Below are 57,671 nucleotides of genomic sequence, written 5' to 3' on the forward strand. Positions count from 1 at the left end.
CGCATCTCGACCGGCGGACCCGATCCGTCCTTTTCCGGGTAGGTCACATCGGACCGCGTCACCTTGAACTCGTGCTCAAGTAGCCGGACCAAGGCTTCGCATAGTGCTTCTTCATTATCCATGCGACCAGCTAGCATGTGACCGGCGTAATTCCGATGTCAGACCTCAGCCCGATCGGACGCGGCGCGAGCATCGGTCGCCTACTATCGAGCCGCGACCGGTTGGCCGGTTTTCGCGGGTGCCGCGCGGTCGTAGAAGCGAGTCTCATCCGGCTTGCCGGTAAGACCGGCCAAGTCTCCCGCGCGCACATGCGCTTCATCCAGCGCGACGGCGTCACGCCTGAGGGATTGGCAAACCATTCGCGCGAAGCGCAAGCCGCTAAAATCGCAATTGTTGCATTAAGGCTTGCGGGAAGTGGGGAGCCAGCACCAAATACGCGGTGCAATGGAAAACCCTTACGAAACCGCCAAAGCGTTCGCACTTGATTTCGGGCGGACGGAATATGCGCTCAAGCGCTCCGACTATCTTCGAAAGAACAAGGACGTCGCCGAGGCGGACTGGGACTCATTCGCCGGCGATCTCGGGGCGGATTTTTTCGCGCATATAGTCGAGAAGGAGATCGCCAACACACTCATTGGCGATCCACCGCGTCGACTGATGGCAGACATGACTTGGTCACCAGAGAAAACCTCGCCGCTCACCAACGTGCACGAGTTGATAGTTCAAGGCGTATGTCGCGTGCGGAATAGCTTTCTTCACGGAGAAAAATTCACGGGTGGACCAGTGGGATCGCGACCTTACGCTGGTCAAAGAGGCGCATGCCGTGCTGACGGAAGCGATGGCCTTCGGGCACCTCATGCACGATTGAGCAAGGGTTACGGCGAATGCGCTTCACAAAATCCGAAGGACTGACAGAGTCCGAAGCGCTTCTTGCCTCGCTATGCGAGCAATCGTTCTTTGCGCTGTGGACATACCCAAATCTGTTCAAGAAGGCCGCGAAGGAAATGATCGACCTCATGGTTGTCTTTCGCAACGACGTGCTCCTCTTTTCAGACAAGAGCTGCGCCTATCCGGAAACGGATAATCCTGAACTGGATTGGAAGCGTTGGTATTCGCGTGCCATCGCAAAATCTGCCCATCAAGTGCAACAGGCCGAACGTTGGCTTCGAAGTCAGCCGACCCGCATATTTCTCGACGCCAAGGCAACGGAACCGTTGCCCATCGACCTCCCGCCTCCTGACACTCTCAAAATCCATCGTATTTGCGTCGCGACAGGTGCAGCGGGACATTGCCGCCGCGTAACCGGTCAGCCGATGCTCGGATTGGATTTTACAGCCACAGGCGACAAGGCGCCACTGCGCATCGGAACCGTGCCCGAAGCACACGGCTTCCTCCACGTCTTCGATGCAGATTCACTCGCCTTGGTGATGCGAGAGCTCGATACCATCAGCGACTTTGTGGAATATCTCGATGCAAAAGCCCATCTTGTGGCGAGAGGCAAATTCAAGGGGGCGCCGACGGAAGCGGACTTGCTTGCCTATTATCTCCATCATGGCCGCACATTCCCCGACGCCCAGCAGGATTTCGTGCTTCAACCAAATCTCTGGCAACAGGTGGAAGCGCAGCAGCCGTTTCGGGAAGGCCGCGAACTCAACCGCCGCCATCGCCTGTGGGACCGGCTGATCGATCGCGTGACCCGGCTCTATCTTGCCGAGGAACTCCAGTTCGGCAACGAAACGACAATGTCAGACCACGAGCGCCTCGTTCGGGTCATGGCAAGCGAAAGCCGGTTCTACAGACGCATCCTGTCACAGGCGATCGAGGATCGCGCCGAGCGAGCGCGCGGTGGCTGGATCGGGTCCATTCTTCCATCCCAGGATCCGAATGTCCTCTATGTGTTGCTGATGGGGCCTGGCGCGCGCCGCGACCAATATAAGGAGTATCGAACGCAGCGGTCGCAGGAACTGGTTCTTCGTTGCTACGCCGCGAAGGCTGCTCGCCCGCAAGCACGCTTTATTGTCGGCATCGGCCTCGATGCCCCCGGCGGCGATGGATCGTCGGAAGATCTGGTTTATCTCGACACCGTTGATTGGACCGCGGAGGAGGCTCAAAAAGCCGAGGATATTCGCCGCGACCTTGGTTATTTCGTCGAAGGCAAGATGCAGGAGCAGCTGTTGGACGTCGAGGAGTATCCAGGTTCGTCTTGATGACAGGGTAATGCCCCGATCCAGTTGCCAGTAGCATGGACGTACGCGCGAACCTGTTCTAATCTTGTTCCCATGGCGAGCGCTTCTGCCCCGACCGATTCCGACGATGATTCTCACGGCATCCTGCCGTCCCAGTTCCTGCGGGAGAGGCGGCCGGAAATCTATTCCGACACCGCTGATCGGACGGACTATGAGCTCGACAGAGCGGTCTTCGATCATCACCTTGAGACCCTGACCCGGCGTAACCAGACTCACGATTTCGAGATTTTTTGCAGAAAACTCTGCGAGCGCGCGATCTGTCCCAACCTTAGAGCGCAAACCGGTCCAGATGGCGGCGGCGACAGCAAGGCCGATGGCGAGAGCTTTCCCGTCGCCGACGAACTCAGCGACATCTTCTTCGAGGGCGAAGCCAATTCGGGCCGCGAACGCTGGGGCTTTGCATTCAGCGCGAAGGGGGAATGGAAGCGAAAGATTCGCGAGGATGTCGACGGGCTCATAAAGACCAGTCGCAGCTATGACCGCATCATTTGCGTGACGAGCCAGTATATCAAATCGAAGGAGCGCGCGGCGCTCGAAGACGAGCTTTCCCAAAGCACCGGCGTTCCGATCACGATCCACGACCGCACCTGGGTCATCGACCAGGTTCTCGACCATGGGCGCAAGGACCTTGCCTATAATTATCTCGGGGTCGGCAAGGAAATCACCGACGAGAGCAAGCTTGGCCCGACCGACTATTCCCGCCTGCAGCAACTTGAAGAAATCGAACGAGACTTGGCTCGTGCGGCTTCCGGGCCGGGGATCGGCCGCGATCATGTTCTTGACGCCCTCGTCGCGGCAAAGCTGTCGCGTGGGATGGAAAAGCCCAGGCTCGAGACTGACGGGCGATTCGATCGCGCGATCCGTCTCGCGGACAAGCATGGCAACCTCCATCAGAGGGTAGAAGCTCGGTACGAGCGCATCTGGACGGCGGTCTGGTGGTACGACGATTTCGCCTTTCTCGACGATGAGTTTGACCCAATCGAAGCGCTCGCCAGCGAAGCCTCGCACGCGCGAACGCTCGGATTTCTCGTCAACCTGGGCCAACTTCTGTTCACCGCGGTCCTCCACGGACACGCGGGCCGGGAAGCCATTCAGCTCGACAAGCGCATCGCTAGAATCGCCAAGCTGCTGACGCCTATGAGCGAAGACGGCGAGCGGCCGAACAATCAGCTCGAGGCCGACGCAGCACTGCTACACATCGAGATGAACTGGGCGGCGATGAGCAGGGATGCCGATGCGCTGACCGCCATTTGGCGTGGCTACGCCGACATTATTGATCGAGCCAAAGGGCTCGGCGAGTTCGATGCGGAGCGTGTCGCAAATTTGATAGAGGCCGCGGAGGCGGTGGCCGGTGACGATCCCGCTTACGAGGAATTGATCGACAAACTCGCGGATTTCGTGACGGAGCGTGAAGGTGAGTCGCAAGGGGCCTTACTCCTGCTGCGCCGTGCGAAGAAGCTTGAGCTGACCAGGCATTTCGAGATGATCAGGCTGCTCTCGAAGGCCGTCCTGCATCTCACCAAGAAGGAACACAGCCACAGTCTCGAAGATGCACTCTCCTATCTGGCGATCGCGTATCGCAGTGCAGGACTGTCCTTTGCAGCACGAGCGACCTGCATCCTCGCTATCTCCACCATGTTGATCGAGGTCGAAGAAGGCGACCGACTTCCGCTCCGTTTTGGCGTTCTGCTGAAGATTTGGATCAGCCTGTCCCTCGACCTTCGCCATTATCCAGACATCGCTGTCGCGCTGCCGCTACTCAGAGGGCTGGTCGCAGGGCTTCCTTATAGCGACGAAGCGCGCGCGCAGTTTGGCAAGCAGATCGAAGAGTTCGAAATCAGCGCCGGAAGTCAGATACTGAACCTGTCGGATGATGAACTGGCCCGCCTCGCCGAGTGGCCGGATGTCCTCGAGCAGAACGAGGTTTTCCTTGTGCGCACGGCGCTGCTGTACGCGCTCGGCTATGAGGACGTCCTTCGCGGTGATGGCAGCATTCCCGAAGCCGAGACGCCCGAAAGCGTGGCGCAAATGTTCTCGGTGATGCTCAGCCAGCCGATCGGATCGCAAAGGCCCGAGAATAGCCCGATCCTCAATGAGACGAGCAAGACCCAGCGCTTCACCACACGCATATTGGGTATGACGGTCGATGTCCGTACCCTTGGAAGTGATAACGGCATTCTGGTTGCCGAGATGTTGTTGAGCAGTCTGGAAGCCTTCCTCGCGACCGCGATCGAGCATCGGATCATGCCACATACCGAGCATTTCACGATCGAAGTGTCGGAAGACGATACGTGCGAACAGCCTACGTTCTCGATCGATCGCGACCGTATGGTGGGCTCGCTTCAATGGCCCACATCGTTGCCGCCGACGCGGTTTAGCGAACAAGCGGTCATTCGCGATCTCTGGCCGAGCGTCGCCGCGCAGCTTCTGGATGCGACCTGCATCGTTCCTGACACCGAGAACGTCCTAACGGCCTTGACGCGCGAGGAACGGGCGATCGACCGGATGACAATCGCGACCACCTCGCCTAACAGCTATCATCGCATATTCTCCCGACACCTCACGCGCGCGTCCGATCTCGTCGAGACGGAATGTCGGCCATACCCTCTGCGAACGCGGCCCAAGATCGAACGCATCGACATCGAAGGCCTGGTGGCAAAGCAATCTGGAAAATCGCGCGACGAGCTTCGCGAGCGTGAACCGCGCGGCGAGAGCCACCGAGAATATGGTATCCGCACCGTCATCGATCTCCATCTTTGGGACGCGGCAAACTGGCGCGGCGCAGGGTTCCTTGGAAACGAGGAAGGATATCCGCCGTTCTACGCGCTGCTGTTTGAGGACGAAGCAGCTGCAACCAAGATATTTGAACGGTGGCGCGAGCGCATTGGACCCTATGACGAAAAGGACCTCATCCGCCTCTCAATCATCCGGCGAATACCGAACGTCGATCGCTATCACTACTCGATCCAGATTAGCGCGAACCCAGACCGCACAGAGATGGAATCCGGCCGAATTGTCGCATTCACAGCGCGGTCGCTCGTGACGGAAGCCACGAGCGACCGCAATCTAGATACGTTCCTGGCGATGTATCGTCAGTTCGGCGCCTACTATCTCATTCCCGCCATTTGGAACAATGGCATGGATGAGCCCCGTTTTCTCACCAATGTTCCAATCCTGAAGCGCGCCCTAAATATCTACGAAGCGGCGGATCTCACCGACCAGCACATCGAGCTAATGGCAGTAAGGCAAGCGCAGGGACGTTAGGCGCCGGCGCCTACTCCAGCCATTCGACCGCGTATATGGCGATCCAGAAACCTGCCGTCGGTTCATTCTGCTCGAGGCGCGTGGCAGAAAGACCGACTTTGTGCGCCGTTTCGGAGTTTAGATTTCGTGCAATTGACGGCATGCCGCGCCCGAGCATAACAACTGATTTCCATTTCGAATATGTGCGAGTGCCGGCGATAAAATGAGCATACCGACAGCATGACGATCGTGCCCCGCAGGCCTGCGCTCCTTTGACCGCTACCGCCGCCGCTCCGTCCGCACCGCCGACCGGCCTGCTCGAGGATGCGCTCGCGTCGCTGAAACGCGATCTGTCGAAGCTTTCGGCGCGGCTCAAGGCGGTCGATCATACGGTGGAGACCGAGTGCAAGGCGCTGACGCTTCGCCTCCACTATCCCGCATTTCGGCAGCGCAAGCCGATGGTGTCGGAGTTGGTGGACACCGTCTCGACGTACATCGTCAACTTCTGTCTGCCCCGCCAGCAGGTCGCAGACCTCAACCATCAATACGGGAAGGTCTCGGCGGAGGACTTCACGGAAATGTTCGAGGTGCTTCGTCAGGAGGCCTTCGATCTTTTCAAACGCGCCCATGTCGCGACGAACCGCAACGGCGAGGCCGGCGAGCTGATTCTGTATCTGCTGACGGAGTGGCTTCTTGAGGCGCCCCAGATCGTCGCGAAGATGTCGTTGAAGACGAACACCGAGATGCCGGTGCATGGCGCGGACGGAGTGCATGTCCGATACTGCGCGGTCACGGGACGGCTCTACATATACTGGGGCGAGTCGAAGCTCTATGGCAACCTCGACCAGGCCATCACGGAGGCGGCGAAGTCGATCGCCGAGTCCCTAGATGACAAGAAGATCAAGCACGAGATCACGCTTGTGAAGCGTCATCTCGACCTATCCGGCCTGACCCCGGACGCCAAAAAGGCGATGCTCGACTTCCTCGATCCCTATGGATCGGGATACGCGAACCGTCACGACGTTATCTCCTGCCTCGTCGCCTTCGATTTTGACGCCTTCGCGGCCGCGCTGGCGTGCGAGACCGATGCGGAGGAGGAGTTTTGCCGGCTGGCTCTAGCAAAGCTGGAGGAGGCCGCCCCGAAGATCGCCAAGGCGCTCAAGGCGAAAGGCATCGAGCACCAGGAGGTCGAGATGTTCATCATGCCGGTTCCGTCGGTGGCGACGCTGCGCGACCTGTTCCAGGACAAGATCGGCTGGAAGCACCCGGCCACCGAGAAGGCGCCGAAGAAGAAGAGCGCTGGCAAGAAGTAGGACGCACAGCACGAAGGGGACGTCGACCGATGCAGGAACTCGCCGATCAGATATGGGGGAACAGCCGCTTCCATGATGCGGCTGCGCTGGCTCATCGGACGTGGCTGGCACGCGAGCTGGGGAGGCCGCTCGACCCCGAGGTGACAATGGAGGAAGCGGTCCGCCTGATGCAGGCCTCAGCGATCCTGGCCTGTTCGACGGATCCGGTGCATCGCCGCCAGGCATATCGTTCAGCGACCATGACCTACGAGGTGGTGGGCGCGAAAACGCTGCCCATGCAGCAGGCGCTCCGCGTGGTGCTGGCCCGGCTTGGCAACTTTCCAGCGCTTGAGACGCGCGAGGACGTCGGCGCCGCCGCGGCGGACCTACCGCTGGATCTCGCGATCGAGGAGATGGCCCTCTCTGACCGGCGCCGCGTCCTGCTGCGGGATCGCCCCGCGCTGCTGACGAGCTTCCAGCACGACCTGTGGAGCAAACTTGGCGAAGGGCGCAGCGTCGCCGTCGCCGCGCCGACGTCGGCTGGAAAGTCCTTCATCCTCCAAGGCCATCTCGCCCGCGTGTTCGACGAGGCCGGGGAGTGCATCGTCGTCTACCTTGTGCCGACCCGTGCATTGATCGCGCAGGTCGCACGCGATCTGACGGACCTGTTCTTCGGCACGGAGGCGGCGCCGGAGATCGTCACCGTGCCGCTCGACGGAGATCAGCCGCTGCCGACGCGTGCGATATTCGTGATGACGCAGGAGAGGACCCAGCTGATGCTGGCGGCGCATCCGGAGATGAGCGCCGGGATCGTCATCGTCGACGAGGCCCACAGCATTGCCGACCAAGGTCGCGGCATCCTGCTGCAGTGGGTCGTGGACGACCTGCTCCGCCGGCGCGCGGATGCGCAGTTGCTTTTCGCCAGCCCGGGCATCCGTAATCTGGACGTGTTCGGCCGCACCTTCGGCCTCGATAGCGTGGAGACGCTTCCGTCGACTGAGCCGACGGTAGCACAGAACTTCCTGATCGTGCGCGTAACCTCGTCGCGCCAAGGCGAATTCTCCGTCTCGAGCATCGAGCCGGGCGGCGAAGAGGCGCTGGTCGGCGAGTTCGCGATCGGACAGACGATCGCGTCAAAGAAGGAGCGCCTCGTACAGATATCGGCCGCTCTCGGCAAGGGTGCGCCTACCATCGTGTATGCGAACGGCGCCGCCGAGGCGGAGGACTTGGCCATCCAGCTGGCCGACCTGTTTGCTGACCGGGAGACGACGCCGCGGCGCGAGGCGGTTGCACAGCTCGTCGCCCAGTCGGTGCACCCCTCCTACGTCTTGGCGGCGGCGGTCCGCCGGGGTGTTGGCTTCCACTACTCCAACATGCCAGCGCAGGTCCGGCAGGCCGTGGAGGATGCCTTCGCGGATGGTGCGATCGACTTCCTGGTGTGCACCAGTACGCTTCTGCAGGGCGTGAACCTGCCGGCCCGCAACGTCTTCATGTGCAGGCCGGAGAAGGGCAGGCAGCGGCCTCTAGAGGGTACGGACTTCTGGAACCTCGCGGGTCGCGCCGGGCGGCTCCGCCGCGAGTTCCAGGGCAACATCTTCCTGATCGACTATGATGAGTGGAAGGCCAAGCCGCTCGATCAGGAGAGGGACAGCGATATCGTACCTGCCCTGCAGGAAGGTGTCACGCAGCGGCTGGAGGATCTCGTCGCGACGATGGCCGACGACGATGGTGACGACAGGAAGCCGGACGGCGACCTCGAGACTCTGTTCATCCGGCTCCTGGATGATTATTCGCGCGGCGAGCTGCCGACCACACTGTCGCGGCTGACCGCGGCGGGCGTGCCATCGGCGTCGGCCGAACGGGTCCAGGCCGCACTCGACGAGGTGGTCGAAGTGCTGACGCTGCCTGTCGAGGTCGTGCGCCAAAGTCCGAATCTGTCGCCGCATCGGCAGCAGTCGCTTCACGCGGCGCTTCTCGCCAGAGCGGGTACGGAAAAGGCGAGCGTGCGCGCGCTGATTCCCGCACATCCGCGCGAGAGCGGAGCATACGCCTCCTACGCGTCCTTGCTGAGGCTCTGCCATACGCACCTGCTGGGACTTCCGGAGACCCACGGATCGCACAGGTACCATGCCCTGATGGCGGTGTTCTGGATGAGCGGCGCCCCTCTCCCGAAGATCATCGACAGCGCCATCAACTATGACAAGAAGAAAAGCTCTCGGGCGGTAATCCGCAACACTCTCGATACCATAGAGAAGGTGATCCGGTTCGAGGTGGTCCGGCTGATGTCGTGCTACTGCGCCGTGCTCCTTCAAGTTATGGATGAGATCGGCTTGTCGGAAATGGCGGGCTCAGTCCCTCCGATATCCCTCTATCTCGAGGTTGGTGCCTCCGACCGGTCGATGATCAGCTTCATGGGCCTCGGACTGTCGCGCGTCGCCGCAGCAATTCTCAACGATGCCGCGGTCAACAAGAACATGACGATCAGCGAGGCGCGTGCCTGGCTGAAGGACGCCACGCTCGATGCGTACGAACTGTCACCGTTGCTAGTCGAGGAGATACGCCGGGTGGCCCGCTGATCTAGTTGCTAGCAGCGCAAGTCCGGTTTAGCGAGGCTATGTCGTCTTCAGGCGGCCACCATCTCGGACGCGTACGTGCAAACAACGGCCGAATTTCTGTCATTCAGCGATGTGGTGCGTACAACGCTGAATGTCCGCTTCCTTCGATTCCGATCCATAAGCCGCCTTTCGCAAAGGTCCCCGGCTACGTCATTCCTGTTCGTTAGAGCCGGGGAATGAACTACTCAGATTAACCGGAGGCTAGTTGGCTTAAGTTCTGCAGCCATGGAGACGTCGATCACGCAAGCGATATAGACAAAGCCGTCGAGATCGCGTCATAGATAAAGTCTGACACCCACAATTCCATTCTATTGGGTGGTCAGGAAGTGACGATATCGATCATAATGGGCGATGACATCGGCGATCACTTGTTCGCTGTCATAGCCGTAAATATCATACCCTCGACCGCCGCCTTCCAAATAGACCTCGGCGCGATAGTAGCGACGTCGGCGGTCATCCCGCTTGCGAGCGGAATCGACGAGCGCAAACGCCGGCAGCGGATGAGGGACGGCGCGCACCGCATAAACGAAGTCGCCTTCCGCGCCATGCTCGGCGCGCAGCATGATCCCGTCGGCCTCCTCGGCTACTGTCGCGCTGATCGCCCGCCGGCGCAATTCTTCTGCCACTGCATCCAGCGCCTTGTGGATAGTCGAAGCGAGGAAAGAGCGGACCTGTTGCTCGGTCGGATGGCTGACGATTGCGCCCAGGCGTCGCCGCCATTCATATTGCCCCTTTGTTCCTACCAATGGCGCCGCAGGCATGTTTTCGGCCCAGGCGATCGCCGTCTCGCGCCGGAGCGAAATCCATATGCCGTAGCACATGGCGAGCATGATGATCGCGAGAGGGAAAGCGGCGATGACCGCCGCCATCTGTACAGCGGCGAGACCACCCGCAAGCAGCAGCACGGCAGCGACGCCACCACAGGTCAGCGCCCAGAAGACGCGCAGCCAGAGCGCCGGCTCTTCAACCTCGTTCGTATCGCGCGCGGTAATCATTGCGATCACCAGCGCTCCGGCATCGGAAGCCGTGACGAAATAGATTGCTACCAACAGCCCGGTCATCCAGGCGAGAACCGTCGACAAGGGCAGATATTCGAACAGCGAGAACAGCGCGATCGGCATGTTCTCGGCGACGGTTCGTGAAATCGCGCCATGTGCGACATTGGTGTCGAGCCAGATCGCAGCGTCGCCGAAGATGGTAAACCACACGAAGCTGAATCCGGCCGGCGCGAGCAGGACGCCCAGCAGGAACTCGCGGATCGTCCGCCCCCCCGAAATGCGGGCGATGAACAGCCCGACGAACGGCGCCCAGGAAATCCACCAACCCCAATAGAAGAGCGTCCAGTTGCCAATCCAGTCGGTCGGCTGATAGGCATAGATGTGGAAAGTGCGAGCGACGAAGCCGTTGAGGTAGAGCCCGATATTCTCGACGAAAGCCTGCAGCAGGAACTGTGTCGGGCCAAGCGCCAGGATCAGCAGCATCAGGATACCCGAGATGACGATGATCGCCTCGCTCATCCACCTGATGCCGTTGTCCAGGCCGGTCGCAACCGTGATCGTCGCCAACACGGTGACGATAGCGATCAGCCACATCTGCATGTCCAGCGTCTGGGCAATGCCCATCAGATAGGTGAAAGATGCATTGAGTTGCGACACGCCCAGGCCGAGTGATGTGGCTAGCCCGGCGAGCGTGCCCACCACCGCGAAAATGTCGATGAAATCGCCCAGCGGCCCACGAACGCGCTCACCAAAAAGGGGAGAAAGGCCGAACGGATGGAGAGCGGCTCGCCCCGCCGATACCCGAAATAGGCCAGCGCCAGTCCCATGACCGCGTAAATCGCCCATGCATGGATGCCCCAATGGAAGAACGTGACTTCCATCGCGTCGCGCGCGGCCTGCGCTGTTCCCGGTCCAGCGTCGGGCGGATGGGAGAAGTGCGTGATGGGTTCGGCGACGCCATAAAAAACGATGCCGATGCCCATGCCGCCGCTGAACAGCATCGCGACCCATGTGCTGAATTTATAGTCAGGAACGGAATCATCTGGCCCCAGTCGCACGCGTCCCAGTGGGCTGGCGGCGAGGAGGAAGAGGAAAACGACGAAGATGCCCACGCACAGCAGATAGAACCAGCCGACATCCTGGATGATCCACGCATTACTGCTCTGGAACAGAGTGGCGGCCTTCTCGGGAAAAATGCTGGCAAATATGATGAGTCCGACAGCGACAATGGCCGAGCCGAAGAATGTGACCGGGGATATGTCTCGCATCGAGGGTAGCCAGGATGGCTTGTCAGCGGAGAATATGGGCTCGGTCAATGAAGGCTTTCCATCTTTAATTTCAGCAAATGCACCTTAGGATATCGCGCGTGGGCTTTTCAATGTCGGCAGGCAGCCCCGATGCGTGGCCTCGTTGCGCCTTGGCCGGTGCCCGGAATAAACGATCCTCTGCCAAGCCCCTGCGTTCGTCAGTGTGCTCGAACTTCCATCATAGTGCGCGATGTACGGCACACGGCTTGCCTACATTGGATGACGCGGAGATTCTGCCCACAGTCGAGCGAGATGCCAATCTATCATGACCTGATGGCGTGTTGGTGTACTCAGCTTGGAAGCTGCGCGTAAGGAGCGCCAGCGATGGTGGCAACCCGCAGGTCTTCCGCCATCTCGTCGTAACCGTCATCGAACAGTTCCCCTTATGGTCCCCCGTCAGCTCATGCCTGCGCTTGTCGGCGATCGTCAACCTACAGGGAAATGGCCATCATTGCCGAACCGCACCTCTGGCTAGCTCCGTTCTGCTTTTTGCGACCTCCGATTGATACAGCCAATAATGATAGACGTCGGGCACCATCTGTTTCTGAAAACTTGCGAATAAACGTTGAGTTTCGTAGAGTACAGCTTCGGAGGTTTGGGAAGATGATGGACTGGAATACGTATTTCACGACCCAAAACACGACCGGGGGACCCGTCATTAGGCAGGTCCCTCCCGAAGCCTACGATTATGGGGATGATGTGGTCGAACTTTCAACAGGAGCGTTGATTGGGCGAGCGATTGGCTTGGTTCTGGTCATCGGGGTGCTGCTTTATTTCTATCTCGCTGGATAAGTCACTCATCCGGCGGAAGAGATTGAAAGAACTTCCGTCCCGTCTCGCGGTTCACATTGTTCTGTAATTCTGCCCCTGCCTCTGCGTGACCAACTCTCACTGCGGCTGCCGCGGACTTGTCCGTCGCAAAGGCCGTCTTTCCCTGCTCGATGAATGCTGAGGCAGTGTCGGGATTGCCGACGTCCGGTCCATTTGGAAGATCTGACACACCTTGCGGATGATAGGCTTTCCTGACGTCAGCTGCATCACCGATGTCGCGGTGGGGCACATCGACAAGGGCAGGTTCGCGCAAGCTGTCCTGCACGCTCGCGCGGATCGCATCTTGCTTCTCACCCATCCAGCGGCTGATCATGCTATCTCGCGCCATGCGCTGATGATCGGTCAGATCCGTCGCCCATAGTTCGGGAGCATCAAGGCCTGGGTTATTCATCTGCTGCCTGCGATACCACTGGGCAAGATCCTGGCTCAAATTCTCGCTCAACTGCATGCCGTGGGTTTCCGCATAGCTCGCATCGCGAGAAAGCTGCTGCGACAGCTCTTCCAGCTTTTCCGCCGATTCCTGATAGGAACGGGCACGGGAGAGCGCGTCTTCCCGCCCCTGGAACGAAGACGAAGCGACTGAAGCGCGGCTGAACACTCCATCCTTTTCATAAGTGCCATCGGACATCGAAATATTGTTACCGGTTGAATGCTCGTCCCGAACGCCGCTGTAGGAGCTGCTGGTTTCATCATGGGACCGCGATTCTCTGGAACCCTGACTCAACTGATCATTCTGATTGGCCGTGAACCCTGCATTTCCGTTCATACCGGCCCCTAAGCCCGCCCGGCCGCCCTTCCCGGCGAAACCAAGCTGACCGCTTAGAGCCCCGCTAACCTGTTCATTCCAGTTGGAGGTCCAATCCCGCCCACGGCTTTCAGATTGTCCAAAGCCCGTCGAGCTTCTCTGGTCGATACCCGATGAGCTGCTTCCTGATTGCCGGTCGAATTCCTCCATTGAGCTGTTCGCACTCCGGCCAGAGCTGCTGTCCCATCCCGAGCTACGCTCGGACGACATGCCGGATGAACTACGATCCGTATGCGTGCTGGTGAGAATATCATTGGCCGCCGCACGATAGACCTGGGCCTGGCGATGGGCTTCATGGGCCTGCTCCCGCATCTCGGACACGAACCCGGTGCTCGCCGTCGGCACGAAGCCAAGGCGGGAAATCGCATGGGAGGTGTCGATCACCTCCTGCCCGTTGCCAAAGCTCGATACAATTGTGCCATTGGCCTGGCGAACGCTGAACGCCGAGCTTCCCGTCTGGTAGGCGGGCGCCGTGTTCCACTGATCGCTTTGACGCATGTTCGACGTCTGGTTTGCCCAACTGACATTGCCATAGGCGTAGTTGCCAGTCGTCTCTTCCAGTGCGGCAGCCTCTGCCGCATTTTGCGCTGGCGCCAGCATGGACATGGACTGGCCCGCGATGGACATCGCGCCGCGCGCCAGGCCTGCGGCAAGGAAGGGCACACTCATCAGCATGAAGCCGGCGATGGTCGCCGTCTCTGCGTTCACCGCATCGATGCCGGCATAGGTCCCCAATGTGACGCCGCCCTTGGCCACCCCTGCCGCGGCGGCCTCGGCGCGCGTCATGCAGATCATGTGCAAAATGACATAGAGCGGTCCCCAGGCTGCAAGATAGAAGAATCCCGTCGCATAACCCTTGAGCGCGGAGACACCCGTCTGGGGCATCAGGAAAAGCGGAAAGATGACCGGAAACATGGCGAAGAAAACAACCGTCAGTACGATGTTCAGGATCGGCACCCATGTCATCGCCTGTTGCGCGATACTGTTATAGGTGTTGCGGGCCTGTATGTCCGCGCGGGTTTGTGCGAACGCATCAATGGTGCTGCCGCTCATATTGTTGCGAGCCCGCATGAATGCATGAATGGCGGTGTTCTGCCGCATCGTCTCGGCAAAACCGTCCGTCGATTGCGTGAAGGCCTGGTTCGCGATCGGCACGTCGTTGCGAAGCTTGGCCTGGGCGATCGATTCACTGAGCTTGGGATAGACTTCCAGACCCCATAGCTTCGAATTTGCATCGATCATAGAAGCCCATTGTGCATCAAGCATCGCATAGGCATCCCGGCACGTCACGATATAGGCCGCGACCGTCCCGCCGCTGCGTTCGAGCCATTCCTGCGACCGCGATTCAGCGGTCGAGCCAATGGCCGCCCAAAGATTTGTCGCCTTCGCAAGATCGGTCAGGGACTTTTGATAGAGCATGATATCGCCGAAGACGCATTGCTTCATATAGTGATCAAGATTGGCAGAAAATTCGGCGTCCTGGATATTGAAATGGCGTGCCGCATCGAACAGGCGCGCGCCATATACCAGGCCGTTCCGGCTGTAGTTGAGCTCGGCCGGCATCACAAAGACCGTCTCGGCCGTTCGCGTCAGATAATCCCCGATCTGAGTCGTAAAGCTGGCAAGAACCCCAAGCCCGAGCGGGACGTTGGCGACCGTCGCCGGCGCGAGTCCCGGATTGATCCGGTCCGTCACCTTGACGTCCACTGTCGGGACCATCAGGCACATGTAGATGCCGGTGGCCTGGATGAACCAGTTGAGCCACGCCTTGTAGTTGAGCGTGAAAGCCACCACGAACAGCGAATAGATAAGGCCCATCACCATGATCACGCGGATCATGGAGCGATAGCCGCCGCCCCCGGTCCAGGCAGCCACGGCGTTGAACATGTTGACGAGATATTCGCCCCCGCCAACCGTGAAGACCTCCAGCACCGCCCGAACGCCTACTGGAGTCCCTGGGCGCTGAGGCCGCGTGAAAAATTGAGCGCAGCGGACATGCCCGGCGACATGCTGTTCTGCAATGTCGATTCAAGGAATATGCTTCGGTTGATAACCTGATAGGTCAATTGCAGCTTGTTGCTGAGCTTGACTTCCCGGGCGCCGAACTTTTGCCGGGTGGCCGCAATCTGTGCCTTCCATTGCTCTGCGGTTGCCTGGTCCGCGGTCTGATAGTGAACCCTGGCCTGCTCGACACGATCGAGCATATTGTCCAGCATCGCGTTCAACATGTCCACAGCCACAATCTCGGACAAGGCCTCTATCTCGCCATCGGTCAGCGCGTTGTGAGCGAAAGCCTGCACCGTGACGATCTTGTAGAGCGGGATAGTCGCCATATTGAGCAGTTGCTTCTCCGCCGATGTCAGGCTCCCGTTTGTGCGAGCCTTGATGCTCATGTCCCTGATCATTTGCCTGATCCGGGGACGGAGAGCCGCGGAAGAAGGGATGGCGAGCGTGGTCTCGCCCACATCGTAGCAATTTGGATCATTGCATTTGAGCACCTTGATGGCGGGCCCATTTTCGGTGCCGTCGAGGAGCGCGGTGACAACCGCCTCCTCGGCTGGCCCATACATGATCACATTCCCGCCTATGCTGGCATCGGCGGATGGCCGGGTGATGATAGTCCCCACCAACGTCATGATATATTCGGAAAATTCCTGGTCGAAGGCGCCGAACTTGGCTGATTTCTTCAATGCTTCCCAGGTGTAGTTGTGATTCTCGCCTACGAGCTGATCCGTCATCGCAGCGTCAGCATTGCCGGCGATCGTGCTGTCGCGGCTTCCACCATTATTGCAACCCTGGCGGGATGCAGCCCAGTCGGAAAATACGCCCTGGGAATTGCCAACCGCCTCGCAGATCGTGGCGCGGGTCGTGTCCATGGTTGGCCAAAGGCCGCCAACAAGAGCCTGGGCCGTCTCGCAGCTCGAGATATTCATCTGGTTGAGGAGCTGCGCCTTCTGGCTGAACTCGTCCATGACCTTGCCAATCTCCGGGGAAACGGAATCGATCGCCAGCTTGAAGGCGAAACCGAGCGCGTTGTTGGCCGTAGCCTTGAGCATCGCCACGATCTCGGAAGCATTGATGAAGGAGAAGCTCCCACTGAACAGGTCTATGCCGCCGCAGCCGGCTCGCGCGCCGGGAAGCTGAAGATTGAAGGGAGCAACGCTCTTTTGAGGGAAGCGTGTCCAGACATTCCCGAGCGAATAATAGCCAGCTGACTGACCCTGGAACGACGAAGGCCCCGTCACATTGGCCGCGCCGCCCGCCTCGCTGAAGAAATTGTTCATTTCTGAAGCAACATTTGCATCTGCCACGCCAACGAGCGCCAGGTGAACGGCGACAACCATGGTTATGGCGGAGCCTGCACGTTTGAGCATGCGGCGAGACCAACCGGTTTCATGTCCTTCCGGCATTAGAAGTCGCTCCCTACCTTCGTGTTGGTCAACATGAAGATCCGATCCATTATCTCCTCAGCGGAGAGGAGACCGAAACCTACAGGGATGGTGCGCCTGGTGGCGGTGTCGAACAGCACCAGCGCGGGCGTCTGGTTGCCGGCAACACCCATGCGGGCGCGCTGCCCTGAATCCACCACATAATTGGGAAAGTCCCGGTTCGGGCCACCATCCATGGAAACGGCCATCACGGTCATCCCATGACTATCGGCAACCGAACGGAGTATGGGCCCGAAAATCTCGCAGGCCCCGCAGCTTTGCGCATAAAAATAGAATAGACCGTAGCGCTGCCCGAGATTGGTCAGAACAGTATCCCGATCGGCTTTGCGATTATCGAGCCACGCCCGCTTGCCCACGGTATTCACAGGGCGCTGAAGCGTGTAGTCGAGATCCGGATTCTGCCACAGCGCCCGTTGCCATGTATCGGAGAATGTCGACGCTCGGTCGAGTTGTTCGCGCTGGAAACGCACATAGGCGATGACATTCTCTTGCGTCGGTTCCAGTATCGCCCTGGCCTTCAGTTCATCGAGCTCCCGGCTGATGGCCGCCATTCGTTCCGCGGCGCTGGCCTGCGGAACCAAAGAAGGGCGCTCGGGATCCTTGGGCCTGGTGCAATAGAACCACTGTCCCAGTCGCCGCTCGCGACAGTAAAAGCCGTCTTCGTGATCCTCAGCCTGCATGGCTTCGGAAGACGTAAGCTGTGCCATGGCCACCCCTGGCGAGACTATTGCAGCGAGTAGCAAGGTCGCGATTTGCGTGATCGTCTTCGTCATCGCCATGGTTCCTTGTCACCCATCATCTTCAACAGGATTGGCCAACTGGTCATGCGTCAGCCGAAGGATCGACATCATCAGCGCTACATCGAGGAGCCGGGTCCCCTGATCCAGCATCCGGATGATGCCGTTCACGAGAGGACGAGCTATGATCCGGCCCCTGTTGCTGGCCCGAAGCCGGTCTCCCGATTGCAACAGCCATCGTCGCCCCAGCATATATTCAATACAGCCTTTCAGGTCCTCGGAACCGATCACCCGCTCAAACCAGAGACTGACTTCCCGACGGACCTCATCAAGCAAAAGAGGGGTTGGACTTCGGTAGATGCAAATGAAAACGGCCAGCTCAAAGGCCGTCATCTCCCAATCAAATGGCTGATGCCGCGAAGGCGCGTCACTGGCTGTGAAGTTCATAATAGTCCTGTATCTTTTGCTGGATATCGGTCATCGTCTGAACTTCGTCGGGCATCCGAACCGCATCCATGAAGTCTGCATAGACTTCCGTGAAATCCATTACCGAGAGATCGAGGCGCGAAAATTCATCGACCGTGAAGCCTTCGCACTGCTCGTTTCTGGGCTTTGCGAAAGGCTTGTTGATCTGAGGACGCCCCTGTTCCTGCAGAATGCGCGACAGCTTGCTTTCAAAACAGCAATAGGTCTTCCGCTTGGTGGTGCAGACACCCAGGATGCTGGAAGAGCAATAGCTTCCAACGAAGGTGCAGAAGCCCATACGATCCTTCACATCGAGCATTTTCTCCTCGGTAGAACACATGAAGGTGGTAAGAAATTGCGTCGCGACTCCCGCCAGTGCGGCGACATTGCCACTGATAGCGCCTGCGAGCGCGGCGCCGCCGACGCCCAGCGGCACCAATCCGGAGACCTTGCCCGCGCAGCAGTTCACGGCACCGAAGATCTTCTTGCTGCATGTGTCGCGCTCGCCGGGGAAAACATGCATGTCGTCCGGATCGAAATCCTTCCCGGCGGTGTCGACCGCATGGAGAGCCGTCAGCGCATCCTTGAACTCGGTGGAAGCTTCGCGCTCGATCGCCTCGCAATCACCGTTGATGCAGTAGACATCGTCGCCGCACACATATTCGGCCGGCTGTTCGATCTTTCCACCTGGTACCGGACATCGGAAGACGCGCTCGGTCATCTTGCAGGCGTCGCCGGACGGAGTCTCGTCCAGACAATTATCGTATTTCCAGCTGCATTGCGGATTTGCCTGGAGATCGCCGCAGTCCGTTTGCGGGTCTTCAGTATAGCACGTCCCGTCGGGGTTACTGTTCGATCCTGCCGGACATTGCTGATGAGAGGAGGCTGCCTGGCTGTGGACCTTGGAGCATTGCTGGCCCGATAACGTATAATCCACCGGGCAATAATGATTGGGCTGCGCCGCCACGGTCGCGGTGCATTGCGAGCCCGAGAGCACATAGCCTGCGGGGCAGGCGTAGATCGGTGTCGCCCCCTGATCTTCCAGCCTGCTGCATGTGGCACCGCTCAGCGCATAGCCTGTGGGACAGGCATAAATCGGCGTACCAGCCAGTGCTTCGGTGCGCGAACAGCTTGTACCGTTGAGGCTGTATCCCGAAGGGCAGGAATAGGTCACCGAGGCGGCGATCTGCTCGCTTGCCGAGCAGGTTGCGCCAGACAGAGCGCCCCCGCCAGGGCAACCATATTGGACGTTGGCGGACTTATATTCCGATTTCACACATGTTTGTCCAGATAACGTATATTCTGCAGGGCAGACATGTGTGACGGTGGCGCCTGTTACATTGGTGCGATAGCAGCTTGTCCCCTGCAAATTGCCACCTTGCGGGCATGTATAGGTGACCGTGCCATCCTGCACGATGTTTGACACGCACTGGCTATAGGCAGGATCGAAATTCCAGAATGCGCTGGGACAGGTATAGGTCGTCAGGGGCTTGTACAGGCACCATTTATCGCCATATTTCTTCTCTTCCCGAACGAACTCGATACTGCCGGGCCTGTCGACCGTGGGAGCGCATTTCCGGCTTGCGAATTCCGCCTTGCGCATCACGCAATGAGGTCCACCCGAAAAGCCGGTGGGATTATAATAATAATAGGGACAGGCATAAGCCGGGGTGGCCGATGTCGTGCTGGTGGTAACGCATTTATCGCCCTGCACCGTCCCGCCGCTGGGACAGCTATAGGTTGCCGTTGCCTGATAGTTGGCGCTCTGCGTACAGGTTCCATTGTCCAGGCTATATCCAGGTGGACAGGAATAGCTTTGCGTGGCCGGCTGTGTGACCTGCCGCGTGCAGGTCGATCCATTGAGCGTCCAGCCTGCTTCGCATGAATAGGTTACCGTGGCCTGATAATTGAAATTGCGCACGCACATCGTTCCCGCGAGCGAATAGCCGCTCGGGCAGGAATAGTTAGGGCTCGCCGCGCTCGTTATTGTCGTCTGGCAAGTCGATCCGGCGAGGCTGTATCCATCGGGGCACGCATAGCCCGTCACAGAGGCCTCTTGCGACAAGGTGCGGCTGCATCGGCTACCACTGAGGCTCCAGCCCGGCGGGCAGCTATAGGCACTCACATTGGCGGGCTGTGATTGCGCACATTGTGAACCGTCCAACGTCCAATCTGCATCGCAGCTATAGCTGATATTGGCTGGGACCACTTCCGTCATCAAGCATGTCGTGCCATCGAGCGTCCATCCGGGAGGGCAGCTATAGATCGTCTCAGCCGGCACGGAATTGACGACGACGCCGGTGTCGCAGGTGGCATCATAATAGATCTGGCTTTCTTGCGCCGGCAGAGGTTTGCACTCGCCGCTGGCGCCGCTGATGGTCTCACCGCCCAGCTGCGTGGAGGGATCCTTCTCGATTGCGGAAGCATTGGCCGTCACCGCCTTGATCTCATCGAGAGAGAAGGTGGGCCGGCTTTTTGCGGCGTCGGTCGAGATCTGATAAGCTTGGCTTGTCCCTTTAAGCGCATTGGCGTCGCTGGCCAGCTTGTCAGGATTGCTGAAATAGTCCGCCTCGGGGAGTTCCACACCCTGGTAGCCAGGTACGACCGCCTGGGACTCGCGCGTCGGAACCCAGTTTTCATCACTGCGCATCGCCGCGCCGAGAGCTTTACCTTCCTCGCGGGCCTGCTGGCTCGTCATTTGCGCCGACGTCGGCATGGCAAGCCCAAGGAAGGCCAGCAACAGAAGGGAGGTGAACCGCTTCATCGACGGTTTCGCTCAAGGTTGGCAAGAGCAATGGCCGCGATTTGCGCTCCTGGACCATTTCCATCGACGAAGCTGTCCAGCGCATATTGCACCGTCACATTGCCGGTCATGCGATCATAGGGAGGGACGCTGGTCCGGCAGTTGAAACCTGAGCATGGGTCGAAATCCGACGACACCGCGACATAAGTGGGGACTGCCTTGACATCGAAGGCGCGAAAAAGCCGCGGATCAATCCCGATGGCCGGGAAATCCTTTTCATCGACCACCCTGGCAAGCGCGGCCGAAAAAACCTTCATGCTGTTGCGAGGAAATCCGCGAAATACGACGATGCCTCGGGCCTTCGCGGTATCTCGAACCATCTGCCGAAGAGAAGCGGGTGGCATGGACAGGCTGGCGAAGGCGATGAATTGCGAGGCCTCGCCACGACCGCCTTCCAGATTGGCGGCGGCGCCCGAGACGATCTCATCGAAATCTATCGAACCGTCCGGACCGTCGGGCAGGCTCGCCGTCGCGACCTTGCGCATATTGGCGGTGCCACCGGCCTGCACGGCAAGGGCGTCTTCGCGGAAAGCCTCACCCCGATCCTTCACATGGCTGGCAAACGCTTCGGCGTCGCTCTGGATGCTCGCGGCCCGGCGTTTGACGGCCTGGATGTCCAAGCCATCGGCCTTCTGCGCCACAAGCGCCGAAACCCCGACAACGCCAGGCAGAATAGCGACAGCGACATATGTCCAGGCATGCTTCATCGTCCAGGCTCCTCCATTGCCGTCGAGAGCTGCATGTGGGGGGCGTGCAATTCGCCTTTGTCCGCTTCTCCGTTCCTGGCGCCGAGCGTCAAAACGACGGCAAGAACCATCGCGAAGAGGAGGCTGCCGCCAAGGAGGGCGGACCTGACGCCCTTACCCCGGATGCGCGGAGCGCCGATATCGCCCCTGCAGCCAGCTACCAATTGCCTTTCAAGAAGATCACGCAAGTGCCTCGCTGCCCAGCTACCGCTGCGTCCCTCCTCGATTTCGTCAAGAAGGGTCAATGAAGCCCGCGCGACATCGAGAATATCCTGCTCATGCCGATCAATTCTCCCGGAAAGTTCGCGGCCCTCGAGCACGTGACGGATCCGGCGGAATGCCGTGCCCAGCGCCGACGCAGCGCCTCCCTCTGCGGTCAAAGCGTCCATCACGAGGCTTTGGGCTGCCTTCGGCTCGCTCATAGCACGCAGCAATTCCTCTTCCTCCAGACAAGGTAGCCCATGTCCTCGCCGCCGGCGGGGTAGGAGCGTCCAGTTCCTGGAGGCATGGTGGATGCGCCGATCGGCGAGCAGGCATAGCGACCCGACACCGTCGGGATCGGGTTCACCATCTGGAACCGATATTGCTGTTTTCGCATGATCGGCATGACATATTTTTCACACAGCCCCTTCGACCCCATCGTTCCCCAGGCAAGCCCTTGGCGATGCATTTTGTACGCGAACCGCGAGAGCGCTAGGCGGGAAGACTGAACATGTCCGATCGAGGAGGGAATGTTCCCGTTCATGGGATACATGGAGCCCTGACAGCCCGCGCACCAGAACAGCGTGTCGATCGGCATGGAAGCTGTCGCCGTTACGCAGTCGGCGGCGCAGGCGGCCTGCGCGACGGGATTGGCGAACACGATCGCCTCCGGATTGATGAGGCCCGACAAGGCATCGTCCTGCCAGAGCGGGTCAACCTCGGTCATATAGGCTATATCGAAGCTCGCCTGCTCGAAGCAGAGAAAGTCCGTGAGCAGCTCCATCCAGTAAAGAAGCGGATAGACATACCAGTGAACGTGCCATTTGGCGGTGCTTTGCGACCGGCCACCGACCATCGATGGGCCTGCCATATAGCCCTGGCCGATATCGAAGCCCGGCGCGATCCGCACCCCGCCAAGATTAGGGAAACACCAGGGCTTCATCGTGACATCGGCGAGCCTTGCCGGCTCCCAGAAGCCGATCGAAATGCCGATGCGCGGAATGGGGTCGGCGCAGGCGCAGACAGGCGAGGACGGATTACTGGCATCGGGCCGATTGCCAGGCCAGATCTTGAGCCCGCCGACCGACAGGGGGAAGAGGCAGGACCAGCAGACATCGGTGATGGGATTGACGAACTTGCCATTGCAGCTCGGCGCGGCAATGGCCGCAGGCGCCATCGCAACAATGGACAGCAGGGCCGTCAGAGCAAGGACCGAGTGCCGCAGGAGACGGTTCATTCCCCTTCTTCCCCGCTATCGAACAGGCGATTGTCGGCGCGCTGCTTGGCATTCCAGTAGAGGAGGCTCTGCAAAAGGGTGAGCGCAAGGATGATCGCGACAAGATAGAGGGCGGCCCTTCCCATCAGCGCGCGCATCGTTGAGAAGAAGGCGACGCAAAGGGCCGTCAAAACACACAAAAGCTGCCAGGCCATGCGCAGCCGGCGGAGACGCGCGGTCTCCGGGGCCGCCATCGGCGTGCGCAGCAGTTCCAGCCAGAGAGGCATCAGCTCGCCCTCCCCTTCACCAGCAGGATCTCGCGCACGCGCATGACCTTGCCCGCCTGCTTCACCACGGCCGGTGTGTGCCGAATGCCGAACTTGGCGGTAAGGCGGCCCTGCTGGTCGAAATAGAAACGCCGCTGGCGGCGGGTCATTTCCTCGATCGGTGAGCCCGCCACGAGGATGATCTTGGCCTGGCTTTCATCGTAACGCGAGGTCGCCCATTGCATCTGGGCAGGATTTTCGCCGTCTATGAAGACAAGGTCCTGAGCGATCTTGAGGAAATCGAGCGGATTGATCTTCTGTCCGGCCGCCGCGATCAGTCGCCCCTTCTGGTCCCGAATGTCCCGCTCCAAAATGACCGACGGATCGAAATCCCATTCCTTCGGCCGATTGGCTGGAGATAGCCCGCTCACCGGATCGGGTCTGCGCACCTTTGCTTCGACCCGCCGGGCAAACTGCTCGTTCATCCGTGCGATCTCACCGCTGGCTTCGGCTCGCTTCAGCCGGCTCTCGATCGTTGCAAGAAGGTCCGGCTCAACGACGGGGAATGTCTGTCCGGCCTGCCCATAATCCTTCGCGTCTGCGCCCATCGAACCGATGGCGAACGCAGCCCCCGCCAGGGACCCCACAATGCCGGCGCCGGACAAGAGCCGCCTCACAGGATCGGAACCCCTGTGCCAATAATCTGGCGACTGCAGACAAAGCCGATTTCGGCATAACGGCTGTCGAACCCATCCTTATGCGCGGACCCCGCAAAATAGCAGCCGCGCGGCACGGGGCCAGTGTGTCCCGGGGTCAGAGGTTCGCCAAGGCGCGTACGGGGCTTCATCGTCACCACCGGACGCCCGTTAATGGTCACGAGGGCGCCTTGATGCGCTACGACATCGCCCGGCATGCCCAGAACCAGCTTGCCGAAGGGCTGGCGCCTTTCGCCAAAATGGCGGCGGAGCAGCGCTCCGGGCGGCGGCTGGAAGAAAATATAGTCACCCCTCGCCGGCAATCGGTCCCGCTCGACCAGGAAGGCCCAATTCGGCAGCGATTGGGTCAGGTTGATCAACAGGAGGTGAGAGCTGCGCCAATGCTGGAGCGCGCTCAGGGCGAGGCACAACATGACTGCGCCTGTGAGCAGCAACCATCGACGTCTCGCCGCCCGCCACGGCCGGGGCGCGCTATCACCGTGCGGTCGCGCCATCGGTTCCTCCAAAGGTCGCGACCGAGGCGCCTGCGGCAAAGCCCGGCGCGGCGGTCGCATCGCTTACGCCCTGTGCGCCCGGAGTTGTCCGTTGCGCCGGGGGTGCAGCGGCGGCAAAAGGGTCTGGCAGGTCCGGTCCTTCGCCAGCGGCAGCCGCGGCCGGCACGGCCCCTTGCACAGGCGGTTCCTTTTCCCGCACACGCGCTTGCCTCGGCAGGGAAATGCCCGAAGCATAGACCGCTTTTTTGACACTCTCGGTGATATCCGGCACGTTCCTGCTCAGCACCGCTTCTCCTGCCATCACCACCTGCCCGTCATGGGAGCGGCGCTGCAATTCTCCTTCCAGCCTCGCCATGAAACGGCGCGTCTCCGCCGCAATCTGTTCGGGCGGCGAGGCTGATCGCGCCTGCGCTTGCACATATTCACCGACAATGGCCGACAGCCGGGCGGAAACGATCTGGTCGCGGCGCGGCGCAAGAAGCGTCCTTGTCACCCACATTGCCCAGATGAGCCCCAGGAGGATCACAGCCCCAACCAGGATCTGACCGCGGCTGTATCCGGCGAAAACCGGCCTGCGCCGCTGCGCAGCGGCGGAAGGCGCGGGAGGAGGCGGAAGGGTGAGGTCGAGTTGTGTGGGCTTAGACATGGGGAATGCGATGCCTTCGCAGGAAGAGGAGAATGAGCGAGAGCAGAAGGTGGGAAACCAGCAGCAGCATCTGGAAAGACAGGGCGCGCTCCGGGCTGGCCGCGATGTAGCGCGAGGAAAGATTGGTCAGCTGATGCATCATGCCGTCGAGCGAAAATCCTCCCAGGCACAGGAAGGCAAAGACGAACAGGCCCCAGGTCATGAGCACTATGCCGGCAAGGAAGGCGGCCATGTCGAGGATCAACCATGCAAGGCCCGCCCAACCGATCACCCGCTCAGCGCTCCGTACAATCGGGACATACCGCGCTTTTCTCTCATCCTTGCCGCCGGTCATCGCCCTACTCCGCAGCACGGGCGGCGCCGGGCGCCGCTCCCGACCATTTTTCAGGATCGTCAGGAAAGGCGACGCGCTCGATCGCCTGTTCCATGCTCATGCCTTGCCCGACCATCTGCTCGATCGCGGCAAATGTATCGGGACTGGACGAAAAGAGGGCGGCCGAATAAGGATCAAGAACCAGGCGTCCGAGGGCCAATGTCTCGGGGCCCTTGATCAAAATATCGGAATATTCAAAACCGTTGCGCTTAAGCGACCTCAGCAGGGCATCTGTGTAATCGTCCATCTCGAAGCGATCATGCTTCTTGAAATCGGCGATGGTCTCCGGCTTCTGCTGCAGAATGAAGAACCAGTCGCTATTCTCGAGCGCAGCAATCGAGCCCGCCGATTTGTAATAATCGTTGAGTGACTGCGTCGCTGTCACCAGAGATGCGCCATATTTGCGGCATGTGCGCGCATAGGTTTCGATGAAATCGGCCATCGCTCCGCCACGCAGCATCTGCCAGGCTTCATCGAGCAGCAGTGCCTTGGGAATAGCGCGATCCACCTTGCGCATCATCTGCTGTGAAAGAAACATGATCGCGGTCAGCACAACACTGCGCAGTTCCTCGCGCGAGGAAAGATCGGACAGTTCGAACACCGTCAACGACGCTGACAGTTCGAACGAGACCTCTCCCTCGAAGAATTTGCCATATGTTCCCCGCGAGGAGAACGGCCCCATCGCAATGCCAAGATCGCGCGCCATCTGATTATCGGTCGCGTCGAGGGCGGCGATGACGTCATCGATGGACCCGGCTCGCCCCTTCTCTTCCCACACGCGGTTGACTGCTCCATCGATCAGCCCGCGCTCGGTATCGTTCAGCTTGTCGATGTGACGCGCCATCTGGTTGACGATGGCCTTGAGCATCGCCATGCAATCGAGCAGATAATCCTCGTCCTGCGCCGCCTGGGCTCCATCGATCATGCTGAAGGGGTTGAGACAAAAGCCGGCGGACATCGTGAATTCGACGAAGGCGCCGCCCTGGAGCTTGGCCGAATGCTCAAAGGAGCGGCCATCGTCGATCACCACCACCCGCGCGCCCGCGCCGCACAGCGAGGCACACAGTTCCTGCAAGGCCACCGACTTGCCGGAGCCCGATTTTCCGAACACCGCGACATTGTGATTGCCCGCCCTGTTTTCGAACGGACTCCAGAAGAAGGGCTGGCCCCGCCGGCCGATCAGCAGCATGTGGGGGATCGCTCCGCCGAGATATTCTCCCTGCAGGGGAGCAAGGTGGGCGGCTGTCGTCGTCAGCATGGTGCGCATGCGCTTCATGCGTTCCAGATCCTTCGACAGTCCATTGGCCATGGTCATGGGCATGGCGCAAAGGAGGCCCATCACCTGGAGATAGCGGTCATCGAGCAGATCCCAGCCGGCGGCGCGATAAACGGATTTGAGGATCCGTTCATGGGCATCGCCCTTCCCGTGGGGCGAGAAGGATGTCACCGAGTAGAAGAGACGCACCAGCTTGCGTCCCTGCTTCATCTCATCATTCACATGCGCCCATTCGCGGCTCTGTTCCTTAAGCTGTGGCAGGAACCGCGCCGATCTGCTGTCCGCCAGGCTCGTCGTACGCATATATTTGAAGCCCGCCCTGCTCGCAGCAGCCTCTACGTCGGGAAAGTCGATGCAGAGATTGGTCGAGACAGGGCAAGGCATACGCAGCTTGTCGGTGAACATGTCTCCGATCAGCCGGGCAACATCCCAGGGCGCCCAATGCTGGGGCAGATTGCGCACGGAAAATGCGCGCACGTCGAAGCAATCGGGATAGATTTCACCGATTTCGGGCGTGCCGTCGAGTTCCCGGCCCGTTGGGCGAAAGCGTTCGGTGCGCAGCAATATCCGGTCTGCCTCCACCCGCATCTCGATGTCGCGGCGGATCGCCTGATCGGCGATACTGTCGAAGGGATTGTAGCTGACGGCATCTTCTCCCGGTGCCGTCGTGGGAGAGGTGATGTCGTCGATCCAGGCTATGAGGGCCGCAGGATCCATCTTGCGGGCGCTCACATTGATGGAGGCGAGCGCGGACACCAGGCCGTCCATGACACCGACAATGTCCTCATTGGATACTTTTGAATTTTCCGGCGTCGAATAGGAGACGGCAACGCGGTGATTGCGCAGGAAGAAAGGTGCGTCGGCCGAGAGCGAAGACCAGACACCCTGCGTCATCAGCGCGATGCGATGCCTGGCCATCTGCTCATAGAGCCCGCGCGCCCTGTATCGCGGGACATACCATGTCGAAAGCAGCTCGCTGACGCGCGGGCTCATCCATTGATGGAACTGAAGGCAGCCAGGAGTGGGGATCGCCTCGGAGAGAAATTGCGTCAAAATCTCGCCGCTGCGCTCGTCAGCCCCGACCATGGGCGCCATTTCGAGCACGAAGCCGCGTGAGGCGCTGTTGTAGAATATGCCGCTTTTCGCGTCGTAGCTGCGATAGGGAAGCCAATGGGCCAGCATCGGGACGCCAATCGCCGGTCGCTCAGCGTCCGGACGGCCCATCCAGCCCAACAGACCGGCCATCGCCCTTTCCACAAGACCTTTCTGCGCCATGTCACTGATCTTCCGGAACGGAGGCTGGAAAGCTTCCCGCCCGCACCGTGTGGATTGAAGACGAAACCGGCGGCGCATCCGCGCTGCGAGAGGTCGGCAGGGACTCCGGGACCAGTTCCTCTCGCACGATGGGAACGACCGCGCCCTGTACGAGCCCAGTCCCCTGTTTCCCGCCGGACGACGTCAGGGCGGTCGTGCGCGCGTCCACAGCCCAGGGCGCTTGCCCCTCGCCCCGCCGCGGCGCAGGCCGAAGGCGCCGCTGCACATCGGCCTTGATCTGCGCGATGGGATCGGTTCCGCGCCTGCGGGCGGCCGCGACCGCATCGGGGTCGGGAAGGTGAGGATCGACCTCAAGCTCCGAAGGATCGCGGGTGCCGGCGGCGCTGGCACGCTCCTGCATCTGCGGCGCGGCGGCAAGCGCATTGCGCGCAGGCGAGGCTTCGGCAGCGACCGCCTGCCATTCGCCAGGCGCCACCACGGCATGGATCGCGCTCGCTTCATGCAGCCGCCCCTGTTCATCGATATAGGCGGGAAACACAATTCGCATCACGCGATCTCCCGTTCTCCCGGCGTCTGCGGCAACCGGCCCGCGTACCGCCTGCCTCGAGGCGGATTTGGCGACTGTGAGCGCAGACGCGGCGGGCAAGGCGCCAAACGATGGGTCCCCGCTCATCATGGCAAGCGCCCGGTCGTCGATGACGGCACTGGGCGCGCAGATGCCGTCGGGCGCCCTGCAGGCAAAGCTGCTCTTCACTTTGCCCCCCAGCCCGACGCAGCCAGGCAGCGCGGCAAGGACGATGCACCCCGCCACCGCCGCCGCCCGTCCGGCCGGTGCGGGAATCGCGCCTCGGCTCACGACCGAACCTCCTTCAACCATTTTTCGAGGAACGCTCTGGGGCGATAGCCCTCCAGCACCGCGCCATCGCTGCGCACGATGACTGGCGTGCCATTCAGCCCATTCCGCGCCGCGAAGGCTTCGTTGGCGTCAAGACCGCTGGTATCGCAGGCCGGTCCTGGCTTGATCGGCTCTCCGGCATAGGCCGCGTGCAGGGCCTCCTCCCGATTCCTGGCGCAATAGACCCGCTCCGACAGGTCGCGGCTCCCGAGCGAGGAAATGGGCCGCTCGACCACCCTGACGTTCATCGAACGCAATTCGTTCGAAAGCGCACGGCAATAGCTGCACCGGAAATCGGAGAAGACCGTCACGGAAGGCGCCGCAGCCTTGCCCCAGATAATCGCGCCATCCCCGGGCAATCCGGCGAGCGACAGGATATGCGGGGAATCCGGCACGACATGGGAAGCCATGGCGTGCGTGGCGGCTGCCTTTCGCACTTCCCCGCTTGTAGCAGCCGCATTGGCCGAAGCCGCCGCGCCTACCAGCATGTCGGGGTTCATCTCCAGCAGCCGGGCTGCCGTGACGTCCTGGCGCGTCTGCATGTCGTAGATGCGGCCGATAATGAGATAACGCGCCGAGCCGTCGACATAGAAGAGGTTCGATCCCGCCGTGACCTCGCAAAGTCCCCTGACCTTCGCGCAGTTCACCTCGCTCACCTGTGTTTTGGGAAGGCGCGCCTTGAGCAGGTCGCGCACGGCGCTGTCCTCTTGGTTTACGTCAGCCGCAAGGGCGAGGCTACCCAGCCCCGCGCAGGCCGTCGCGGACAGCAAGACGCGCGAGGGCCGGAAGGCACAGGCAAGACGGCGAATGATCTCAATTGCGGACATAGACACCTTCCAGGAAGACGATTTCCACATCGATGCCGGTCGGCATCTCGATGACCGGCTGATATTGCTCGGCACGCTCGATCAGATATCTGGACACCATGTCCCCGGTCTGGGCGACGCCTTCGCCGAGACCGCCTTCCAGGATCTCCGAGGTGGAAAGCTTGTCCCGCTTGCCGCCGGTGCTGATATTGGTGCCCTGAAACACGCTATTGGCATTGGCCGAAAAGCCTCGGCCAAAACCGCCGACCAAACCGGCCATGAAGGCTTGCGTGACGAGAGAACCCTCGCGCGATACCACTCTTCCCCTGACACCTGTCTTGCCGCCAAAGGCGATGAACCCCTTCACCTGGGAGACGGCGTAACGTCCGCCCGGTTGGGGACAGGTCATTTTCTGGAGTTTGACATAGACCTTCTCGCTCGAAAGATCCCCGCGCGCCGCACCGTTGACCAGACATCCCTCGATCCGGGTTGTAAGGAGCTTGCCATCGGCGAAGACCGAACGGGCCGGCCCGGTGACGCGCAGGACAACAGGCAGCGGATCGGTCTGACTGTTGACGCCGGCGCTGGCGTCCACCCCGACAATGACGCGCGCACGGGCAAAGCTGTTGGGAGGCAGATAGTTTGGGCTGTCGGTATAGACAGTGTTACCCTTCTCAACCTTCGAAGCGGTCCCCTGCTCGACCCCTGCGAAACTCACCATTTTCACTTCAGGCCCAGGCGCAGCAGCCATGGGCGGCGCCCTGCCATCGGATGCGTCGGGCCGTTGATAGGCCTGCGTCCCGCCCGGGCCATAAAGCGCTGCAGGACCCGGCGCAGGGGGGCTGGCTGAGCGTTCTTGGGCGATCTGGCGCTTGAGTTGGTCGTTTTCGGCCTGATAGGCGGTCAGCACCCTCTGACCGTCGGCCTGCATCGCCTGGTTCTGCCCTTTCAGCGCCTCGACCTGCGCGGCCAGCGCGTCGATACGCTGCTGCTGACCGCCAACGGCCTTGAGTTGATTTTCCTGGGCCTCGAACTGATTTTCCGAAAGCGCCATCCACTCCTGCTGGGAGAGATTGCGATTCACAAGGTCCCTGGTGGATACGGTGACGTCACTCACCCCGTCATCGCCTGGATCGACTTTCTTCTCGCCCCCGCCGAAAACCCAGAAGGACGATGCGAGCAGTCCAGCAAGAGAGGCGCCGGCAAGCAGGAGGCGCTGCCGTCTGCGGACCGCCTCGTTGCCGCCAGGATCGGAGGACACAGGCGAGATGTCGTCGCCATTGCCGGCGCCACTGTCCCCGGGCTTGCGGGCGAAAAGATCGGACAAGCCCATCATGGCCTCCCATTGCGCGAAACGAGATAGGCGGTCGTCGCCTGACCCGGCTCAAGTCGCGGCCGGGCGATCGAAATCGCGAGCGCGTTGGACGGCGCGATCGTCTTGTCGTCGAGCGCGACCGCCGTCCTGCCCAGATTTTCGATCCGCAAGCTTTGACCACTCAGATCCTCGCCGCGATATTCCGCGATCATCTGGACCTGGAGCTCGCCGACCGTCACTGGCTTCAAGGAGCGCTGCCGCCGCTCGTAACCTTCCGCCTCGTTGTTCTGGGCCATGGCCTGGATCAGCATGATCGCCGCATCTTGTGGTCCGGCCTTGTCGGTCAGGTCGCCCGGCGTCTTTCGCTCCTTGCCGATCGCCGGGTTGGAGACAAAGACCTGCACGGCCTGGTCGCCCTGGATGCGGCATACGAACTTGTAGACATAACCGCGCTTGCTGGTGCCGAAGAAGGACAAGGCGGGCTTTGCAAAGCCGTCGGGCACCGACAGGTAGATGTCACCGCGCACGGGCTCGTTCACGACCGAAAAATCCGCGGCCGGATTGCCGGTGGAAATCTTCGAGACACTCGCGAACTGATCATCGACAAGGCTGATGCGGGTCAGATCCCGCGCCGAGGCGTGGCAGTCCACTTGCGCGCTGTCCGCTGCCATGACCGTTTGATCGGCGAAGGCGGGCTTGCCTGCGGACAGGAACGCCAGAATGAGAAAGCACAGACCCGTCAACCTGCTGGCAAGGCATTCGACCCGCGAGAAGAGGACGAGGCCCACCGCGATGCTGCCCATGAGGTAGATCGACATCATTGATCCTTCCCCTCAGGCTTTTCGACCATGCCAAAGCCAATGAGCTTGAGGCTCAGCCCCGCATATTCCCAGTCATAGCGAAAGGTGCGATGCTGTTTGGACACGACCTTGCTGCCGACGATCGTGCTCAGGTCCCCGGTCACTTCCGAGCGCAGATTGCGGGTATCGATCTTCATCGACTGGATCGTGAAAAACTGCGCGATGGACGATCCGCGCTGTTCATCGACGATCTTGAGAAGGTCGGCCTTGATCTTTCCCTGGACGCGTGGCGCGGTGATCGCCAGAACCGCATCCAGCCAGTAATCGAGGTTCTGCGGACTGCGATCGAGGGTCAGCAGCGCGGCGTCGCGCGTCACCATTTCAAGATAGTCATGCGAAACGCCTGAAGAGCTGATCGTCAGCGGGGTGCGCAGAACCGGTTGAAGGATTATTTCGCGGTCCCGGGTGCCAAGGATGAGCAGCAGGACCAGCGTCAGGCAGGCCAGCGCCGCTACGCTCAATGCCAGCAGATTGCGCTGCTTGAGGATCTGCTGATTGCGCGAATGCTGGTACGAAATGTCCATGTCATCCTGCCATCAGTCGAAGGTAGGAGGGCGGCGTGGCCCGCAAACCGGTGAAGCCGGCAGGCAGATGCCAATAGGCTAGGTGCAGGAGCCAGGATACCGCGCGCCCTGCCTTTGCTTTCCGCAGACCCCACCAGCCTGCCGCGGCAAGCGCCATGCCAATGAGAATATGCTGAGACAGGATGCCCCATATGAATGGAAGGACCATTGCCAGGAACTCATCCAGCGTCCACAGCCCGATCAGCTCGGGATCGTCCAGATGAGCCGGGATACCATATTTACCCTGCGCCATGTCGCCACCCTCCCCCGGCCGCACCTGGAGTGACCACCACCCAGGCACTGCCGGGAATGCTTCAGATCGTCGCCGTCACGGTCGAGGTCACGATCGGAATGCCGGTGCCGGCTCCGACCCCGACGCCAACGGGAATGGCGATCTGGCCGAGCGAGAAGCGTCCCGAAGCAAGACCGACGATGCCGCCTACCAGAGACAGGATGGTGATAATCCGGCCACCGGATCCTTCGAGAAAGCCGGTAAAGGTGTTCTCCGCGGTGTCGAATGTCGCGTCGGCGCCGGCAAAGGCCGGCGATGCAAACAGGACAAGCGCAAGAACCAGAAGAACCAGGAAAAACATAGCCGCTTCAGCACGTCCGGCCGATTTAAGGAGAGACTGCATGAAAGTTTCCTTCCGGTGAACGGCACAGCTGATCTGCGCCTGACCAGAGGCTTCAGGCACTTGGCGGGTTCATCAAGAGCGACAGGGAAGCGAATGCGTCATTTCCCTCTATAAATTGTCGATTGCATCAGAAATTGGGCGGCCTGTCCCGCAGGCAAGGACAAGTGCCAATAAAGCCGGGACAAAAATTTCCTTGATTGAAGGCCGACTGTCCCGGTCTTGAGGACAAGTAATTTTTTCCTTCACGATCAGGCGAATCACCTCGCCTGCATTATGGTTTTTCCTGTGAAGCGCATCCGAATGATTTTCGTGACCGTGAGGGGAAAATTCGAGAAATGCGCGGCGGCACGGCGGCACGTCCTGCGGTCCTGGAGAAGGCCTTGCAGAAAGCAAGGCGCATGATGCGAAGGATGTCATTGAAAACCGTGTGCAAATCGGAATCGTCGGCGAAGAACACAGATCAGGATGCGCTGACGAAGCGCCTCTACGCGGGATTGCTCATCCTCCGCCAATCGGCAGGCGCCTTTAGCCGTTCAAAGGAATCGTGCCGTATGGGGAAGCATTCATGTCAGACGCGACCAAAGAATCATAAATGCACTTGCCCAAAGGATTAATATCTGTTCAGATTGTTACGTCTGCGTGAACAATCAGATAGGGGGCGCAATCGTGCAAATCACGATACCGATCGCTAACGCTGAAGCTATCCGTCTTGCCGTAGAACAGGATCAGGCAGTCTTGATCGACTGGATCCGGGGAGAAATCAAACGCGACAAGCTGACACTGCGCAAGCTTGCTCTTGTCTGCGGCCTGAACAAGACCCGGCTGGGCTATATATTGCATCCCGACCCGGGCAAGCGCCGGGTAGCGCAGAATGCTGAAATCCTGCTGATATTGAAGGCGATGGGCCTCAATCCCATCCAGGCATCCGTCATGATGGAAGCGAGCCACTATAGCGATGAGACCTTCACCTCGCTCTTTGACCTCCTTGCGCGCCTTTATGTCGCACTTCCCTTGCTCGTCATGAATGCCATCAAGGATATCCAAGGCATGGATGGATCACTTATCAGGCCCGAATGGGCCGAAGCGCTGGCGGTTGCGAACGCCAAGAAGCTCAAGGAAGTGGTCATGCAGTGCCAGTTGCGCCGGGACCTGCTGACCGAACTCTGATGATCTGGCGGGACGAGCAGCCCGTCCATGGTCGACTCAACCGAGCGTCGAGGCAGGCGATATTGGGCTGGAGCCGAAGCGGAGGAGCATATCCATGAAGTGGATATGACGATCCACCTCAACATCGCCCGACGGCAGGATGAGCCTTCCAGCCGATCTCCGCGCCCGGCCTGGCCTGACGGAGGGAGGCGTGGTGGTTTCTACAGGAAACAGAGGGCGCTGTCGTGCTGCGAACCGGCGCGTGTGCCCCCGCAAACGGCCATGCGATCATCAGGTGCATCACGGGCGCGAACGCTGACCACCCTGTCTGGTTGTTCGCACTGCCGATGCCAGGGTCCGCTAAGACCGGCTCATCGAACACTGCTTTCGGGCAAATGTGGTCATAAGTTACTGTGAGGCTGGCCTCAGCCCCAGCTACAAGCCCAAGAGTGCGCCTATCTTTGCGCGTACCTCATCGATCACGACCTTTGATCCGCAGCCTTTTTTCTTCGCGCTTTCGCGCCTTCCAACCAAGGCTCTTGATCTGATCGGACAGAACTGCGCTGGGCGGTGCCTGAGAGACAACCACTTCGAAAGGATAATCCTTGATCTGGCTCGTCATAGGACAGCAAATCATCGTGCCCCGCATTTTGTTGTACGTCGCAGGGGAGAGGACAAGGGCTGGACGATGTCCCGCCTGCTCATGTCCTGCCTGGGGATCGAATTGCAGCCACACAATATCGCCAGTGTCGGGAATATAGCGACCGGCCATCAAAGCATTTCATTGCCGATCCGGGGACCAAAATCGACAATCTCGTGAAACCTCTCTGGCTTCATGCCCGCGAGCAATTCGTCGAGCGTGTAAACAGGCTTCAAAACGGGTCCGATGATGAGCCTGCCATCTTCCTGGCGAACCTCGACCTCCTGACCGATATTCAGCGCAGCAGCCGCCATGATGGCGGAGGGGATGCGGATTGCCGCACTGTTACCCCACTTCTTTACCTGAATACCCATCAGACATTCCTTTGGTTCCAGCATCAGTGTTCCATTACCAGAATGGCACGTTGTGTCGACAAATGTATCAACGATGGAGATGGGTCGTTAGTGAGCGATTCGCTCCCGCATAGACTGCCGCGTGGTCCGCCCATCATGTGGTAGTAGCTATCAACCCGCAGTGTCGGATGACCCAAAGCTTGGGTCCAGCCCGCGCGGCGCTTGAACGAAACCCACCTGTGTTCATCGAAACCGAGCACGAAGTCGAGCAAACACTTCCTGCCGCGCTTCTCTCGTCCGGCTTGGTTGCCACGTCACGGGTGATCCATCCTTCTGCAATCGATGCCTTCTTCACCGAAGCAGCCGATAACAAGCTGCATCAATCCCTGCTCATCAATAAAGTGCGCGGCCTGTTCCCCGATCTCACGCCCATTCGTGCATGGGGCCCGCCCGTTCGCCTATTGGATCATCGCTGGGGATCCGCCGGCAGTCCCGATTTCCACCTCCTCGCCCCTGGACCATTCCACATAATGCGGCGCCTCCCGTTCGATCGATCGGATACGTCCGGCATTCAAGGGTTCGATTGACTGGATGAAGCTGCGGGGCTTCTTCATCAGCTTCTTGTCCTCAACGACCACCAGCCCTGCGCGCCGCATGGCTTCGGCCACGAAATGCACGCAGTTCCGGCTGTTAAGCCGATAACGATGATCGCCTTCTTCACCCCATTCCGCCACCAGTTTCATGATCGCGTCATGCTGTGCTTGCGTGAGCACCACGGAAAAATGAGCGTTGCTGCGGGCGATATAGGCGTCAGTCGCCTCCTCGATACGGCCCGGCACTGTGCCGAACAGGATGGCAGGCGTTATCGCCTTGGCCGTGAACCCATAGCTGGCGCGCACCCGTGTTCCGTCAATGCGTGTCCCGTGGAGGGTGAAGAACGCATGAGGGAAATTACGGCCCAGTTCCTGCGACCAGAAGGTGGCGACGACCTCCGCCCGGGCAGCCGCAGGGAACAGTAAGCCCAGGCAGAGCACAACAGCTATCGCAAGCTGAAGACGCAGCAGCATGTCGGCGGCTCGACGACAGGTCACGAATACCTCCATGCCACGCCTCCGCGGCTCGGGACATGAGCGGGCGTTGCATTGCCGCGACCGGCTGCCGCATCTGCCACAGTTCCTCCGGGCTCTCCGGCCATCATGAAAACTCCCCGCTTCCCTGTCATTCAAATGAAGGCAAACCGCGATAGGCGCTGCAGATCGCATGCTTCACCTTTCATGCGACGATGACGGCTCGCCGGTAGAATGTCGAACAAAGATTGATATAGGAATCGATGAAGATTTCGGACCATTGAGGCAGCAAAGATGAGCAGGAAATATTTCGGCACGGATGGCATTCGTGGACGAACCAACGAATGGGCGATGAATGCTGACCTCGCCATGAGGGTCGGCATGGCCGCCGGCAAGCATTTTCAGCGTGGCAGCCACCGCCATCGCGTGGTGATCGGCAAGGATACGCGCCGATCGGGTTATATGGTGGAAAATGCGCTGGTCGCGGGGTTCACCGCCGTCGGCATGGACGTGGTGCAGTTCGGGCCGATCCCCACCCCCGCCGTAGCGCTGCTCGCCCATTCGATGCGCGCGGACCTTGGCGTCATGATCTCGGCCAGCCACAATCCCTATTATGACAATGGGATCAAGCTGTTCGGTCCGGACGGGTACAAGCTCTCGGACGAGGATGAGCTGAGGATCGAGGCGATGCTCGACCAGGACATCCCGCTCGCAGCATCCCAGGATATCGGCCGGGCCCGCCGCGTCGAAGACGCCCGGGGCCGTTATATCCATGCCGTCAAATCCAGTTTTCCGGCTGACCTCAGGCTCGACGGCCTCAGGATCGTGATCGATTGCGCCCATGGCGCAGCCTATCAGGTGGCGCCCTCCGCGCTTTGGGAACTGGGAGCAGAAGTGGTGGCGATCGGGGTCACGCCCAACGGCACCAATATCAACGACCAGTGCGGGTCCACCGCGCCGCGTCTGCTGCAGGAAACGGTGCTCTCCTCGGGCGCCGATATCGGCATTGCGCTCGACGGCGACGCCGACCGGCTGATCGTGGTCGACGAGCATGGCGCGATCGTCGACGGCGACCAGATCATGGCGTTGATCGCAGGAGATTTTGCGCGGGCAGGCGCCCTGCGCGGCGGCGGCCTGGTAGCCACGGTCATGTCCAACCTGGGCCTGGAGCGCCATCTGGCCGCGCACGGCATCAGGCTGGAACGGACCAGGGTAGGCGACCGCTATGTGCTGGAGAAGATGCGCGAGGGAGGCTATAATGTCGGCGGTGAACAGTCAGGGCACATGATCCTGTCGGACTATGCGACGACTGGCGACGGCACGGTCGCGGCGCTGCAGGTGCTTGCTGCCCTGGTCCGCGCAGGCAAGCCGGCGAGCGAGCTGCTGCACCAGTTCGACCCCGTGCCGCAGCTGCTCAGGAACGTCCGCTTCAAAGGCGGCAAGCCCCTCGAGCATGACGCGGTCAAGCGCGTCATTGCACAGGCCGAACAGGAACTGCATGGCGGCGGCAGGCTGGTGATCCGGCCTTCAGGCACGGAACCTGTGATCCGCGTGATGGCCGAAGGCGACCGGGAAGACCAGGTCAAGGACGTGGTCGAGCGGATCTGCAACGCCGTGGCCATGGCTGCTGCATGATCGCGGGTATTGATGCCCATGTCTGACGCCGCCAGGAGGCGCGGCCCACCTCCCGGGCGAGCCGATCGGATCAAGCGATCCTTTCCGCTGGCAGGTGGGCAACCTCGTGCATCGAACCATCCTTTGCGAAAAATCCGCGCCGAATTCGCGATCGGCGCGTCGCGATACGGCCGCATTGGGCAACAGCGCGATTACGGGATACGCCGCGAGGATACAGACAGGCACGGGAGGAGCCCCAAGTGCGGTGCGCTTACAGCAGGGCACGCGCTCCATTAGCGGCTGCTCTCGCCGCCCTGCGGAAGGCAGGGTCTCAAGAACGCGCCTCCCGATCCGCGCGCCCATATCATCGCGACCGCTGAGGGGTAGGTGATGCGCTCAAAGCGCCCGGACGTTATGACATGGCGACCCGCCCTTTGCATAAAAGGTGCAAAACAGCCCCCTCATCGCCGGCCTCCCAGGCCAGGAGCCGACACCTTGCGCTCTGCTTTTTCCGTGGGTTACTCTGTGCGAAGACTCAGCCTCAGCCTTCCCATCGGCAAGTTGAGTCTATGGCCGGCCACTCTCCTCGGTCGTCCATCTGTCCCGGTGCGCGCCTTGCATGCTCAGTGGCATGGCGCTGCGCCGGGGCACTTTGAATCGCTGATAATCACCCAATCGCTGGCCGCCATCCAACGCGCCGTGACCAAATTTCGCCCTATCAGGTCTGGGGTCTTGGACTCTGCCGCGTCAAATCTCTAATGATCGCAACGACTCAGCTCTCACACAGACAGTCTGGGCTGTGTCGCGACGGCCGGTTAACGGGGCCCTTTCCTCCCGGCCAGCCTGTCCCGACGCTGGCGGCTTACAGCGGCTTCATGACACAGCGTCGGGGCTTTTTTCGCCGCCATTGCCCTGCTCATCGCGCCCTTGGTTCACGTCCGGCATGGGGCGAGGCAAACCGCAGGGCAAAGGAGGGAAGGCGAGGCCCGTCCTGTCATCAATGCTACAGCGGTGCCAACCGCAGCCGCTATTGGGTACCTCGCGCAGCAGTACGAAGCTCTTTTCAGCGCAAAATGCCGGTCTCGTACGACAGGTCGAGCGGCAACCGCTGTGGCGCAGAACGGATCATGGCGATCGCGATGCGTTCGTCGCTCATGTGCTGATGTGACTGTTCGCGCCATGAGGGCAGTGTGCCGCGATCACCAATCATCTATGTTGATCGCCTCAAAGCCACTCGTTGGGACGCGCCGCGAAATGAAAAAGCCAATCACGCGCGACTCCGGGGCGTGTTCCAGAATAAGGTCTTTGCAAGCCCTGAAGCTGCACCCTGTGGTCAACATGTCATCGACGAGAAAAACGATAGGTGGAAGTGTTTCCAGCATAGACACTGCAAGGCGAAGCTTCGCCCGTAGGGCATCCGGGTCGCGCGTATCATCATTTTCGTGCGCCGCATCGCGAGCTTGAGCCAAAGTGACTAGCTCGAGAACGTTAGCCGTGGGATGGATAGCCCTACAAACCTTAGCCATCCTGTCGTCATATTCAGCGTCATCTGGCAGCTTGGAAGGCGGTATCGGCACAAATACGCACGAACCAAGGGATGCCGGATTCAGACTGCTGGCGAGTGCCGCCGCAGCATCCCCGATAGCCTGAACCTTGTATTTCCACTGGAACGTGCCGCGCGTGCTTGGTTTCTTCTTTAAATTCGAAATCAACTGGTTGGTGGCGCTGTGGGCAAAGCCTGCGCGCGGCGTATACTCGCCAACAAAGTAGCACTCATCACCCTCAGTCAGATGATGATGATCTCCCCGTTCGAGTTCTGTGATTTTGCGAGGCTTACCCGACCAGCTGTCGTCTGACTTCGTCATAACTATCCACTCGGATCGCGCCCTCCTTCTCGAACCGAGCAGGCCAGGTCAAATCACTCCTCTCGAAACAGCTCTTCATGATAAGAAGCTTCCGCCCTTGTCGGAGCGCCTCCTTCGCCTGGACAAGCGTTCCTGACGTCTCACCGGCCTCCACGATGATTGTAGCTTTGGTGAGCGCGGACATGACTTTGTTGCGTTCGGGGAAAAAGAACCGGTTCGTTCGGAAGTTTTGTGCGTCGTAGCGCTCCACTGGGATCGGGCTGATTAACAGATAATCTTTCGCGATCAGATCCTGGAGTGCAGCGTTCGCTTTGGGATAGGCTTGCCCCAAGGGCGTGCCGATCACGGCGATCGTTTGCCCGCCTGCTGCTATCGCCCCCTGATGAGCTGCCGTGTCAATGCCTTCAGCCAAGCCAGACACAACGGTGAGGCTATCCTGCGTCAGACGCTTGGCGACATAGGCCGCGCGCGCACGACCTTCCTCGGATGGCTTTCTAGTGCCGACGACCGCCACCCCCGGCTCAGCTGCGAGTGCCCAATTGCCTTGAAAATAGAATAACTCGATTGGGTCCGTCGCATCTCTGAGCCGTTCTGGATACTCCCATTCGCCATGAACGCGAACATCAAATCTGTGAGGCGTGCGAGCGCGAATCTTCTCCAGCACGCGCCGTCCGATTTCCCGCGCTTCGTTCTCAGGGACCAGGTCGGAGGGACGCGCTCCAGGACTATTGCGAAATGTGGCGGCGATGCTCTTGAAACTCGCATTGTGTTCCGACCAGAGCGCTTCATATGCGCCGAGTTCGAGAACAGCGTCGAACGGCGCGGCAATAGGCTCCGCGCGGTCGTCAACGTTCCAAAGAGTGTGCTGCTGCACGGCGTGTCCCCTTCCGGTCAACCAAAGCCGCTGGGATTGCGGGAGTCAATCATCGCCCCGGCCAGCCTATGAAAAATTGCTGCGGAGAGCATAGAACAAATAAGGAACATCGTCAAACTGGCTGGATGGCGGCATGGATCACTCGTGGGTAAGCGCCGGGCCACGATCGTCGCGGCGGGAAACGCCCCTGTGCGGAACTTCTGAAGAGAGTTATGGCGCGACCATGAATCCACATCTCTGCGCCTTTTCGCCTCTCAGCACTGAGCGCCTTAACATCCGGCCACTTGCAATGACGGATGCGCCCGCCGTCGCTTGCCTCACGGATGATCCTGCAATAACGGATGTTGTTCATTTCCTTCCCTCACCCTTCACCGTCCGCGAGGCGGAGGCGTTGATCGCCAGCAATAACGATGCGAACTGCTTTCTTGGTGTCTGGAGGCAGGGTGACCTGATCGGGGTTGTGGGGATCCACGCACACGGTCGCGATCGGTTGGAAGTAGGATATTGGATCGGTTCACATTTCCAGCGCCAGGGATATGCGGCCGAAGCCGTGGCAGGCGTCATAGCACAATTGCAGCGTCTGCACCCCAACCGGCAGGTGACGGCGGAATGTAGAACCGGAAACGAGGGTTCCTGGAACCTTCTGCACAAGCTAGGCTTCCGCGCTACAGGACAGCAGGGCGACCGCCCCGGACGCGAGTTGCTAGTGTTCCACGGTCGTTGAACCGTCGCCGGTAGCCATCCACTCTCCACCCCATAACGCGTTTTATCCTCGTTCATCTTCGCGTCATTCGCGGCTGCTATCGGGAGGCGCAGGCGGCGGCCTTCCTGAAGGACTGCAAGGGTCGCCGCCTCACCGCAGGCCCACCTTGCGTGCGTAGATGGCCAAGGCATGACGGTCATGTTGACCGACAACGCAGTGCCATGAGCCAGGAAATGGCTTCAGAAGAGGGTAACGATCGCCATTCTGCGCGGGGCTGGCCGAGATGGCTCCATGTCATTGATCAAGGCACGATCCTGCACCCGGCCAAGCCGATCCCAGTTGGCGAGCGTCCGGGCAACATAGCGTTGGGTTTCCCCAATCTGCGGCACCGCGCCGTTGCGGATGCGGCCGGGTCCTGCATTATAGGCCGCCAGAGCAAGATGATAGGCGCCGTAGCGGTCCAGCTGGGCCCGCAGATATCGAGCCCCTCCCTTGAGATTTTCCGCGCTGTCATAGCGATTGACGCCTAGCTCCGCCGCCGTCAACGGCATGAGCTGCGTCAAACCGAAAGCACCCTTGGGCGAAACGACGGAAGGGTTATAGCGGCTCTCGCTGATGATCATGGCATCGAAAAGTCCCACCGGTATGCCATGTTGGCAGGCCGCCTCCCGCATAAGCCCAAAATGGGCCGCCCGCCTCCGTTCTGCGTCCGCTTCGAGGAAGCCCGATGGACGATAGGCCATCTGCGAGCAGTCGCCCGGCGAGAATTGGGGACCGGACGGTCCGCTTCTCATCCACAAGGGGATCTCGAGCGCCGCGATCCCGTCCTCCGTGGGGCGGGCTTGACCGTACATGTCTTGGTCGCCGATCGTTGATCCTTGGGACAGCGGCGGCTTTTGCGTTTCCGCCTGCCCCACAAGAAACATCTGGAAAGCAGGCCGCGACAGGTCTTCGCTCTTCTGTGCCCGAGCCGCCAGGATCGCAGGGTCCTGTCCCACAAGAAGCTGCGCCGGATTTCTCATCTCGATCAGCTGGACCGCGCGTCCCACGTCGAGGGTTTGCGCAGATGTCGTGCCAGGGAGGAGAAAGATGACGGCGATGAATGCCAGAATGTCTCGCATGAATGCCTCGCCATTGCTTGGGAGTTCAAGGAGAGAACGGCAGGTTTAAACTTGTCAAGCCCTGCCCATTGCTCGAAACTTGTGCGGTTCATCCCATCGGGAGCACCATGCATGTGGCTGATCGACCGGCAGACCGACGGCAGGGCAGGCAGTCGCCGGATCCCGCTCCCTGCAGTCCTGCAGGAGGCGCTCATACGCTGGTATATAGGCGCCGGCAGCCGGGACGACGAAGCAGCGGGCATCACGCTCGTGCAGCAGGCGCGGATCGGCGGCAAGTGGATCGCCTGCAATTGCCTTGGCCATGCCTCGCTGCCGCCCATTCTGACGCCGGCATATCTCAGCGAAGCGGAAACCTATTATTTGCGGCGGTTGACGCAAACGAACCGGCCCGAGCACCGGTCCGATTGCCCCTTCTTTCGCGATTCCGCGACCAACCGCATCACCCATGTGCGCAATCATTCGGACCCGGTCGACCCGCCGACCGGCTTTTTCGAGGTTCTCAGGCCAGCGCCGGACAAGCTGGCGCAAAGACCCGAGAGGGAGCTTACCGACGATCGTACTCGCAACGCATCCATTCCGCGCCTTGCCCGGCTGCTCTGGCGGCTGATCGATGCATCGGGCGTAAACCGGCTGCCGCCCCTTGCCGAAACGGCTCGCGACCATTCCATCGCTCGCGAATTCAGGGCGCTTGGCCGATCGGCGGGGCAGATCGAGATCGCTCCCGGGATCGAGCTCGGGCGGCTTTTCTGGACACATGCTGGAGCACTGCATGGAAAACAGGTTTATGCAGCGCTCCGCCGGCTCGCCGAAACCTGGCCGACCGGACATGCGCCACAGGCATTCCTGGCGCTGTTCGCGGACAAATTCGAAGGCAATGTCGTCAGCGCCGCAGGCGCCGAACCGGTACATCTCGCCAACCGCGTCCAGTCTCCATCGGTCCTTACCAATCGTATCGCAGGTCCCTATCTCGTTCTGGTTGTTGTCGGCCAATATCCGGAATCGCGCGGCTATTCTCCGCTCAGGGCCTATGCCCAGCCGATCCTCTCGGGGCGCAGGTTCGTACCGGTGGCATCAGAGTTCGAGCGCACCATCTTGCAGGAGCTGTTACGGGTCCAATATTCCCTGCGGCGATATCATATTGAGTTTGCGGTGGAAAAGCCGGTCTTCGACCGGTTGACCCAGTCCGGTTCATGCCGACCCGACTTTCTGATCGAGGCACGCTCCATGAAGACCGGGGAGGTCCGTGAGCTTGTCCTGGAGGCGAGAGGTCCAGACGCCTCGGACCCCGCGCCCATCAGCGCTCCCGCGTCTCCTGCCCATGACAGATCCGTGCTGAGGCTCACTCCACAGAACTGGGAAGACGCCCCCTTGTCGGAAAAGCTGCTGAATGCTCTTCATCTGTAACGCCGACCGCATCAAAACTGTTCACGGCTCTTATATTTCCTGTACAGCGCCCCAAGTCGCCCCAACATTCCTCCCATCATGAGGCCCAGACATGGCAGATGAGACCAGTTCCGACATTACCACCCTCACCGTCCAATTGCTGAGCGCCTTTGTCTCGAAGAACAGCGTGCCGAGCGATCAACTCGCGGAATTGATCAAAACGACACGCGCGGCACTGACGCAGGACATCACACCATCCCCGGACGCCAGCGTCGCGAAAGAATATACGCCCGCTGTTTCGGTCCGCAAAAGCCTTGCCTCGCCTGACCATATCTTGAGCCTGATCGACGGGAAGCCCTACAAGACTTTGAAGCGGCATCTGGCGACAAACGGATTGACGCCTGACGAATATCGCCTCCGCTACAAATTGCCGGCGAGCTATCCCATGGTAGCGCCGAGCTATTCGCAGGCGCGCCGCGCCGTCGCACAAAAGTTGCGCCTCGGTCACAAGACGAGCGCGGTTTCTCCACCGCCACAGCCATCAGAGACAACCGCACATGCAGATCCCGCCCGCGCGGCAATAGAGACGTCGCCGGCGCCATCAGCTGTGACCGCAAGCCCCAGGGCGCAGCCTCCGCAGACGCCGGCCTCCGCCAGGAAGCCGCGCGCTTCAAAACTGCGCCTGTCCTTCAAGATGGCGGAGCAGGAAAAGCCCAAATCGGCTGGCGAGGAAAGCGGGTCGACCCCGGCATCGACCGATGACAAATCCGCAGTCCCCGGACCAACCAGATCGCCGGTCCGGAGCGCAGGCAGGCGCCCCACGAAGCGCCGGTCGCCGACCAAAACCATGGGTTGAAGTCGAGCCGCTGACCCCAACAAGCCTCCCGGTAAAGCGGCGTGCCCTTTACCGGGAGGCTCGCCGGGCCGGCTCATGCACTGGCGGCCCGTCTCGCTGCTCCCGATGATCCACCCCTTGACCGGATAATCCGGGGAAGCGGCGCAATGCTTCCAACGTCATGCGGGGTCACAGCGATCCTTGAAACATTTATGAGGCAATCATCCTGTTACCGGCACTTCACCTTGCCGCGATCGATTTCGCGGCCAAGAAGCGCGCCGCCCACGCCGCCTGCAATCGTGCCGAGCGTCTTGCCCCCGACAAGATTCGCCAGGAGCGCGCCCCCAACGCCGCCAATGACAAGCCCGGTCGTCCCATCGGAACGACGGCAATAAGCGCGGCCATCATGACCCCGGAAGATCTGGTCATTACGGCCAAGACGGCGCTCGCGATAATTGCCGCTCCGGTAGCTGCGCGATGGCTCCCAATTGCGCTGGTTGCCGCGCCACTCGTAGCGCGCCCTGTCGTCTTTCCGATGATGGGAAGGCTTGGCATCCGCCACCCCTGAAACGAGCGTGAGGCCCACGGCCATCGCCGATACCAGACCCATAAATTGCTTTCCCATGATTGTCTCCCGTGTTCCGGTCATCTCTAAAAGCAATCGCGCATGAATGCTTTATGAGCGATTGAATCATTTCTTCCTTTTTCTCGCAATGCCTGGCGATAAGCTCTGGATCCTGCCAGAAAGGATAATCGCCATGTCGCCTGCTGAAGACGTTCCTCTGCCTGACGCTGCCCTGGTAAGAGCGATGGGCGGCGCCCTTTCCATCTTCGCGACCCTCCTGACCCGCCGCGGCATTGCCGACATGAGCGAACTCGCCGATCTCCTCGGGCTTTATGCGGTCGCCACCAGCCAGGCGGATGAAGCGGAAGGAATGATTTTGGGATGCTGGGCCGGGATGCTGAAGGATGTGGCGGAGCATCAGGATGAGCCCTCTGATAATGACCGTCCGACCTGAATATCCTTTCCCGCCTCGTCAGCGAAAGGAGGTGAGGAAGATGCAGAGCCAGGCATGGTTGTGCTGAGCCTGCTGCTGCGACAGCACCCCCTTTCTCCATGCCCATCTTACGGCCGACCTGCTGAACGCCGCCCCGGCCTGTGAAAAATCCGCGCGCGCGGCGTATTAGCGGGGCCAAGCAGAACTTTCCGCTGCGAGCTCATCGCAAATTTCTGTGACCGGAATCGGAGGATGCATCGACGGCTTTCCTGTACGCGCCCCGACGGAACAACGCCTGGGCGCCCAGAGATCGATCGGCGCCAACGGGCAGGACGATCTCCTGGAATGGCGGCGTCACGGTGCCTGCCAGATCCGCGTCGATGATCTGGACCACACCCGCCGGGAGACTGACCGACAAGGTCGTCCCTTTTCCCACCTGCGTTCCCGGCGCAGAAAGGGTTAGTCCTACGATCCGCTCGTCGTCTGCAACCGGGAAAAAGGCATAGCCCCGTTCCACCACATCGCTTATCGGCGCGCGCTTGTCATAGCGCGCCTCTATGCAAATACCCTCGCCCCTCAGATAGCGGTCCCGATCGAAAAGCTGGATCGCCGCACCGCGAAATGTTCGTGCCAGTCTTTCCGGGTCGGGGAGCTGGCATTCAGCCGGAAGTTTCAATGGGGCCAGCTCGGGGCCGTGCGTCCCGCTTGCTGCGTGAAGGCCCTGCGCCGCGCTCAATCTGGCTTGAAAAGCCTGGATCGCCGCTTCGCTTTCGAGGATCAGCGCTTTATTCGCCTGCCAGGCGGCGGTCCGCCTTAGCCGATCGAGTGCCAGCTGCGCGGTATCACGGGCCCGCCGAGCCTCCGCCTCGACTTGCGCAATCTCGGTTGGTGACGGTTGCTTGTCGCCATAGGCGACCAGGCTGAGGTCCGGCACGACCTCCTCGGCAAGCGACGGCAAGGGGCAACGGGCAGCCCGCTCTGCCATCGCTCCCCGTTCTCGCCGTAACTCCAGCGCGTGGGTTGCCCGTCCGCTCCAGGCGCCTCTTTCGCCCAATCGATAGGCCGCGCCTTCGGACTGAGGCCGCCGCGTGGCTTGCAGCCTGATCGCCCTGCCGTCAATTGACCAATGGCCGGTTGCAGCCGCATCGGCCGCCCCATAGGTCACAGCCCATTCAAAGCTGCCATCGGGGCGCAGGAGCAATTCGGAGCCGGTTTCCATCACTCCGGACAGATAGTAACGACCCGACAACTGGTCGGCCGACGGTTGGGCGGCAACGGGCGCAACCGACATTGCCAGACCGAAAATCCCTGCGGAAGCCCAGTATCCCATTTTCGTCCGGTTGTTACAGCACTGAGTCAGATGCCAGGGCTTTCCCATCATCGCATCAATGCAAACCGCTCGCCTTCTCGTGAACCCAGCCCTCATTGGTGAGAATGACCGCGGCTTTCCCCTCGAGACTCTCGGCGGTGTTCCGCTCCAGTTCAGGATAGGCAGCCGTCAGCTTCGCGTTTCCGGCCCAGCTCGGCACATCAACGAGATGGTAACGATAGGGCCCCTGTGCATTATTCGGCCACAGATTCACGGTAGGCGAGCTTGAGGGACGTCGGCGCCAGCTTCTCTGCCAGGGATTGCGCTACGTAAGCCGTCGCGGCCACACAAAAAGGCCGGCACAACGGCCGGCCATAGTTTTAGGAGAGGATGCCTGAAAGGCATCCTCATGCTGCACCTGCGAGCAGCCGTGCGCAATACAAATCCGCAGGCACCGTTGGTGAAGGCGGCTCCAGTGTCTATCAGGCGGCCAGCATGTCCTTCATCGTTGCGGGGTCAAGCCGTCACCGGCGCAGTTCTTCGATCCCGAGTTCCTGCCATATCCACCCGAAGTCGTACGTCGCCATCGGATCATCGATGTCAGCGTGTCTCCCACTGAGATTTTCGAGATGTTTTAGCCACGTGGCGAGTTGGTCGCGTCCGGCCTTGCTGCCGGCGCATTGTCGCGGCGTTTTGTCGCCGAGCATCGGGACAGGCTCATCGAGGAGTGTCCGGTATTGACGATCGAGCATGCCGTGGACAAGCGGGGTGGCGACCTCGACCGGGATGTCCGGTGCCGGCTCCGACACGGTTCGTCCTTCCTGACGCGCAGCCATCGCCTGTTCGATCGTCTCGATCTCGGTCAAAGGTGTTCCCACCAGGGCGCCGAGCGCCTGGGTGACGAGTGCAACGCCGCGTTCTGCACGTTCGGCCGAGGTGACGGAGAGGATCAGAGCGCGGCCCTTGAGTTCCAGATTCCCAAGCACCGGCGTGCCGTCTTCCATTGACACACCCCACGCCATCTGGCCGGTGCCTTTCTTGCCCTGTTTTGTTCTGGTGCCGAGCCAGTTCCAGAAATGTGACGTTTCCCGCTGCAGGGCGGGCACGGTATCGAGGCGGTCGCCGATGAGTGCCTGCGTCGTCCCCCGCGTGAACGGAAAACGGACACGGTGGAAAACAACCTCCTCGCCATCGGCGTTATGCAGCGTGGGGATGGCGACAGGCTCGAGCATCCTGGGCAAGATGTCGAACAGCCAGACCATCGAGATGAGCGGCGCCAGGTCGCGCAGTTGATCATCGTCGATCACTAGTTTCGCGCGCGGGCCGCGCTTGCCCTGTCCCAGGCGCAATGCCTCGAGAAGGGCGCTGGTGGCTTCCGCTGTAAAGGACAGCAGGCCGCCTGCCAGGATCCTATGCCCGCTCACCGGAATGATGCGCACGCCGATCCGATCCCACGGGCCCAGCGTCCTGGACGCGGTGCGCTCGCGGACCTGGACGGGATCACCGCCCCGGATCAGATCTCGCGCGAGGAAGCCGACGCCGGGCTCGATCGCGCTGACTTCATAGACGCTCATGACGGAGGTCTTCAGCGCGCGCATGTAGAGCTTGTTGGGGCCGGCCTCGTTCCATCCGCGGCGCTTGAGATATTCGTCCACGATGTTGCGGCCATCGGGCTCGAAGACGCGGGTCACCAGGTCCTCGAACGCGCAGCCCCACAAGGTCATGGCCCAGTGATCCCCGATGATGCCGGGCAGTTCGTCGGAATCGATGTCGAACTGCGTGAGAACCGGCCCCAGATGATCGTCGAGCGCGTCATGCAGGTCGTCGGCCCACTCGGGCCGTGTCGCGAACTTCATCAGCCCGGTCAGGTCGTGGCCGCGTTTCATGCCGGTAGCTCCATAGTCTGTCGGTGCGCGGCGACGATGCGCGAAACGGTCGGCTCGCTGACATGATAGAGCCGCGCCATCTCGGCGCCGGATTTTCGTCCGGAGATGACGGACTCCGCGATCTCGCGCCGTTGCTTTTCGCCGAGTTTGCGCCGGCGTCCGCCGATCCGCCCTTCGGCGCGCGCCTGGGCGAGGCCGGCGGAGGTGCGCTCGCGGATCATGGCGCGCTCGAACTCGGCGAAGCTCCCGACCATCTGCATCATCATGCGACCTGCGGCCGTGGTGGTGTCAATCGCCTCGGTCAGCGAGCGGAAGCCCGCGCCCGCCGCCTCGATCCGCTCCATAATGTGCAGCAGATCCTTGAGGCTGCGCGATAGCCGGTCGAGTTTCCAGACGACGACGACGTCACTGTCGCGTAACTGGCCGATCATCTCCAGGAGCTTTGGCCGGTCCCAGCGCCCGCCACTGGCAATTTCCTCGAACACGCGCCTGCACCCAGCCGCGTCGAGGGCGCGGCGCTGGGCGGCGTTCGACTGCTCGTCACCCTTCGACACCCGCGCATAGCCGATCAGATAGGGTGCCCTGGTCAAATCCTGCCTTTCACAAACGGCCGTATCCGGAGGCCAGTGCGGCATGAACGGATTCCTGCGGCCTCTTGTCTTTCACAATCCTCTTTCAGAATCATGCCGAAAGGCAAGTGGTTTTTGGAGGTTCAAAGATGCCCGGACGGATTCCGATGACGACGCGGCAGCGCGCTGCCCTGCTGATGTTGCCCGACGACGAGGCGGCGATCGTGAAGCACTATAGTCTGTCAGGTGAGGACATGACCGCGATCGACACCGCGCGCACGCCCGCCACCCGACTCGGCTACGCCCTGCAGCTTTGTTGCCTGCGCTACCCGGGCCGGCATCTGCGCCACGGGGAACTGCTGCCTGCGGTCATGCTCGACCATATTGCCGAGCAGGTCGGGGTGGATGCAAAGGTCATAGCTGATTTCGCCAGACGCACGCCCACGCGCTACGATCAGCTCGCCGCGATCAAGACGCGCTTCGGCTTCAGCGATCTGAGCCGCCCGCACCGCGTGGAATTGCGGACATGGCTGACAAACGAGGCGGCGAGCATCATCGACGGACGCGCGCTGCTCGGCCGGCTTCTGGATGAGATGCGCGCGCGTCGGATCGTGATCCCGGGTGTCAGCGTCGTGGAGCGCATGGCGGCCGAGGCGATACATCAGGCGGAAACGGATCTCGTGGCCGCGATCGATGGCGGCCTTGGCCATGAGATGCGTCAGCAACTCGACGCGCTGATCGATGACAAGGTGCATGACCGGCAGAGCCGTCTGTCCTGGCTGCGCGAGCCAGAACCGCGTGTCGCATCCGCTTCGCTTTTGGAAATCGTCGAAAAGATCACGCTGATTCGTGGGACGGGCATATCGGCTTTCTCCCCTGATGTTCGCCACGAACCGCGCCTGGGGCAATTCGCCCGGGAGGGTGTGCGCTACACGGCACAGGCTTTCCAGCAAATGCGCCCGGCCCGCAGGCGGGTCGTGCTGCTCGCGACGCTGCGCGAGCTGGAGGCGACACTGACCGATGCGGCGATCGATATGTTCATTGCGCTCGTGGGGCGGGCCCATCTGCGCGCCCGCAAACGGCTCGAACAGCGCGTGGCCGTTTCCGGCCGCGAGGGCCGCGAACGGATGTTACGCATCGCCAGGGTTCTGGAAGCGATCAGCCAGGCGGCCCGGGCTGGCGGCGATGTCGCCGCGGCGGTCGATGCCGTGGCATCCCTCGACATCATCGACGCCGACGCCGCTATCATCCGACGTACCGCCTCACCGCACCGGAACGAGGTTCTGGACGAGATCGCGGCGGAATATCGCGCCTTCAAGCGGATGGGGCCGTCGTTCGTGCGCGCTTTTGATTTCCAGGGCCGGGCCGGAATGCAGCCGTTGCGCGATGCGATGGCGATCCTCGCCGATCTCGACGGAGACTGGCGCAGGGCGTTGCCCGATGACGTGCCGCTTGGCCATGTCGAGCACCGCTGGCGTCGGCATGTCATGACCGCAGGCGGGATCGATCGCACCCATTGGGAGATGGCGACTTACAGCGCGCTTTCCAATGCTTTGGCATCCGGTGGTATCTGGGTGCCGACCGCGCGCGTCCATCGCGCGCTCAGTGTGCTGCTTGCCCCACCGGCCAGCCCCGTACCGAAGCCCGCTTTCTCGCTCGGCGATCCGCACGCCTGGCTCGACGAGAGGGCGGCAAGGCTTGATAGCGCCCTGCGCGAGGTCGCCCGCGATCTGGACAAACGCGATCCCCCCCTTTTTGCCGGCGAGCGGCTGCGGTTTCCGAAAGACCCCAAAGAAGACCCTGGTCAGGATGAAGGGCGGCAACTTGCGCTCACCTGCTACGGCATGGTGCCTGCCACCCGTATCACGGATGTGCTGTCGCAGGTTCAACGATGGACCGGCTTCATCCAGCATTTCGGCCATGTCTCGACCGGTCTGCCTCCCGCCGACGAACGCGCCTTTCTTGCCACCTTGATCGCGGAGGCGACCAACCTTGGTCTGTCGCGCATGGCCGAAGTTTGCGGTGTCGCCTCGCGTCGCGCACTGTTGCGTATGCAGACGTGGCATATGCGCGAGGAAACGTTTCGCGCCGCGCTCGCCAGCCTGACCGACGCTATCCATGCCGAACCGCTCGCCGCCTGGTTTGGTTCGGGGCATCGCGCATCGGCCGATGGGCAGGCTTATTATCTCGGCGGTGCCGGCGAAGCCGGAGGAACGGTCAACGCACATTACGGTCGCGACCCCGTGGTCAAGATCTACACCACCATCACCGATCGATACGCACCGCTTCATCAGACGGTCATCGCCGGGACGGCGGGCGAGGCGATCCACGCACTCGACGGCATCCTCGGCCACGAAAGCAGCGCGGACATCACCGCCCTCCACACCGATGGTGGCGGCGTCTCCGATATCGTGTTCGCCGTCATGCATTTGCTCGGCCTCGATTTCGAGCCGCGCATTCCGCGCCTGTCGGATCGACAACTCTATGGTTTCGAGCCCGCGCGGCGCTATGGTCGGCTCGCACCGCTGTTCGGGCGCCGCCTCGGTCGGGACCTGATCGTCAGCCATTGGGCCGAAATTGCGGAGGTCATCGCGGCGATGCGCGACCGCACTGTCACACCGTCGCTGATTTTGAAGAAGCTGTCCGCCTATCGTCAACAAAACAGTCTTGCTGCGGCACTTCGGGAGGTCGGACGGATCGAGCGCACACTGTTCACGCTGCGCTGGTTCGACGACACCGATCTGCGCCGGACGGTCACCGCCGAACTCAACAAGGGCGAGGCACGCAACAGCCTGGCCCGCGCTGTCGCCTTCCATCGGCTCGGGCGGTTTCGCGACCGTGGCCTGGAGAACCAGCAGACCCGCGCGGCAGCGCTCAACCTCGTCACGGCCGCCATCATTCTTTTCAACTGCCGCTATCTCGGTCGTGCCGTCGATGAACTGCGGCACCGCGGCACACCTGTCGATCCCGCCATGCTGTCCCGATTGTCGCCGCTGGGATGGGACCGCATCAATCTCACCGGCGATTATATCTGGTCCGAGAGCCTCGACCTCGATGCCGATGGCCTCATGCCGCTGCTCATCAAGCCGCTACCGTGAATCTGTGTCCGAATAATGTACAGAGGCCGATAGGTCACCTGCGAAAGCTTCATCCCCATCGCCTCGGCCGGTTCTGTATATTGAAGGATCTCGTCCACCGTCGGCGTCCCGTAACAGAATTTCGGCGAGGCTCCGCTGAAGGCTCCCTGCTCGCCATCTGTCACAACGGTTTTTTTGCCGTCAGCGGACAGCTCATAGGCGTGCACCGGAATTTCCTTCAGTCCATCGCCGAAGAGACCGGCTTTGATCTGGATGCTGGCGTCCTTCACCGTCAGCAGGCCTGCATCGACCAGCGCGGCAAGCGGCGCCTCCACGCGTGCCCGGCTTTCCTGCGCGAACTTTGCCGTCAGCGGCGAAGCATCCACGTAGCGCGGAAATGCCGCATCACCCTTTGCGGCGGGCGAAACCTGTCCCCGCGGAACCGAGATGCATGGCGGATGCTTCTCGATCCAGCCATTGATGGCCGTTTTGAAGTTTCCCTTGCTCGCTTCCTTGGAATCCGTGCAACCAGCCAAGAGGAGCACGCACACAGATACTGACAGGGCAAATTGCTTCAATGCTCAACTCCTCGCTATTTCCGGGCGTTCTAACATATTGAACAAACATCGATATCCGTGCCTGTTCAACTCATCGCTTCATACCCTCGGCTGATCGGGCGATTGTTGTTTCATTGCTTTATCGCGTGGGGATCTCAGCGCCTCCCCGCTTATAGCGGCATGAGGGCATCGGAATTTGCGCATCTTTGCTACTGTCAGTTCAGGCAAGCCACCGCACTGAGCCAATAGCGTCTCGCATCTTCGGCCAGCCTGAAGCGACAAAGGGATGTCCCGACGCCCGGGGGGTTGGTCGCGTCGCTGAAAGCGACTGGGGCGCCGGGACTCTGAAGGCCGCAAAGGGTTTGGCAAACTTCAGGACCCTGCCTCGGGTCAAAGACGAGGGAATCGTCAGGCGGGATCCGCTCCACGCTATCCAATATTCAGATCGGAGTCGAAACAAATATGGCCGCTTTGGACAGCATTCCAGGCATCGGTTTCCTTCATCGAGGAGTTCGATGACACGCGATGCAGGCATTCACACGAATTCTCGCCACCAAGCAGGTTTCGGCTCAGATGATTCCTTGAGATCGCAGGATGGGCTCTATCTTCTCGCGAACAAGAAACGCGCCATCAGCGGGATGTTTGAATGCGGGTGCTGCGTTCCGCGGCAACCTCGAACGGCGATGTCGTATTGGCACGCGGATCATAATATCGGTCGATCCGGTTACGGAGGCGGCTTTGGACGCGGTTCGCCACGCGGCTGTTCACGCGGCCCATGGGTCCGATTCCGGCGGGCGAATTGCTTTTCGTCTGGCGCTGCCCCACTTCTCCGATAGCGGAATCGGCAACATGCCCCTGTTGTGGCGCCGCCTCCTGGGCCGCCCAGGCGGGTGAGGCCAGGAGCAGAAGCGCGCCCAATGCAACGAGCCTGCAAGATATTGGGCTCTTGCCTGTCATGTCCGGTGCGCGTGCGCAGGACGCAGCAGGATATGGGTAATTTGTCCCGTCACCCCCCCGGCATCATCAGAGGAGCGGGCTACCAGTGCCAGCGTCTGGACAGGACAATTTGCCGGAATGCGCACCTGGCCTTCAAAGCGGCCCTTCGCCTGTGATGAATTAGGCACCTCAACCCGCGCAATCTCCTGCCCGTTCCGGCAGCGAATGGTCCAATAGGGCCGCGATTCCGAGAGCTGCTCAATGCCGCTGCTGCGCCCTTCCAATATATAATCGCCTTGGGGAAGCATCTGCAGCTGCTGCAGTAGAATCCCACCATTGCCCATCGAGACCGTGAAGTCGAAAAGTCCGTTGGCCGGGTCAGGAACAAGCGCCGTCGCGAGACCCGTACCGCTCATGGCCACCCAGTCGAAAACGCTTGGCGTTTCCACAATGCTCCTGAAACTGGGATCGCGCGAACTGCGCCTGTCAGCCCCCTCGCGGCTCACGGCGTAATAGGACCAGGCATCCTCGAACTGCCCTCCCGCCAGGAGCTTGTTCACGACAGCAGAGCTGGCGCTATCGGGAACCGGAAAGCGCTGCGCCGTCAAAGCGCGGAAAAAGGCCGCGGCCGCAGCCGGATCAGCGTCGCTTCGCGCGACATAGCGGACAAAATCGAGAGCCCAGATCGGCCGATCGGCCAGCGTCCGCACAAGGCCCGTGCGGATTGCGTCATCACCAAGCGCCGAGGCCAACACAGGAAAGAGGAGGCCTGGCGCATCCTTCTTGGTCCGCAACGCGATGTCATAATGGTGAAGGGCGCCTGCAATATCATCGCGCGCAACAGCCAGTTCGATCGCTGTCAGCTGCGTGCGCAGATCCCGCCGCGATATCCTTTGCGAATAGGCGAGCAGACGGTCTGCCCTCGGCTCATCGCCCTTGAGCATTGCATCAAGCCCAAGCGTTGCGACAGCCTCAACCGCAGTCGGATCATGACGCAGGGCTTCGTGCGCCGCCGCGACGGCGCGCGCCCGGTCTTGTGGCGAGGCCTCGGGACCACTCAGTTGCTGTGAGAAACGAGCAGCTACATGACCATTGCCAGGCGCAAGGGCGTAGGCCTCTTCGATCCTGCTGTTCGGCAACACCAGGGCCAGCGATTGCATAACCGAGACATAGCCCAACAGGGCCGCAATCGCCGCCAGTGCGAGCCGCGCGACCCAATTGGGTTGAGCACGTCGCTGCCGCCGGATCCTTGCCCCTTTCATCAGGCCGCTTGGGCTTCAGTCTTGCGGCCATAGCTGTAGCCATATTCATAGCCATAGCCGTAGCCATAATGCGCCTTCTTCGCATCGAACTTCGTCAGAACACTACCGATGATCCGGACGTTGGCCGTGAGCAGGCGACCGATCGCATCCTTCACAAGATTGGTGCGGATGCCATGCGACTCCACAGCGTAAATGACGCCTTCCACCCTTGTGGCGATGAGCGCCGCATCGGCCAGACCCATGACTGGTGGTGAATCGATAATCACATGGTCATAGGTTTCAAGTAGGCGGCCTATCAGATGCGCGAGGCGATCGCCGGTCAGAAGTTCCGCTGCATTGGGCGGAAGCGGCCCGGCCGACATGGCCACGAAACCCAGATCCTCCATCGAGAACAGCAGCGACGGGATATCGTCTTCCCCGCTCAGGAAATTGCTAAGACCACGCCGGTTCGCAACACCCCCCAGTTGATGGATGGACGGATTGCGCATGTCACCATCGACCAGGATGATGTTTTTCCCGGCGCGGGCCAGCGTGGAGGCCAGCGCAAGGCACGTCGTCGACTTGCCTTCGCTCGGGCGCGTCGAGGTGACGGCGAAGGCACGGGGAACGCCATGATCCGTCGAAAAGGACAGATTAGTCTGAACTGCCAGATAGGCATCCACCAGATCCGATTTGCGGTCGAGCAGGATGTCCCTGGGCGCCGCGTCCACCTTGGGAATGGAGCCCAGCAACGGCAAGCCGAGCGCTCGCTTGACCTCTGCGGGGTCAGTGATCCCTTCATCGATCTGCTCAAGACCGAATGCGAGGGCAGCGCCGATCCCGAGACCCGCCAGAATGGCGATTGCAAGATTGATGAGCAGCCTGGGGCTCGAGGGCAGCTTGGGCGCCTGCGCCGGATCAACGACAGCGATATTATTGACGCCAACACCGCCGGCTACGCCAATCTCCTTGTATCGCTGTAGCAGGCCATCATAGAGCGCCTGGTTGGTATCGACCTCTTGCTGATAGATATTATACTGGATGCTCCTGCGGCGCTGGTCGAGATAGTCTCCCTTGAGTTGCTCGACCTTCGCTTTGAGAGCCTGTTCCTGTTCCTGGGCTTGGCGATAGTCAGCCAATTGCGAATTGGAGACACGGCCTTCCTCTTTCGCGATGCTGCTATCGAGCTGGTCAATCTGCGCCTTCACCGCATCAGCGGCAGGATATCCCGGCTCGAACTGCGTCATCAGCCGCTGATATTCGGCCGCCAGTTCAGCCCGGCGTTGCCGCAGACCGTTGATCGCGGTGTTGCTCAGCGCCTGGGCGGACGCCCCGGCCTTGCCACTTTCCTCATAGCGGGTCTGCGCTGCGATGCGGTTGGCGGTCGCCTGCGCCAGCGCGCCATTGAGGGCCGCCAGATCATCGACCACGATAGATCGCTCGGCGCTTGATTCCCCACTGCCCGATTGGGCAGGCAGATTGATGATTTTCGCGTGTGACGCATAGGATACCAGCTGACGTTGAGATTCATCCAGCTTCTGCTTGAGCTGAGCGAGCTGGCCCTGCAGAAGATTACGGCCATAGGACGTCGCCTGGATCTTGCGATCAAGATTGGTCTGGATGAAATTCTGGGCCCAGACATTGGCAACCTTCGCGGAAAAGGCAGCGTCTGGACTGGTGAAGCTCACATCCACCAGACGCGACAACCGCGTAGGACTGACGCTCAGATGCTTGCGGAGAATTTCACCCGCGACGCGCTGCCGGGTAGCACGGCCGGCGGGTGCGAAGCGCCCATTTACCAGCTTGAAGGCAGGATCTTCGCTCTCGGCATCGAACATTTCGAAAAATTTCGGGGAATCGATGAGCTTGAGCTCGGCTGCTACGCGTTCGGAGAGCGAGCGGGACTGCAGCAGGCCATATTGCGTCTGGTAAAATTCCTGGTCGGCAATGCTTGCATCGCGCTCAACCCCTTGCAGATCGGTCACCTTGTCCGATTCCCGCGATATCTCGATGGTCGAGGACGCCGTATATTGCGGAGTCATCAAAAGCGTGACCACCAGCCCGATCAGGAAGCAGATCGCGACTGCGCCCAATATGACATAGCGCCATCGCATGGCCATCCGGAGATACTGGCGCAGGATGGGGATCGACGCTTCTTCGGACTGCGACTGATGCAGCGCAGCCAATGCCGTGTCGCCGCCGAGCTTGGAAACAATGCTGTTCATATGATTGCAGGCCTCAGCGCACAACGGCGACAAGCGGAGCGGCGACCAGGGGCGCCAGGGAAACGATATCGCGGAACAGCCGGCGTTCCGGGGAATCGCCAACGATCACCACGTCATTGGCATAAATGGGCGGATCGACATAAGCCCCGCGGCGGATCGCGCCGAGGTCATACAGGCCAGCCATGCGCTGATTGTCGA

The 57,671-nt window shown here is 60.8% G+C and carries 49 protein-coding genes and 3 pseudogenes (2 of these 52 only partly in view); 13 read left to right on the top strand and 39 right to left on the bottom strand.

The genetic code is table 11. The features are described 5' to 3' along the window. Positions 1-122 carry the 5' end (the start) of a hypothetical protein gene (locus TZ53_RS24105; RefSeq protein ID WP_044663429.1) on the bottom strand. 721 nt of this gene lie to the left of the window's left edge, so only the first 122 of its 843 coding nucleotides appear in the window; it begins with the start codon at positions 120-122; its stop codon lies off the left edge, out of view. A 322-nt stretch (positions 123-444) separates the two neighbouring features. On the opposite strand from TZ53_RS24105, the gene TZ53_RS26460 reads away from it, so the two are divergent. From TZ53_RS26460 to TZ53_RS24125, 5 genes are all read left to right on the top strand, one after another. Beyond that, a complete protein-coding gene (locus tag TZ53_RS26460) occupies positions 445-912 on the top strand; it encodes a hypothetical protein (protein ID WP_157009870.1) in 468 nt (155 codons plus the stop codon). Beyond that, positions 885-2,207: a hypothetical protein gene (locus tag TZ53_RS24110; RefSeq protein WP_044663430.1), complete on the top strand. Its 1,323-nt coding sequence runs from the start codon at positions 885-887 to the stop codon at positions 2,205-2,207. The genes TZ53_RS26460 and TZ53_RS24110 overlap by 28 nt, the downstream gene beginning before the upstream one ends. 72 nt (positions 2,208-2,279) lie before the next feature. Further along, entirely contained in the window at positions 2,280-5,510 is a 3,231-nt protein-coding gene (locus tag TZ53_RS24115; RefSeq protein WP_044663431.1) for a hypothetical protein, read from the top strand. A 251-nt stretch (positions 5,511-5,761) separates the two neighbouring features. Further along, positions 5,762-6,802, top strand: a complete 1,041-nt coding sequence (locus TZ53_RS24120) for a HamA C-terminal domain-containing protein (RefSeq protein ID WP_052628286.1) — start codon at positions 5,762-5,764, stop codon at positions 6,800-6,802. A gap of 29 nt (positions 6,803-6,831) precedes the next feature. Then, positions 6,832-9,357, top strand: a complete 2,526-nt coding sequence (locus tag TZ53_RS24125) for a DEAD/DEAH box helicase (RefSeq protein ID WP_044663432.1) — start codon at positions 6,832-6,834, stop codon at positions 9,355-9,357. A 347-nt stretch (positions 9,358-9,704) separates the two neighbouring features. On the opposite strand, the pseudogene TZ53_RS24130 reads toward TZ53_RS24125, so the two are convergent. Then, positions 9,705-11,662: pseudogene (locus TZ53_RS24130) on the bottom strand (BCCT family transporter). A gap of 480 nt (positions 11,663-12,142) precedes the next feature. Here TZ53_RS24130 and TZ53_RS24135 point away from each other — a divergent pair. Continuing rightward, positions 12,143-12,493, top strand: a complete 351-nt coding sequence (locus tag TZ53_RS24135; protein ID WP_157009871.1) for a hypothetical protein — start codon at positions 12,143-12,145, stop codon at positions 12,491-12,493. Position 12,494: 1 nt separating this feature from the next. Here the strand turns inward: TZ53_RS24135 and TZ53_RS24140 are convergent, their stop codons facing one another. The 22 genes and pseudogenes from TZ53_RS24140 to TZ53_RS27015 form a co-directional block, all read right to left on the bottom strand. Continuing rightward, positions 12,495-15,269, bottom strand: coding sequence for a conjugal transfer protein TraG N-terminal domain-containing protein (locus TZ53_RS24140; RefSeq protein WP_044663434.1), 2,775 nt, complete (start codon positions 15,267-15,269; stop codon positions 12,495-12,497). Positions 15,270-15,280: 11 nt separating this feature from the next. Then, entirely contained in the window at positions 15,281-16,681 is a 1,401-nt protein-coding gene (locus tag TZ53_RS24145) for a conjugal transfer protein TraH (protein WP_044663586.1), read from the bottom strand. 65 nt (positions 16,682-16,746) lie between these two features. Next, positions 16,747-17,493, bottom strand: coding sequence for a conjugal transfer protein TraF (locus tag TZ53_RS24150; protein ID WP_443216158.1), 747 nt, complete (start codon positions 17,491-17,493; stop codon positions 16,747-16,749). A gap of 81 nt (positions 17,494-17,574) precedes the next feature. Continuing rightward, complete coding sequence (locus TZ53_RS24155) at positions 17,575-17,970, bottom strand: hypothetical protein (RefSeq protein WP_052628289.1); 396 nt, start codon at positions 17,968-17,970, stop codon at positions 17,575-17,577. Beyond that, positions 17,951-18,820, bottom strand: a pseudogene (locus tag TZ53_RS27705) (conjugal transfer protein TraN); the annotation flags it as partial. The pseudogene TZ53_RS27705 and the gene TZ53_RS24155, both read right to left, overlap by 20 nt. Positions 18,821-20,748: 1,928 nt before the next feature. Then, positions 20,749-21,498 carry a type-F conjugative transfer system pilin assembly protein TrbC gene (gene trbC, locus TZ53_RS24165; protein WP_044663435.1) on the bottom strand — a complete coding sequence of 250 codons (750 nt, stop codon included), beginning with the start codon at positions 21,496-21,498 and terminating at the stop codon, positions 20,749-20,751. After that, positions 21,495-21,959 (bottom strand): hypothetical protein, encoded by a 465-nt coding sequence (locus tag TZ53_RS24170; protein WP_044663436.1) that lies wholly within the window; start codon positions 21,957-21,959, stop codon positions 21,495-21,497. The genes trbC and TZ53_RS24170 overlap by 4 nt, the downstream gene beginning before the upstream one ends. Continuing rightward, positions 21,956-22,975, bottom strand: coding sequence for a conjugal transfer pilus assembly protein TraU (traU, locus tag TZ53_RS24175; RefSeq protein WP_044663437.1), 1,020 nt, complete (start codon positions 22,973-22,975; stop codon positions 21,956-21,958). The genes TZ53_RS24170 and traU overlap by 4 nt, the downstream gene beginning before the upstream one ends. Continuing rightward, on the bottom strand, positions 22,972-23,241 hold the full coding sequence (locus tag TZ53_RS24180; protein WP_044663438.1) for a hypothetical protein: 270 nt from the start codon (positions 23,239-23,241) through the stop codon (positions 22,972-22,974). The genes traU and TZ53_RS24180 overlap by 4 nt, the downstream gene beginning before the upstream one ends. After that, positions 23,241-23,897, bottom strand: a complete 657-nt coding sequence (gene traW, locus TZ53_RS24185) for a type-F conjugative transfer system protein TraW (RefSeq protein WP_044663439.1) — start codon at positions 23,895-23,897, stop codon at positions 23,241-23,243. The genes TZ53_RS24180 and traW overlap by 1 nt, the downstream gene beginning before the upstream one ends. Continuing rightward, a complete protein-coding gene (locus TZ53_RS24190) occupies positions 23,894-24,430 on the bottom strand; it encodes a S26 family signal peptidase (RefSeq protein WP_044663440.1) in 537 nt (178 codons plus the stop codon). The genes traW and TZ53_RS24190 overlap by 4 nt, the downstream gene beginning before the upstream one ends. Beyond that, positions 24,411-24,929 (bottom strand): TrbI F-type domain-containing protein, encoded by a 519-nt coding sequence (locus TZ53_RS24195; RefSeq protein ID WP_337589263.1) that lies wholly within the window; start codon positions 24,927-24,929, stop codon positions 24,411-24,413. Before TZ53_RS24195 ends, TZ53_RS24190 begins: the two co-directional genes overlap by 20 nt. Before the next feature lie 139 nt (positions 24,930-25,068). Beyond that, positions 25,069-25,410, bottom strand: a complete 342-nt coding sequence (locus TZ53_RS24200) for a hypothetical protein (protein ID WP_052628291.1) — start codon at positions 25,408-25,410, stop codon at positions 25,069-25,071. Between the two features lie 4 nt (positions 25,411-25,414). Continuing rightward, on the bottom strand, positions 25,415-28,000 hold the full coding sequence (gene traC / locus TZ53_RS24205) for a type IV secretion system protein TraC (protein ID WP_044663443.1): 2,586 nt from the start codon (positions 27,998-28,000) through the stop codon (positions 25,415-25,417). A 1-nt stretch (position 28,001) separates the two neighbouring features. After that, positions 28,002-28,856, bottom strand: a complete 855-nt coding sequence (locus tag TZ53_RS24210; RefSeq protein WP_052628292.1) for a TraV family lipoprotein — start codon at positions 28,854-28,856, stop codon at positions 28,002-28,004. Beyond that, entirely contained in the window at positions 28,853-29,722 is an 870-nt protein-coding gene (locus tag TZ53_RS24215) for a DsbC family protein (RefSeq protein ID WP_044663445.1), read from the bottom strand. Before TZ53_RS24215 ends, TZ53_RS24210 begins: the two co-directional genes overlap by 4 nt. Continuing rightward, entirely contained in the window at positions 29,709-31,034 is a 1,326-nt protein-coding gene (locus TZ53_RS24220; protein ID WP_044663590.1) for a TraB/VirB10 family protein, read from the bottom strand. Before TZ53_RS24220 ends, TZ53_RS24215 begins: the two co-directional genes overlap by 14 nt. Further along, positions 31,034-31,837 (bottom strand): type-F conjugative transfer system secretin TraK, encoded by an 804-nt coding sequence (locus tag TZ53_RS24225; protein ID WP_044663446.1) that lies wholly within the window; start codon positions 31,835-31,837, stop codon positions 31,034-31,036. The genes TZ53_RS24220 and TZ53_RS24225 overlap by 1 nt, the downstream gene beginning before the upstream one ends. Continuing rightward, the gene (locus tag TZ53_RS24230; protein WP_044663447.1) at positions 31,834-32,400 is read right to left on the bottom strand and encodes a type IV conjugative transfer system protein TraE; all 567 of its coding nucleotides are present in this window, start codon (positions 32,398-32,400) and stop codon (positions 31,834-31,836) included. The genes TZ53_RS24225 and TZ53_RS24230 overlap by 4 nt, the downstream gene beginning before the upstream one ends. A gap of 1 nt (position 32,401) precedes the next feature. Continuing rightward, entirely contained in the window at positions 32,402-32,692 is a 291-nt protein-coding gene (traL, locus tag TZ53_RS24235) for a type IV conjugative transfer system protein TraL (protein ID WP_044663448.1), read from the bottom strand. Between the two features lie 61 nt (positions 32,693-32,753). Further along, a complete protein-coding gene (locus TZ53_RS24240; protein WP_044663449.1) occupies positions 32,754-33,074 on the bottom strand; it encodes a hypothetical protein in 321 nt (106 codons plus the stop codon). Between the two features lie 108 nt (positions 33,075-33,182). Further along, positions 33,183-33,491 (bottom strand): hypothetical protein, encoded by a 309-nt coding sequence (locus TZ53_RS27015; protein WP_157009872.1) that lies wholly within the window; start codon positions 33,489-33,491, stop codon positions 33,183-33,185. Between the two features lie 249 nt (positions 33,492-33,740). Between TZ53_RS27015 and TZ53_RS24245 the strand changes: the two genes are divergently transcribed. Beyond that, entirely contained in the window at positions 33,741-34,241 is a 501-nt protein-coding gene (locus TZ53_RS24245; protein ID WP_157009873.1) for a hypothetical protein, read from the top strand. 414 nt (positions 34,242-34,655) lie between these two features. Here the strand turns inward: TZ53_RS24245 and mazF are convergent. From mazF to TZ53_RS24260, 3 genes and pseudogenes are all read right to left on the bottom strand, one after another. After that, positions 34,656-34,992 (bottom strand): annotated as a pseudogene (gene mazF / locus TZ53_RS24250) (endoribonuclease MazF). Continuing rightward, the gene (locus TZ53_RS24255; RefSeq protein ID WP_044663450.1) at positions 34,992-35,234 is read right to left on the bottom strand and encodes an AbrB/MazE/SpoVT family DNA-binding domain-containing protein; all 243 of its coding nucleotides are present in this window, start codon (positions 35,232-35,234) and stop codon (positions 34,992-34,994) included. The pseudogene mazF and the gene TZ53_RS24255 overlap by 1 nt, the downstream one beginning before the upstream one ends. A 437-nt stretch (positions 35,235-35,671) precedes the next feature. Then, positions 35,672-36,316, bottom strand: a complete 645-nt coding sequence (locus tag TZ53_RS24260) for a hypothetical protein (protein ID WP_157009874.1) — start codon at positions 36,314-36,316, stop codon at positions 35,672-35,674. A gap of 258 nt (positions 36,317-36,574) precedes the next feature. Between TZ53_RS24260 and glmM the strand changes: the two genes are divergently transcribed. After that, the gene (gene glmM, locus TZ53_RS24265; RefSeq protein WP_044663451.1) at positions 36,575-37,915 is read left to right on the top strand and encodes a phosphoglucosamine mutase; all 1,341 of its coding nucleotides are present in this window, start codon (positions 36,575-36,577) and stop codon (positions 37,913-37,915) included. Between the two features lie 1,178 nt (positions 37,916-39,093). On the opposite strand, the gene TZ53_RS24270 is transcribed toward glmM, so the two are convergent. Both TZ53_RS24270 and TZ53_RS24275 read right to left on the bottom strand, forming a co-directional pair. Further along, a complete protein-coding gene (locus TZ53_RS24270; protein WP_044663452.1) occupies positions 39,094-39,759 on the bottom strand; it encodes a phosphoribosyltransferase in 666 nt (221 codons plus the stop codon). Next, positions 39,728-40,633 carry a DNA-processing protein DprA gene (locus TZ53_RS24275; protein ID WP_044663453.1) on the bottom strand — a complete coding sequence of 302 codons (906 nt, stop codon included), beginning with the start codon at positions 40,631-40,633 and terminating at the stop codon, positions 39,728-39,730. Before TZ53_RS24275 ends, TZ53_RS24270 begins: the two co-directional genes overlap by 32 nt. Positions 40,634-40,856: 223 nt before the next feature. Here TZ53_RS24275 and TZ53_RS24280 point away from each other — a divergent pair, with 223 nt between their 5' ends. Continuing rightward, positions 40,857-41,357 (top strand): GNAT family N-acetyltransferase, encoded by a 501-nt coding sequence (locus tag TZ53_RS24280; protein WP_044663454.1) that lies wholly within the window; start codon positions 40,857-40,859, stop codon positions 41,355-41,357. Positions 41,358-41,575: 218 nt separating this feature from the next. Here TZ53_RS24280 and TZ53_RS27025 read toward each other — a convergent pair whose 3' ends face one another. Continuing rightward, positions 41,576-42,457 (bottom strand): lytic transglycosylase domain-containing protein, encoded by an 882-nt coding sequence (locus tag TZ53_RS27025; protein WP_157009876.1) that lies wholly within the window; start codon positions 42,455-42,457, stop codon positions 41,576-41,578. 111 nt (positions 42,458-42,568) lie between these two features. Between TZ53_RS27025 and TZ53_RS24290 the strand changes: the two genes are divergently transcribed. After that, positions 42,569-43,861 carry a hypothetical protein gene (locus TZ53_RS24290; RefSeq protein WP_044663455.1) on the top strand — a complete coding sequence of 431 codons (1,293 nt, stop codon included), beginning with the start codon at positions 42,569-42,571 and terminating at the stop codon, positions 43,859-43,861. A gap of 91 nt (positions 43,862-43,952) precedes the next feature. Next, the gene (locus TZ53_RS26470) at positions 43,953-44,696 is read left to right on the top strand and encodes a MucR family transcriptional regulator (RefSeq protein WP_044663456.1); all 744 of its coding nucleotides are present in this window, start codon (positions 43,953-43,955) and stop codon (positions 44,694-44,696) included. Between the two features lie 208 nt (positions 44,697-44,904). Here the strand turns inward: TZ53_RS26470 and TZ53_RS24300 are convergent, their stop codons facing one another. After that, entirely contained in the window at positions 44,905-45,300 is a 396-nt protein-coding gene (locus tag TZ53_RS24300; RefSeq protein WP_044663457.1) for a glycine zipper 2TM domain-containing protein, read from the bottom strand. 46 nt (positions 45,301-45,346) lie between these two features. Between TZ53_RS24300 and TZ53_RS27710 the strand changes: the two genes are divergently transcribed. Further along, on the top strand, positions 45,347-45,694 hold the full coding sequence (locus TZ53_RS27710) for a hypothetical protein (RefSeq protein ID WP_238320215.1): 348 nt from the start codon (positions 45,347-45,349) through the stop codon (positions 45,692-45,694). 199 nt (positions 45,695-45,893) lie between these two features. Here the strand turns inward: TZ53_RS27710 and TZ53_RS25795 are convergent, their stop codons facing one another. The 4 genes from TZ53_RS25795 to TZ53_RS24325 all read right to left on the bottom strand — a co-directional run bounded on the left by TZ53_RS25795 (position 45,894) and on the right by TZ53_RS24325 (position 49,458). After that, the gene (locus TZ53_RS25795; protein WP_157009877.1) at positions 45,894-47,054 is read right to left on the bottom strand and encodes a hypothetical protein; all 1,161 of its coding nucleotides are present in this window, start codon (positions 47,052-47,054) and stop codon (positions 45,894-45,896) included. A gap of 4 nt (positions 47,055-47,058) precedes the next feature. After that, on the bottom strand, positions 47,059-47,202 hold the full coding sequence (locus TZ53_RS24315; RefSeq protein ID WP_157009878.1) for a hypothetical protein: 144 nt from the start codon (positions 47,200-47,202) through the stop codon (positions 47,059-47,061). Between the two features lie 304 nt (positions 47,203-47,506). Further along, on the bottom strand, positions 47,507-48,868 hold the full coding sequence (locus TZ53_RS24320; protein ID WP_007683476.1) for a hypothetical protein: 1,362 nt from the start codon (positions 48,866-48,868) through the stop codon (positions 47,507-47,509). Further along, positions 48,865-49,458 (bottom strand): recombinase family protein, encoded by a 594-nt coding sequence (locus TZ53_RS24325; protein ID WP_007683474.1) that lies wholly within the window; start codon positions 49,456-49,458, stop codon positions 48,865-48,867. The genes TZ53_RS24320 and TZ53_RS24325 overlap by 4 nt, the downstream gene beginning before the upstream one ends. 128 nt (positions 49,459-49,586) lie before the next feature. Here TZ53_RS24325 and TZ53_RS24330 point away from each other — a divergent pair, with 128 nt between their 5' ends. Next, a complete protein-coding gene (locus TZ53_RS24330) occupies positions 49,587-52,535 on the top strand; it encodes a Tn3 family transposase (RefSeq protein ID WP_233431824.1) in 2,949 nt (982 codons plus the stop codon). Here the strand turns inward: TZ53_RS24330 and TZ53_RS25800 are convergent. The 4 genes from TZ53_RS25800 to TZ53_RS24355 all read right to left on the bottom strand — a co-directional run. Further along, positions 52,463-53,092 (bottom strand): hypothetical protein, encoded by a 630-nt coding sequence (locus tag TZ53_RS25800; protein ID WP_157009879.1) that lies wholly within the window; start codon positions 53,090-53,092, stop codon positions 52,463-52,465. The two genes, TZ53_RS24330 and TZ53_RS25800, sit on opposite strands and share 73 nt — an antisense overlap. Positions 53,093-54,024: 932 nt before the next feature. Then, the gene (locus tag TZ53_RS24345) at positions 54,025-55,269 is read right to left on the bottom strand and encodes a hypothetical protein (protein WP_044663460.1); all 1,245 of its coding nucleotides are present in this window, start codon (positions 55,267-55,269) and stop codon (positions 54,025-54,027) included. Next, positions 55,269-57,473, bottom strand: coding sequence for a GumC family protein (locus TZ53_RS24350; RefSeq protein WP_044663461.1), 2,205 nt, complete (start codon positions 57,471-57,473; stop codon positions 55,269-55,271). The genes TZ53_RS24345 and TZ53_RS24350 overlap by 1 nt, the downstream gene beginning before the upstream one ends. 13 nt (positions 57,474-57,486) lie before the next feature. After that, positions 57,487-57,671: the 3' end of a polysaccharide biosynthesis/export family protein gene (locus TZ53_RS24355; protein WP_044663597.1), read on the bottom strand. Its footprint extends 526 nt past the window's final position; 185 of the gene's 711 nt are visible here — the last part of the coding sequence; its start codon lies off the right edge, out of view — the gene reads right to left on this strand; it ends in the stop codon at positions 57,487-57,489.

Source organism: Sphingobium sp. YBL2 (genome assembly GCF_000943805.1).
In the GTDB taxonomy this organism is placed as follows: domain Bacteria; phylum Pseudomonadota; class Alphaproteobacteria; order Sphingomonadales; family Sphingomonadaceae; genus Sphingobium; species Sphingobium fuliginis.

Excerpts from the sequence above, each read along its gene's own strand:
- TZ53_RS26460 (WP_157009870.1), top strand. The coding sequence starts at position 445 with ATGGAAAACCCTTACGAAACCGCCAAAGCGTTCGCACTTGATTTCGGG.
- TZ53_RS24110 (WP_044663430.1), top strand. The coding sequence starts at position 885 with ATGCGCTTCACAAAATCCGAAGGACTGACAGAGTCCGAAGCGCTTCTT.
- TZ53_RS24115 (WP_044663431.1), top strand. The coding sequence starts at position 2,280 with ATGGCGAGCGCTTCTGCCCCGACCGATTCCGACGATGATTCTCACGGC.
- TZ53_RS24125 (WP_044663432.1), top strand. The coding sequence starts at position 6,832 with ATGCAGGAACTCGCCGATCAGATATGGGGGAACAGCCGCTTCCATGAT.
- TZ53_RS24135 (WP_157009871.1), top strand. The coding sequence starts at position 12,143 with ATGGCCATCATTGCCGAACCGCACCTCTGGCTAGCTCCGTTCTGCTTT.
- TZ53_RS24145 (WP_044663586.1), bottom strand. The coding sequence starts at position 16,681 with ATGGTTGTCGCCGTTCACCTGGCGCTCGTTGGCGTGGCAGATGCAAAT.
- TZ53_RS24150 (WP_443216158.1), bottom strand. The coding sequence starts at position 17,493 with ATGGCACAGCTTACGTCTTCCGAAGCCATGCAGGCTGAGGATCACGAA.
- TZ53_RS24155 (WP_052628289.1), bottom strand. The coding sequence starts at position 17,970 with ATGAACTTCACAGCCAGTGACGCGCCTTCGCGGCATCAGCCATTTGAT.
- trbC (WP_044663435.1), bottom strand. The coding sequence starts at position 21,498 with ATGAAGCATGCCTGGACATATGTCGCTGTCGCTATTCTGCCTGGCGTT.
- TZ53_RS24170 (WP_044663436.1), bottom strand. The coding sequence starts at position 21,959 with ATGAGCGAGCCGAAGGCAGCCCAAAGCCTCGTGATGGACGCTTTGACC.
- traU (WP_044663437.1), bottom strand. The coding sequence starts at position 22,975 with ATGAACCGTCTCCTGCGGCACTCGGTCCTTGCTCTGACGGCCCTGCTG.
- TZ53_RS24180 (WP_044663438.1), bottom strand. The coding sequence starts at position 23,241 with ATGCCTCTCTGGCTGGAACTGCTGCGCACGCCGATGGCGGCCCCGGAG.
- TZ53_RS24190 (WP_044663440.1), bottom strand. The coding sequence starts at position 24,430 with ATGGCGCGACCGCACGGTGATAGCGCGCCCCGGCCGTGGCGGGCGGCG.
- TZ53_RS24195 (WP_337589263.1), bottom strand. The coding sequence starts at position 24,929 with ATGTGGGTGACAAGGACGCTTCTTGCGCCGCGCCGCGACCAGATCGTT.
- TZ53_RS24200 (WP_052628291.1), bottom strand. The coding sequence starts at position 25,410 with ATGACCGGCGGCAAGGATGAGAGAAAAGCGCGGTATGTCCCGATTGTA.
- traC (WP_044663443.1), bottom strand. The coding sequence starts at position 28,000 with ATGGCGCAGAAAGGTCTTGTGGAAAGGGCGATGGCCGGTCTGTTGGGC.
- TZ53_RS24215 (WP_044663445.1), bottom strand. The coding sequence starts at position 29,722 with ATGTCCGCAATTGAGATCATTCGCCGTCTTGCCTGTGCCTTCCGGCCC.
- TZ53_RS24220 (WP_044663590.1), bottom strand. The coding sequence starts at position 31,034 with ATGGGCTTGTCCGATCTTTTCGCCCGCAAGCCCGGGGACAGTGGCGCC.
- TZ53_RS24225 (WP_044663446.1), bottom strand. The coding sequence starts at position 31,837 with ATGATGTCGATCTACCTCATGGGCAGCATCGCGGTGGGCCTCGTCCTC.
- TZ53_RS24230 (WP_044663447.1), bottom strand. The coding sequence starts at position 32,400 with ATGGACATTTCGTACCAGCATTCGCGCAATCAGCAGATCCTCAAGCAG.
- traL (WP_044663448.1), bottom strand. The coding sequence starts at position 32,692 with ATGGCGCAGGGTAAATATGGTATCCCGGCTCATCTGGACGATCCCGAG.
- TZ53_RS24240 (WP_044663449.1), bottom strand. The coding sequence starts at position 33,074 with ATGCAGTCTCTCCTTAAATCGGCCGGACGTGCTGAAGCGGCTATGTTT.
- TZ53_RS27015 (WP_157009872.1), bottom strand. The coding sequence starts at position 33,491 with ATGACATCCTTCGCATCATGCGCCTTGCTTTCTGCAAGGCCTTCTCCA.
- TZ53_RS24255 (WP_044663450.1), bottom strand. The coding sequence starts at position 35,234 with ATGGGTATTCAGGTAAAGAAGTGGGGTAACAGTGCGGCAATCCGCATC.
- TZ53_RS24260 (WP_157009874.1), bottom strand. The coding sequence starts at position 36,316 with ATGGAGGTATTCGTGACCTGTCGTCGAGCCGCCGACATGCTGCTGCGT.
- glmM (WP_044663451.1), top strand. The coding sequence starts at position 36,575 with ATGAGCAGGAAATATTTCGGCACGGATGGCATTCGTGGACGAACCAAC.
- TZ53_RS24270 (WP_044663452.1), bottom strand. The coding sequence starts at position 39,759 with ATGACGAAGTCAGACGACAGCTGGTCGGGTAAGCCTCGCAAAATCACA.
- TZ53_RS24280 (WP_044663454.1), top strand. The coding sequence starts at position 40,857 with ATGAATCCACATCTCTGCGCCTTTTCGCCTCTCAGCACTGAGCGCCTT.
- TZ53_RS27025 (WP_157009876.1), bottom strand. The coding sequence starts at position 42,457 with ATGCGAGACATTCTGGCATTCATCGCCGTCATCTTTCTCCTCCCTGGC.
- TZ53_RS24290 (WP_044663455.1), top strand. The coding sequence starts at position 42,569 with ATGTGGCTGATCGACCGGCAGACCGACGGCAGGGCAGGCAGTCGCCGG.
- TZ53_RS26470 (WP_044663456.1), top strand. The coding sequence starts at position 43,953 with ATGGCAGATGAGACCAGTTCCGACATTACCACCCTCACCGTCCAATTG.
- TZ53_RS24300 (WP_044663457.1), bottom strand. The coding sequence starts at position 45,300 with ATGGGAAAGCAATTTATGGGTCTGGTATCGGCGATGGCCGTGGGCCTC.
- TZ53_RS27710 (WP_238320215.1), top strand. The coding sequence starts at position 45,347 with ATGCTTTATGAGCGATTGAATCATTTCTTCCTTTTTCTCGCAATGCCT.
- TZ53_RS25795 (WP_157009877.1), bottom strand. The coding sequence starts at position 47,054 with ATGATGGGAAAGCCCTGGCATCTGACTCAGTGCTGTAACAACCGGACG.
- TZ53_RS24320 (WP_007683476.1), bottom strand. The coding sequence starts at position 48,868 with ATGAAACGCGGCCACGACCTGACCGGGCTGATGAAGTTCGCGACACGG.
- TZ53_RS24330 (WP_233431824.1), top strand. The coding sequence starts at position 49,587 with ATGCCCGGACGGATTCCGATGACGACGCGGCAGCGCGCTGCCCTGCTG.
- TZ53_RS24345 (WP_044663460.1), bottom strand. The coding sequence starts at position 55,269 with ATGAAAGGGGCAAGGATCCGGCGGCAGCGACGTGCTCAACCCAATTGG.
- TZ53_RS24350 (WP_044663461.1), bottom strand. The coding sequence starts at position 57,473 with ATGAACAGCATTGTTTCCAAGCTCGGCGGCGACACGGCATTGGCTGCG.